Source organism: Pantoea sp. 18059, from assembly GCF_902706165.1.
In the GTDB taxonomy this organism is placed as follows: Bacteria; Pseudomonadota; Gammaproteobacteria; order Enterobacterales; family Enterobacteriaceae; genus Pantoea; species Pantoea agglomerans.
In genome coordinates this window covers 230,687-287,637 of record NZ_CACSJS010000005.1, presented here as the reverse complement: position 1 = coordinate 287,637, position 56,951 = coordinate 230,687, and the positions used below count along the sequence as shown (strand labels likewise).

Here is a 56,951-nt window from a genome sequence, read left to right as displayed (position 1 = left end):
TGGCCGTGATCAAAAACCTTAAATTCAACGGGTCGCTTAATGCCGATCACATTGCCATGCTGGCGCTTTACCACGATGCCAGTGAAGTGCTCACAGGCGATATACCGACTCCGGTAAAATATTACAACGCGCAGATCGCCCACGAATATAAGAAAATCGAGAAGATTGCTCAGCAGAAGCTGATTGAGATGCTGCCTGAAGAGTTTCAGGCGATCTATCGCCCGCTGATCGATGAGCATCTGCACAGCGAAGAGGAGCAGGCGGTTGTGAAACAGGCGGATGCGCTCTGTGCATATGTAAAATGTCTTGAGGAGTTGTCTGCCGGGAACAACGAATTTTTACTGGCCAAAGCGCGGCTGGAAAAGACCCTGGCACTTCGGCGTTCACCGGAGATGGATTACTTCGTTGAGGTGTTTATTCCGAGCTTCAGCCTGTCACTGGATGAAATCTCGCAGGATACGCCACTCTAAGCCCGGCGGTCTGGCCGCCGGGCCAGCCCTTAAGCCTGCTGACGGAAGGTAAAGCTGCCGTCAGACTCGCGGGTTATCACCAGTGACGCCAGTGAGTCGAGCTGAAGCGCTACCTCATCCAGCCGGGGTGTCTCCGCCGGCGCATTGATGGCAATCACCGCACAGCCAGCATTCAGGCCGGATAAGATTCCGGCAGGTGCATCTTCTGCAACCACGCACGATGTCGCCGCTAATCCCAGCTTCTCCGCGCCAAGCAGGTAGGGATCGGGCTCCGGTTTGCCCTTAGCCACCTGTTCAGCGGTAATAAACACGGCAGGCTTCGGTAAGCCTGCGGCTTTATGACGTGCATGTGCGACCGGCACTGAACCGGAAGTGACAATCGCCCAGGGAATCTGCAGTTCGTTCAGCCGGTTCAGCAACGCGTTGGCCCCTGGCAGCGCCTGCACACCGTCGGTGTCCGCCGCTTCAGCCTGCTCCAGCGCAACAAACTCCGCCTGAATAGCCTCTTCCGACTGGCCTGCCATGAAATGACGCAGAGAGGTGATCGCCTGTTTGCCATGAATGAAATCCAGAATCTCATCAGCCGCGATGCCATGACGGGCACCCCACTGGCTCCAGGCTCGTTCAACCGCTGGCAGTGAATCCACCAGCGTGCCGTCTAAATCAAATAGAAAACCTCTGTAGGTCACGCGCTACTCCTCATCAGGCATTGATCACTTGCGCAATTTCGTTTGCACTTAAATGGTACTGGCGCGGACAAGTCTGCCACAAAGCTAACATCCGTTGATACTTTTCCCACATCGGGGTCTGCGCATTAAAACCATGGGTGCCGGAATCGAAGTGGGTATAACGCCCTTCTGTATTGACCATAAAACGGACATAACCCAGCAGGCGCGCTTCCGTTGCCGCATCGAAGCCCAGAAAGGCCAGACGCCGCTCTTCAAGCTCACCTTTCTCTTTAAGGTTCGACCACGAGACGTGGAGAGCGTGATGCATTTCCATAATGTCGATTACCGTCCGGCAGATCGCTTCGCTGAGTTCGCCAAACTCTTTGTCCAGCTCCCGCATCTGCAGCGCATAACCGCGCTCGATGATGGTCTGGTAACGGCGAAAACGCTCCGCATTTTCCGGCTCAAGCATGGCCATCATTTTGTACTGATTAGTGAGAATCAAACGCTGCGCATGGGTCATTTCCATCATTTACTCCCGGTCAGAGACCGCTCAGTTAATCGACAATGGAGAAATCATTGCACAGCGTTAGCGACACGGAAATCGCCGTATCACCATTCTTTGATTTGGCCGCAGGTTAGCGGTAAATATTTTACCGCCAGCCCGGGATGGGTCAGAGATCGTCGAGGAAAGTGCGGTCGAGTTGTTTGAACGCCCGCTTTAGCAGATCGGCCAGCGCCTGATAGGTCGGCTTGCCTTCTACTGGCGCTGTCGCCTGCCCCGCTTCTTCCAGCCGGGCACGAACTTCATGAAACCAGTTAAGCAGCGTCGGCGGCAGCGGCGTCACAGAACGCTTTCCCAGCCACCATAATCCCTGCATCGGCAGGGTACAGGCAAACAGCGCGGTCGCCACGGCCGGGCCTAACTGACCGCCCATCGCGATCTGCCAGGTCAGCGTAAAAATCGCCAAAGGGGGCATAAAGCGAATAGCAAAACGCGTTGCCGATGAAACACGGTTTTCCGGGAACATAGGTGCCAGGCGCTTATCAGCCGGCCAGGTCTTCATATAGTGTTGGCCGCGCTGAAACATCCGAAACCAATTGGTACTGCCAGATTCATTCGCCATGGCTCACCTCAACTAATGCTGTAAAAATTAAAAAATAGTTATAACTACACAACTTTACGTGACATCCTTCAATTATTTTTGTCTTTAAAGGTGACTCCAGCTATTCTGACGCCGTTTTACCCCCTTTCCGGAAGCGGATTGCGCTTTTGGGAAGAGGCCTGAGCCAGGTTCAGACGAGGCAATCTTCAAATTTTCGCGTAAGATTGCCGAAATTTTTTGCGGAAATGCAGAATTCTGTCTACCGCATGATGTTTGTCATTAATCTACCAGCTTTCATGGGCTACGCTGTTAGTCTGATTGCGTTTTATTTAGCCACTCTCAAAAAATAGGTACTTCCATGTCGAGTAAGTTAGTTCTGGTTCTGAACTGTGGCAGCTCTTCCCTTAAGTTTGCCATCCTCAACCCTGCCAGCGGTGAAGAATTCCTGTCTGGCCTGGCGGAATGTTTCCACCTTCCTGAAGCCCGCATCAAATGGAAGCTGGAAGGCGAAAAACAGGAAGCGCCTCTGGGTGCTGGCGCAGCGCATAGTGAAGCGCTGAACTTTATCGTTAAAACCATTCTGGCACAAAAACCTGAGCTTTCGGCACAAATTGCTGCAATCGGCCATCGTATCGTTCATGGCGGCGAGAAGCTGACTCAGTCAGTCATCATCACTGAAGAAGTGGTACAGGGCATCAAAGACGCCTCTTCTTTTGCACCGCTGCACAATCCGGCTCATCTGATCGGTATTGATGAAGCGATGAAAAACTTCCCGCACCTGTCAGATAAGAATGTCGCGGTATTTGACACCGCTTTCCATCAGACAATGCCGGAAGAGTCTTATCTCTATGCGCTGCCGTACAAATTGTATAAAGAGCATGGCGTTCGTCGCTATGGCGCGCATGGTACCAGCCACTTCTATGTGACCCATGAAGCGGCCAAAATGCTCAACAAGCCGCTTGAGTCACTGAATATTATTACCTGCCACCTCGGTAACGGCGGTTCTGTCTCTGCCATTCGCAACGGCGAGTGTGTGGACACCTCAATGGGCCTGACCCCACTGGAAGGCCTGGTGATGGGTACCCGCAGTGGCGACATCGACCCGGCAATTATCTTCTTCCTGCACGATACGCTGGGTATGAGCGTCGATGCCATCAATAAACTGCTGACCAAAGAGTCTGGCCTGTTAGGTCTGACTGAAGTCACCAGCGACTGCCGCTACGTGGAAGATAACTACACCACCAAAGAAGATGCGAAGCGCGCAATGGATGTCTTCTGTCATCGCCTGGCGAAATATATCGGCAGCTACACTGCGCTGATGGATGGCCGCCTTGATGCCGTGGTATTTACTGGCGGCATCGGTGAAAACGCCGCGATGGTTCGTGAACTCTCACTGAAAAAACTGGCACTGCTGGGCTTTGACGTCGATCACGATCGCAACCTGGCGGCCCGTTTCGGCAAGTCTGGTTACATCAATAAAGAAGGCACCCGCCCGGCGCTGGTGATCCCGACCAACGAAGAGCTGGTCATCGCCCAGGACGCCGCGCGTCTGACTGCGTAAACACTTCTCTCCGTCAGCTCAGGCTGACGGAGTTGTTTTTGACACCCTGCCATTACTGAGAGGTTCAAACGTGTCACGTACAATTATGCTCATTCCGACCGGCACCAGCGTCGGCCTGACCAGCGTCAGCCTCGGCGTTATCCGCGCCATGGAGCGCAAAGGCGTTCGACTCAGCGTCTTTAAGCCGATTGCTCAGCCGCGTACCGGAGGCGATACGCCGGATCAAACCACCACTATTATCCGTAAGAACTCCTCGATTCCTGCCGCTGAACCGCTGCAGATGTCACGTGTTGAATCACTGCTGGGATCGAACCAGCAGGATGTGCTGATGGAAGAGATCATCTCCCGTTACCATGCCAACACGCAGAATGCGGAAGTGGTGCTGGTTGAAGGTCTGGTCCCTACCCGTAAGCATCAGTTCGCCAACGCGCTGAACTATGAAATCGCGAAAACTCTGAATGCGGAAATCGTCTTCGTGATGGCGCTGGGCAATGACTCTCCGGCACAGCTGAAAGAGCGCATTGAACTGACGCAGAGCAGCTTCGGCGGTCAGAAGAATAAAAATATCACTGGCGTGATCATCAATAAACTCAACGCGCCGGTCGATGATCAGGGGCGTACCCGCCCTGACCTGTCAGAAATTTTTGATGACTCGTCAAAAGCCAGCATCGCCAATATCGATCCTAAGCAGCTGTTCTCAGACAGCCCGCTGCCGGTGCTGGGCTGCGTGCCGTGGAGCTTTGATCTGATCGCCACCCGCGCAATCGATATGTGCCGCCACCTGGATGCGCGCATCATCAACGAAGGTGAGATTCAGACCCGCCGGGTTAAATCGGTCACCTTCTGCGCCCGTAGTATCCCGCACATGCTGGAGCATTTCCGTCCAGGCTCACTGCTGGTGACTTCCGCAGACCGCCCGGATGTACTGGTCGCCGCCTGTCTGGCCGCCATGAACGGCATTGAGATTGGCGCTATCCTGCTGACCGGTAACTACGAGATTGACGATCGCATCGCGCGCCTCTGTGACCGTGCCTTCCAGACCGGCCTGCCGGTGTTTATGGTGAAAACCAATACCTGGCAGACCTCTCTGAGCCTGCAGAGCTTTAATCTTGAAGTGCCCGCTGACGATACGCAGCGCATCGAGAAAGTGCAGGAATATGTTGCCAGCTACATTAATGCTGACTGGATTGAGTCACTGACCGCCACGTCAGAGCGCAGCCGTCGCCTGTCGCCACCGGCCTTCCGCTATCAGCTGACTGAGCTGGCGCGTAAAGCGGGCAAACGCGTCGTGCTGCCAGAGGGTGACGAGCCGCGTACGGTTAAAGCGGCTGCTATCTGTGCTGAACGCGGTATCGCCACCTGCGTACTGTTAGGCAACCCGGATGAGATTCAGCGTGTTGCTGCGGCTCAGGGTGTCGAACTGGGCAAAGGGGTTGAGATTGTTGATCCGGAACAGGTGCGTGAAAACTACGTGCCGCGTCTGGTTGAGCTGCGTAAGAGCAAAGGGATGACCGAAGTGGTCGCCCAGGAACAACTGGAAGATAACGTGGTGCTGGGCACCATGATGCTGGAAAGTGGCGAAGTGGATGGCCTGGTTTCAGGTGCGGTTCACACCACCGCCAACACCATTCGTCCGCCTCTGCAGCTGATCAAAACTGCGCCTAACAGCTCACTGGTTTCATCGGTGTTCTTTATGCTGCTGCCGGAGCAGGTGCTGGTTTACGGAGACTGCGCGATTAACCCGGATCCCACCGCTGAGCAGCTGGCTGAGATCGCAATTCAGTCAGCCGACTCTGCTAAAGCCTTTGGTATCGATCCACGTGTTGCGATGATCTCCTACTCTACCGGCACGTCAGGTGCAGGCAGCGACGTTGAAAAAGTGCGTGAAGCAACGCGTATCGCGCAGGAAAAACGTCCTGATCTGGTCATTGATGGTCCGCTGCAGTATGACGCCGCGATTATGGAAGATGTGGCGAAGTCGAAAGCGCCAGATTCACAGGTTGCCGGTCGCGCCACCGTCTTTATCTTCCCGGATCTGAACACCGGTAACACCACGTATAAAGCGGTACAGCGTTCAGCCGATCTGATCTCAATCGGGCCGATGCTGCAGGGTATGCGTAAGCCGGTTAACGACCTGTCGCGCGGTGCGCTGGTTGATGACATCGTCTATACCATCGCCTTAACCGCTATTCAGTCTCAGCAGGCTGAACAAGGCTAAGCGTCAGGTAAGAACGCAAAAGGCATGCCCCAGGGCATGCCTTTTTTTCGCCGGTAACAGAGCCGGAGGCTTTAATGCGGATCGCTGAGACGCGTTAAAGCGCCCGTTTTCAGGCCCGGTTATCGCCGTTGCGGCTCATCCACAGAGAGAGCGCTTTAAGCGAATCGTCAGTGAACTCATCACAACGTGCGGTGATCTCATCGGGCGTCATCCAGATAATCTCATCGACTTCCGATTCCTGCATGGCGAATGGCCCATGTGACACACAACTGAACAGTCCGCCCCAGACGCGACAGTGCTGATCTTCGAAGTAGAATTTGCCATGCTCAGCAAACGGCACCGCGGCAATCCCTAACTCCTCTTCCGCTTCACGTCGCGCAGACTCCAGCATATCTTCACCGCTCTGCACCACGCCGCCTGCGGTTGCGTCCAGTTTGCCCGGCATAAAATCTTTTATCTCAGTGCGACGCTGCACCAGAATCTTGCCCATACCGTCATGAACCACAATATAGGTAGCGCGGTGACGCAGGCACTCAGCGCGCATCTGCGCACGTGTTGCCTGAGCAACAACTTCATTCTCTTCGTTTACGATATCGACCCACTCGATGCCGTCACCCGCAGTTTGATCCACCATCCGTAACCCTTTCCTGTTTGGCGTACACTTGGGTACGCAGTTTGCCACGTCTTTATTTTTATGTGGCGTAAGGTAATCACTTCCGGCAGCCTGAGCAAGCCCTGGCTGTTACCGATTTTTACCACTTTCTGCTAACCACAGCTGTACTGAGGCTCGCTGCCACTGAAACTCAGCATAATCCCGCAGACGCGCGGGCAAAGGATCGCCATGCAATACCAGCCGGTTAAGCATCACCGCCAGATCGGTATCCGCAATTGACCACTCGCCAAACAGGTTCTGTTGCCCGTCCGGCAGCAGGCGATCGACGGCCATAACCAGTTTATCCACAGCCTGCTGCGCTGATGCGGTCAGCGGCGCAAAGCGCTCACCGGCAAACAGCACTTCTGTGGGACGCTCCTGACGTATCCACAGGAAGTCACTGCGCAGCCAGGCCTGGATCTCTCTGGCGCGGGCACGCTTCTCGCGGTCGCGGGGATAGAGGCGCTCAAACTCGGGCGCCGGAAAGCGCTCTTCAAGATATTCGGTAATCGCCGAGGATTCGCTTAACAGGAACGCATCAATCTGCAGGGTCGGGACCCGGCAGGTCAGCGACAGCTCGCGGTAAGCCGCGGCGTATTGCTGATTCTGCGACAAATCGACGCGCTTCAGCTGGAAAGGGATCCCTTTTTCGGTAAGAGCAACATAGGCCGACATGGCGTAAGGACTGAAAAATGATGAATCTGACCACAGGGTGATGGACGGATAATTCATCGGTTACCTCAATTGGCTGTCAGGGTTGCATCATGTTTACCGATTTTTATTTGGGAAGGCAACGCTGAGCTGATCCGATCTCTGCCTCCGGAATAAGAAAGCGCGACGCGACTCACGATAGAGTGGCTCGACTCTTCTATGCTGAAAGATGCAAATAACAAAAACATCAAGGGAGCCGCAACATGCACATTCTTATTACCGGTGGCACGGGACTGATTGGCCGTCACCTGATTCCGCGCCTGCAACAGCTGGGGCATCAGATTAGTGTGGTGACGCGGGACGTGGTCAGCGCGCGTGAAAAACTGGGCGAAGAGGTCGCGCTCTGGTCAGGGCTGGCGCAACAGTCGAACCTGGATACGATCGATGCGGTCATTAATCTGGCGGGAGAACCTATTGCCGACAAACGCTGGACGGAGCCGCATAAACAGCAGCTGTGTGAAAGCCGCTGGCAGATAACCGAGCAGATTGTCTCACTGATCAACGCCAGCGCCACGCCACCGTCCGTGTTGATCTCAGGTTCGGCAACCGGCTTTTATGGCAACACCGGCGATCTGGTGCTGACTGAAGAGGATCAGGGTCAGGATGAGTTTACTCATCAGCTCTGCGCCCGCTGGGAGCAACTGGCGCTCGCGGCTGAAAGCGAACGCACCCGCGTCTGCCTGCTGCGAACCGGCGTGGTGCTGGCGTCTGAGGGCGGCGCACTCAGCAAAATGAAGCTGCCCTTTAAACTCGGCATCGGCGGGCCGATTGGCAGTGGTAAACAGTACATGCCGTGGATTCACATTGATGACATGCTAAACGCCATTATCTGGCTGCTGGAGCATGACGATCTGCGGGGTCCGTTCAATATGGTCGCTCCCTACGCGGTGCGTAACGAGCAGTTTGCCGCCACCCTGGGCCGGGTTATGCATCGTCCGGCCTTTATGCGCACGCCTGCCAGCGCCATTAAACTGATGATGGGCGAATCGTCGGTGCTGGTGCTGGGAGGACAGCATGTGCTGCCAAAACGGCTGGAAGCCTCAGGCTTTGGCTTCCGCTGGTACGATTTGCAGGAAGCGTTGCAGGATGTCGCAGGATAAACATACGGCGGCCCTGGGCCGCCGTATGTTTCGTTAGTTACGCTGCTCTGCTACACGCGACTTCACTACCTTCTCTTCACGCGTATGCCCCGGTTGTGGCACACGAATAATAAAGGTCAGCACGCCAGCGAACACGTATAGCCCGGTATAGGCCCATACCACACCGACAATGTCGAAGAACGGCAGCATGACTGAGGCGATAGCCGGTGCCACAAAGTTACTGAGTCCTGCGGAGAGGTTGTAAATAGAGACCGCAGCGCCTTTGTGATGCGGTTCCAGCGTGGGAAATACAGCGGTCATCGGTACAAACGCGGCGACAAAAATGCCCAGCATTACCGCAGGGATTAATGCGACCCAGAAGTTATGACCCGCATACAGCGGCAGATAATAAAAGGTCAGGCTGGAGATGGCCATCCCCAGGCAACCAAACCAGCGCACCTGACGGATCCAGCCCAGCTTCTCTCCCGTGAGGCCCCAGAAGATATTCGTAAATATAGTGACAAAGAAGAACACCGCCCAGATTTGTAGCCATTCAGAGATGGTAAAGCCGAGACGATCGACAAACAGCAGTGGCATGATAATGGCGAAACCAAACAGCGACAGCGTGTTGATGATGCGAATCAGGCAGGCATAAAACACATTCTGATTGGTGAACAGGATGGTCACGGCACGCGCCATCTCTGTCATCTTGTCACGCATCGGCAAATTCACACGAGAGCGATCCACCGGTACCTTGCGCAGGCTGAAGTATGCGAGGATCCCACCACATGCCACCCAGATAATAGCCAGCCACAGCGTCCCCGTTTCCCCCAGCATCGGAATGGTGAGACTTGGCAGATAGCTGCCAATCACCCCGATGCCGACAGAATACATCGCCCAGAACCAGCCGGTCGCCGCCGCCAGTTTTTCGCGCGGTAAGACCTGCACCAGCATCATCATGAAAGAGTAGATAAACAGCGGATAAGCCAGCCCGCGAATGCCGTAGAACAGCACCATCAGCGGATAGTTGCGCAGGCCAAGCCCCAGCGACATAAACAGCGTATGCATCACGATCCATAACACAAAGCCAATCATCATCGCGCGCTGCGGTGTGATCAACTCGGCTACCACGCCAGATGCCCAGGCCGCCAGGGCTGCCGCTAAGCCATAGAAGGTGAATACGACTGCAGACTGCGCGGGCGTAAAGCCCATATCGGTGATATGGCGCGACAGAAACGCCATTTCAAAGCCATCACCCGCCATAAAGATTGCGATAGCGAGGAAACCCCAGAACATCTTTTTCGGTAAGCCAAACCAGTATTCGTTCGATTGCATCACAATTACCTTCTGTCTGGTTAGTCGTTATGCAGGCAGCAAACTGCGCACCTGTTGTTGCTGGACGTAGAGTTCCCGGAACAGACATAGCCGCTTTTGCAGCACGGCACCGCGCGTCTCGTCCGGTTGGTAGCACGCCTGCACAGCCGGCTTCAGACACACCTCATGCTCAAGGCCGCCATCAGCCAGCCACGCTAAACGTGCCGCACCCAGCGCGCCAGATGCGCTGGCGGGATGGGTAACAATGGGCAGTTGCAGCACATCGGCAATCAATTGAGCCCACAATGTGCTACGTGCGCCACCACCGGTCAGGCTGCACTGCTGAATGTGATGCCTGGCATCGCCGAGCACACTCAACCCATCAGCCAGCCCAAATGCCACGCCTTCAACCACCGCATAGCCCAGCAAGGCGCGCGGGGTTTCATGGCGCAGATTGAAGAAAGAACCGGATGCGTCAGGATCGTTATGTGGTGTGCGTTCACCAGACAGATAGGGCAGGAAAACCGGGGCGCTACGCACTTGCTCATCACTGAGCTGGACCATCTCCTCCATCAGCTGGCTTTCACTGACCGACAGCAGATTGCACAACCAGCGCAGACAACTGGCGGCGCTAAGCATCACACTCATCTGGTGCCAGCGGCCCGGTAACGCATGGCAAAAGGCGTGCACCCCGCATTGAGGGTCAGCCCGTAAGCGGTCGTTTACGACAAAAATCACACCGGAGGTACCCAATGAGATAAACGCATCACCGGGATTCACCGCCCCCACACCGACTGCCGATGCGGCATTGTCACCGCCGCCTCCCGCGACAGTAACCGCAGTAGATAAACCCCACTCGCTCGCCAGCGTCGGCTGCAGGCGTCCACTTATGGCACTGCCTTCTACCAGTTCAGGCATTTGGGCACGCTTCAGTCCGGTGATGGCCAGCAGTTCTTCCGACCAGTCACGCCGGGAGACATCGAGCCACAGCGTTCCGGCAGCATCCGAAGGCTCACTGACAAAGCGCCCGGTAAGACGCCAGCGCAGGTAATCTTTCGGCAGCAGGATCTTATCGATGCGGCTGAAAATTTCTGGCTCATTTTCCGCGACCCAGTGCAGTTTCGGCAAAGTGAAGCCGGGCATAATCATATTGCCGCTAATTTCCATTATCCGGGGATTGCTCTTCCGTAGCCTTTCACACTGCGGTGCACTGCGCGTGTCGTTCCAGAGGATACACGGACGCAGCACCTTCCCCCCGGCATCCAGCAACACGGCCCCGTGCATCTGTCCCGATAATCCAATAGCGCGAATCGCGGCCCATGCCAGAGGAAACTGATGACGTAATCCCGCCAGAACCTCGCTGCAGGCTTGCCACCAGCATTCAGGATCCTGTTCAGCCCAGTGGGGATGGGGACGCTGCACGCTCAGCGTGGCGTGCTGAGCCGCCACAATCTCACCGTGCGTATTAATGATCAGCGCTTTAAGCTCTGAGGTACCAATATCAATGCCGAGATACATAATTACACCGCCGCCAGTTCAGGCTGTTTCAGCCACTGCTGCAAACTCGCAACACGGCGGGTGACTAACTCATGAAACGCCTTATCAGATGCCAGTTCCGCAAACAGCGCGCTATCACTCAGGTATGCATGGAGCGGATCGGCGCTGGCGAACTGCTTACGTAGCGTATCGACCTGTAGCGCACCGTCCTGATAGCAATAGGGTAAATTGTCATCGGCCCATCGCTGCATAAACAGGAAGAACAGTGCCGGAATCACCGCCGTTGCGGTGGGCTGCGCACCGCGCTGGTAGCACTGTTGCAGGGTTGGCGTCACCATGCCGGGAATTTTGGATAAACCATCGGCACCGACGCGCTGATTGGTATCTTTAATGTAAGGATTACTGAAGCGGGCCAGCACCACGTCACGATAATCCGCTAAATCAAGCGGGCTGGGAGACAGAGAAGGAATGACATCCTGGGTCACATAGTCGTGAGCCAGTTGATAAATCGCCGGATGGCTGGTGCTCTCATCGATATAGTTCAGACCAATCAGTGTGCCCGCCCAGGCAATCGCAGCATGTGTCGCATTGAGGATGCGAATTTTCGCCTCTTCCCACGGCAGTACCGATTCCACTAGTTCAACACCGACCTTTTCCAGCGCCGGGCGCCCGGCAATAAAATCATCCTCAATGACCCACTGAATAAAAGATTCGGCCATTACTGCTGCGCCATCCTGTTTGCCGGTCGCCGCCTGCACGCGTTCTGCCACCTCCGGAGTAGGACGGGGTGTAATGCGATCAACCATGGTATTCGGTGAACGGGTTTGCGTGCGCACCCAGTCGGCCAGCGCGGTATCGCCTTTGGCCGTAAGAAACGCCAGGAAGGCGTCACGGAAACGCTCACCATTGTGCCGCAGATTGTCGCAGTTCAGCAGCGTAACAGGCGGACCGCCTTGCGCAACACGCTGTGTCAGAATATGGCTGAGTGCGCCGTAGAGGGTGCGGATATCTCCACCCAGATCGGCCTTCACATCTGCCTGATTGAGATCCAGGGTAAACGCGGGCGTCAGGTAGTAACCCGCTTCGGTCACGGTAAAGCTAATCACACGTGTTTCCGCGCTGGCCCCCTGCTCGATCAACGCACTGATATCACTGTCCCAGGGCAAAATTTTGCGCAGCGAAGTGATGGTTTCGTAGTCGCGCTTACCTTCAGGCGTCACGGTTTCCAGCACATATTCTCCCTGCTGCGCCGCGAGCTGATTGAGCAGCGGCACTGCGTCATTACGGATATTGCCGAGCGCGATGCTCCAGCTTTCATCACCCTGCTCACGCAGTTTATGCAGATACCACGCCTGATGTGCACGATGAAAAGATCCCGCGCCGATGTGCATCCACACTGATTGGTTGTTCATAATCGCCTCATTTAAACATTTGCCACACCTAAGGGCATTTGCCCGATGACCTGTAGCATAGTGCCCATTACGAAGATCCTTCTGCGAGCTGAGTCACAAATAATACTTTTGCTCCCATTCCGGGCTTTTGCTCAGTTAGTGCTTTTCGACCCGCACGGCGTTAAGATGTCCCCTCAAATTCGACGGAACATCGTGATGAGCAGAGAAGAAAAAAAGCAGGAGCTGGCCGCACGTGCCGCATGGATGTATTACGTCGCAGGCGTGACACAGCAGGAGATTGCGCAGGCATTGGGATTGTCACGACAGGTAGCGCAGCGCCTGGTATCCAGTGCACGTGAAATGGGCATGGTGAACGTAAAAATTGATCATCCCGTCACACACTGTCTGCAGCTGGCGCGTGAGGTACAGGCGAAGTTTGGTCTGGATTTGTGCCGCGTTGTGCCATCAGCCAGTCTGAATGATGAGGCTATTCAACAAATGCTGGCAGTAGAAGGCGCGGCGGTGATGACACAATTCATCAATGAGGAAACGCCTCAGGTGTTCGGTATTGGTTCCGGTAAAACCCTGCGCTCAATGATCGATGCGCTACCCTGGGTTGATCGCCCGCAGCATCATTGCGTTTCCATGATTGGTGCCATCGCGCGGGATGATTCCGGTACTCGCTATGACGTACCGTTGAAGATGGCCGAAAAGATGCAAGGTAAGTATTTCTTTATCCCAGCGCCCTTATACGCCGACACCCCAGAGGATAAAGCGATGTGGGTTCAGCATAAGGTTTACCAGCGCGTCATTGATCGCGCATTACAGGCGGACGTGGCTTTTGTGGGTATTGGCGAAGTGATGCCGGGCTGTCCTTTGAATGCCGAGGGATTCATCACAGATGCGCAGGTCGAGGCGCTAAATGGGCGCGGCGTGGTGGGCGAAATGCTCGGTCACTTTTTCAATCAGCAGGGTGAGCGGGTATGGGGCGAAACGGATGAGCTACTGACCAGCGTGCGACTGGAAAGCCGGACTCAGCGTAAAATTATTGGCTTTGCGGGTAGCGAGCGCAAGTATCCAGCAATCCGTGCCGCATTACAGGGCGGCTGGGTATCGGGACTGGTGACCGATGAGGATACGGCGCTGAAGCTACTGCAAAAGTGATATCTCAGCATGGATGCAGAGTGCGAGGGCAGAACGCAGAGATGACGCAAAATCTCAAACGCGGCTCGCACTTATTCTGCGCAGGGCACGTTACGCCGGTGCCCTGATTCCCTCACCTTAACTAACATCTAACCGTTACTTCAGCGATCCCTTGAGGAACTGCTGTAAACGTGGGCTTTTCGGGCTGCCGAACAGTTCCGCAGGCGGCCCCTGCTCTTCGATTTTACCCTGATGCAGGAAAATGACATGACTGGAGACGTGACGGGCAAACTCCATCTCGTGGGTCACGACCACCATGGTTTTGCCCTCCTCAGCCAGCTTCTGCATGATGCGCAGTACTTCCCCGACCAGCTCCGGATCAAGCGCCGAAGTGGGTTCGTCAAACAGCAACACCTCTGGCTCCATCGCCAGCGCGCGCGCAATCGACACACGCTGCTGCTGACCGCCGGAGAGGTGAACCGGATATTTTGCCTGTGCCCGCGCATCAATTCCGACTTTATCGAGGTATTTGATGGCACGCTCACGCGCCGCCGCTTTACTCAGCCCCAGCACCTGAATCGGCGCTTCCATCACGTTTTCCAGCACGGTCATGTGACTCCACAGATTAAAGTGCTGGAACACCATGGTCAGGCTGGTACGTAACGCGCGCAGCTGCTCTTTGTCAGCCACTTTGAGCTGACCATCTTTGTCACGGACTAAGGTGATTTGTTGGTTATTCACCATGATGCTGCCTTCACTCGGTTTTTCGAGGAAGTTGATGCAGCGTAAAAAGGTACTTTTCCCTGAGCCGGACGATCCAATGATACTGATCACATCGCCCGCTTTAGCAGTTAACGAGACCCCTTTCAGCACTTCATGTTCACCGTAACGCTTATGCAATTCGGTGACGCTTAATTTATTGTCAGCCATAGTTCTACTCAATGCGATGAAGAGGGTTTCACGTGGGCCAGCCAGCGACGTTCCGCCAGGCGGAACAGGCTGATCAACACGTAAGAGATAATCAGGTACAACACAGCCGCCAGACCAAAGGCGGTAAACGGCTGATAGGTTGCCGAGTTAATATCGCGCGCGATTTTCAGCAGATCCGGCACGGTGGCGGTGAAGGCCAGCGCCGTGGAGTGCAGCATCAGAATCACTTCGTTGCTGTAGGCCGGCAGTGCCGTACGCAGCGCCGATGGCAGGATAATGCAGCGATAAAGTTTAAAAGTAGAGAAGCCGTACGCCCGTGCCGCCTCAATTTCACCGTGTGGCACCGAGCGAATCGCACCGGCAAAAATTTCCGTGGTGTAGGCGCAGGTGTTGAGGGTGAAGGCGAGCAGCGTACAGTTCAGACCACTGCGGAAAAAGGCATTCAGCAGTTCAGTGCCTTTCACAATCTCCAGCGTGTACATGCCGGAGTAGAACACCAGCAGCTGCACATAGAGCGGCGTGCCGCGAAAGACGTAGGTGAAGAGCCAGACCGGAAAGCTGATAAACCGGTTAGGGGAAACCCGCGCTATCGCCAGCAGGATTGCCAGACATCCGCCAATGGTGACCGAGAGGATCAGCAGCCACAGGGTGATAGCTACACCGGTAAAACGATAACCGTCAGTCCAGAGCAGCGATTTCCAGTATTCCTGAATAATATCAATCATAACTCGCCCTCTTCACACCCACCGTATAGCGCCGGTTCAGCCACCACAGCACACCGTTTGACAGCGTGGTGAATACCAGATAAATCACACCGGCCACAATGGCGAAGTAGAACGGCTGCCAGGTACTTTTTCCTGCCAGCTGCGTCGCCTTCACCACATCTTCCAGCCCCAGCAGCGAGACCAGCGCGGTGGCTTTCAGAATCACCTGCCAGTTGTTGCCGATGCCTGGCAGCGCGTAGCGCATCATGGCCGGAAACAGAATGCGGCGGAACACCTGCGCGCCGGTAAAGCCAAACGCGGTTGCTGCTTCAATCTGCCCCTGAGGCACGGCCATAAAGGCGCCGCGGAACGTTTCGGTGAAGTAGGCTCCATAGATAAAGCCGAGCGTGATGATACCGGCGACCATCGGGTCGATATCAAACTGCGCCATACCCAGCGCATCGGTTATCTGGTTGAGGACAATCTGCAGACCGTAGAAGATCAGCAGCATCAGTACAAGGTCTGGCACGCCACGAATCAGCGTGGTGTAGCCTTCAAAAATCATCGCCAGTGGCCGGCTGCGCGACAGTTTCGCGCCTGCGCCAATCAGGCCCAGCAGCACTGCCAGCACGACGGAAGTGAGTGCCAGCTCCAGCGTCACCAGCGTGCCCCGAAGAATTACATCAGAATAGCCATACAGCATCGAGAGGGTCCTGTCGTGGGGTGAAAACGAAACGCTGCCCGCAAGCGAGACGGGCAGTTTAGCTTTACCTCTCTGTTGCAGATGCCATCCGCCATTAGCGGAAAAGAACCCGATTCTGCACCTGGCAGAACCGGCTCAGACCCGGCAAAACGGACACAGAGGGTAAAGCGACAGGATGGTTAGTCGCCGTACACGTTGAAATCGAAGTATTTCTTCGCAATCTTGTCGTAGGTGCCATCTTTACGCATGTCAGCAAAGGCTTTGTCGATGGCGGCTTTCAGTTCGCTGTCATCTTTACGCAGTCCCATGCCGGTACCGACGCCAAAAATCTTGTCATCTTTCACGGCCGGACCGGCGAAGGCGTAATTTTTACCGACCGGCTGCTTCAGGAACCCTTCGCTGGCCTGCACTTCATCCTGGAAGGCAGCATCAATACGACCGGCATTCAGATCCTGATAGACCAGATCCTGGTTTGCATAAGGTGTGACGTTCACCCCTTTTGGCCGCCAGTTCTGATTGGCGTAAGTTTCCTGGGTGGTGCCCTGCAGCAGACCGATGTTTTTGCCTTTCAGGGACTCAATGGTCGGCTCAATTTTCGATCCCTTCGGCGCGACTAAACGCGCGTTAGCGGCGTAGAGTTTTTCCGAGAAGGCGATCTCTTCCTGACGTTTCGCTGTGATGGAAAGTGAGGAGATGATGGCATCAATTTTCTTCGCTTTCAGCGAAGGGATCAGCGCATCAAAGTCGCTCTCAACATAGGTACATTGGGTATGAATACGTTTACAGATTTCGTTAGCGAGGTCGATATCGAAGCCCACTAACTTGCCTTGCGCGTTTTTCGACTCAAACGGTGGGTAAGTTGGATCTGTGCCGATACGGATTGAACCCGGAACCGCCGCGAAAACGCTGGCAGCACTGGATAAGCCCAGCATCAGGGAAAGAGCCAGAACACGCTTTTTCATAGATTACCCTCAAGTGAAGTGCTTTTTGTTATGTGGTTCGTGATGTGTTTGCGCAAAGTAATTTGCATGTTTCATGCCAGTTCTGCAAGTTAACCACGCTGTTAGCGTGATGTCAGACAGGCGAAAACGCTGTGTTTGTGAGGGGAATATAGCAGTGAAGTAAAAGAGAAAAAGCGACGTTGTTAACTTTTGGTGCGTCAAATGCACGAAGAGTGATCCGAGGCGCGCTTATGCACTAAATAAGTGCGCCAGCGGAACTTTATGCACCCTGCCAGCGCGTGAAGAGATCTTCCGATAATTCGATATCAAACTGGTCGATCACCCGGTTAACGGTCTGATCGATCAGCTGATCGATCGTTTCAGGCCGATGATAAAATGCCGGCACGGGTGGCATAATAATGGCACCCAGCTCTGCGGCAGTGGTCATCATTCGCAGATGGCCAACATGCAGCGGGGTTTCGCGCACGCACAGCACCAGCTTACGCTGCTCTTTTAACACCACGTCAGCCGCACGGGTCAGCAACGAGTCACTGTAACTGTGGACGATGCCAGAGAGCGTTTTCATTGAGCAGGGTAAAATCGCCATGCCCAGCGTTTTAAACGATCCAGATGAGATATTTGCTGCAATATCGCGCACGTCATGCACCACATCGGCTAGCGCCTGCACGTCACGCAGCGAATAATCGCTCTCCAGTCCCAGCGTCTGACGCGCCGCCTGACTCATAACCAGATGCGTTTCTACTTCTTCCACCTGCTGCAACACCTGCAGCATGCGCACGCCATAGATCACCCCGCTTGCGCCAGAGATGCCAATGATGAGTCGTTTCATATTCCAACCTTATTTCAGCCAATGGGCCATCATACGCGGCCTGCGGGTTTCTGAAAACAAACAGGGCGGGATTGCTCCCGCCCTGTTTTATGCTGCCCGCCTGCTGAAGGTATCAGCCTTCGTTGTGCAGCTCGAGGTTTTCGACTTCGTTCTGCCGCTGAAGCGCTTTGGCATCATCATTACGCAGCGACTCGAGATACTCCAGATATTGCTGATCGACATCTTTCGTCACGTAAATGCCGTTGAACACCGAGCACTCAAATTGTGCAATGTCCGGATTCTCTTCGCGAACCGCTTCGATCAGATCGTCCAGATCCTGGAAGATCAGCGCATCGGCTTTAATCAGCTGGCGAATCTCTTCCACTTCACGGCCATGCGCAATCAGTTCCGTGGCGCTGGGCATATCGATACCGTAGACGTTCGGGAAACGAATTTCCGGCGCCGCTGACGCCAGATAAACCCTTTTTGCGCCCGCTTCACGTGCCATCTCAATGATCTGCTCTGAGGTGGTACCGCGAACAATAGAGTCATCCACCAGCAGCACATTTTTATCACGGAATTCGGCGCGGTTAGCGTTGAGCTTGCGGCGCACCGCGCTGCGACGTAACTGCTGGCCCGGCATGATAAAAGTACGGCCTACGTACCGGTTCTTCACGAAGCCCTGACGATAGGGTTTGTCGAGAATACGTGCAATTTCCAGCGCGATATCGGTGGAGGTTTCAGGAATCGGAATCACGACGTCGATATCGAGATCTTCCCACTCGCGCGCAATTTTCTCACCCAGCTTGGTACCCATACGGACACGGGCGCTGTAGACCGAGATTTTGTCGAGGAAGGAGTCGGGACGCGCAAAATAGACATACTCGAACAGGCACGGATTGCTTTTCGGATTTTCAGCGCACTGGCGGGTAGACAGCTGGCCCGCTTCAGTCACATAGACCGCTTCACCCGGTGCAACGTCACGGATGAACTCAAAGCCCAGCGTATCCAGCGCCACGCTCTCGGAGGCGACCATATATTCGGTGCGGCCATCAGCGATAACGCGCTTGCCCAGCACCAGCGGACGGATACCGTTAGGATCACGGAAGGCGACCATGCCGTGGCCGATAATCATCGACACCACCGCATAGGCACCGCGCACCTGCTGATGCACGGCAGCAACCGCAGCAAAGATGTTGTCGGCTGTCAGCGGATCGTTTTGAAAACGATCTAACTCCTGCGCAAAGATGTTCAGCAGGATTTCAGAATCTGAGGTGGTATTAACGTGACGGCGGCCCTTTTCAAACAGGTGCTTACGCAGCACATGGGCGTTGGTCAGGTTACCGTTGTGCGCCAGGGTGATGCCATACGGGGAGTTTACATAGAATGGCTGCGCTTCAGAGGCACTGGAGCTTCCCGCGGTTGGATAACGCGCGTGACCGATCCCCATATTGCCCTGCAGACGCTGCATGTGGCGTGCTTCGAAAACGTCGCTGACCAGGCCGTTTGCCTTTCGCAGGCGAAAACATTTCAGCGCATCGATAGTACAAATGCCTGCGGCATCCTGCCCGCGGTGCTGGAGCACCGTTAACGCGTCATAGATCGACTGGTTGACCGGCATGAAACCGGTGATACCGACAATACCGCACATGTTGTCATTTCCTCATTAAGCCGCACTCCCGGTCACATCACCGGGGTAAAAAACTCGACGTGCTTTTCAGGTAATCAAAAAACCACCTGATTATATAACTGAACTCGGGAATGAGTTGAGACTGTTGCCAGTCCGGACTTTTGGAAAAGCCAGTGAATGTATCGAGGAAGAACAGCAAAGCGGCTACGATCAGCACACCACGCAATGCCCCGAAACAGACGCCCAACACCCGGTCGGTTCCCGACAGGCCGGTTTTTTCCACCAGCGTGCCGATAACGTAGTTCACAATGGCCCCCACAATCAGGGTCGCCACAAACAGCACACCGATGGCGATACCGTTACGAACCAGTTCGTCGTCAAAACCTGTAAACCAGACTGCAAGGTAGGCGTAGTAATGACTGGCGACAAAAAACGCGCATCCCCAGGTAACAAGAGATAAGGCTTCACGGACAAACCCACGGACCAGGCTGACCAGAGCCGAAAAACCAACTACCGCAATAATGACGTAATCAATCCAGATCATGAACTCTTCCAGCGCCAGTGCAATTGCACCCCTGCATCCAGTTCGGGGCGCATTCTAACAGAAAAAGAAAACGTTTGCGTAGCGGTTTTCTTTTTCTGCATCCATAAAAAAGGCGATGAAAAAAAACGCTATCGCCCGGGTGATTCTCAGCCGGACAGGCCGTTGAAAATCGTCAATTTTTTTCGCGGCAGCGCGCATTAAACGCGCTGCCTGAGGGGTAAAAGACGCTGCCTGTTACTGCTATCGGCAGCGCCAATCGCCCGTTTTAGCGGGCGCTGTAGGGTTTCACGACACCGCCCAGTCCTGAGATACTTTTCAGCTCGCCAACCGCACTCTGCATTTTGGCTTTCGACGCATCAGGCCCAACGTAAATGCGGGTGATCTGACCCTGTACCGGCGTTGAAGGCACGGTAAAGGCGCGATAGCCCGACAGCCGCAGCTGCGCGACAATCTCATTCACTTTGCTGGCGTTTTTCAGCGCACCTAACTGCACCACATAAGCCTGCCCTGCCGGCGCTGTCGTCTCTGCCGTTTTCGGCGGCTCTTCCTGCTTCGGCTGTTCGACCACTTTAGGCTGTTCAACCGGTTTAGGTTTAGGCTGCTCCACGACTTTTGGCTTCTGCTGTTCGACCGGCTTCTGCTTAGGCTGCTCTGTTACTTTCGGTTTCTGCTGCTCAACGACCTTCGGCTTCGTCACCGTCTGTGCGGGCACAGACTGATGAACCGGCGGCGGCGAGACCACTACCGGATCGCTCTCGTCTTCCGGTTGAGTCCGACCCTGCTCTGCCGTAGCGTTGGTTTTACCGTTGCCATTGCCATTGCTGCTGCTGACCGCATTGCCCGCGCCTTCCGGCGGCTGTGCCGGCAGCGACTGGGTTACCGGCGGCACCATTTCGCTGTCCTGCTGATCGTCAGGTTTCGGCACCAGCGGAATGGCGGCGAACTCCTCTTTGTAATGCTTTTTCTGACCATCCAGCAGCCCTGGCAGCACAATCACGCCAACGGCGACCAGAATAACGGTGCCGACTAAACGGTTCTGAAACTTACTTGCCACGTCCTTTCTCCGTTTCAATCGATTCCATGACCTGTGCAACGGTGTGGAATGAACCACAGACCAGCACAATGTCCTGCGGCGCTGCCCGCTGGCGTGCCTGCTGCCAGGCGAGCTCAACCGAACTAAAAGCCTCGCCCTGCGGCAGGTTGTTCAGCAGTTGCTCAGCACTGGCGCCGCGCGGACCCTCGAGGGGCGCGCAGTACCAGGCATCGACCACCGGTGCCAGCGCCGCCAGCGTTCCGGCGATATCTTTATCATGCAGCATGCCCACCACGGCATGCACTTTGCCGCGTTTCGGCAGTGCAGCCAGCCGCGACGCCAGATATGCTGCCGCATGCGGGTTATGGGCGACATCCAGAATAACGCGCGGTGATTCGCTGAGGGTCTGAAAACGGCCTGGCAGCATCGCCAGCGGCAGGCTGGCGCGAATCTGCGCCTCACTGACCTCAAGCCCGGAGACCCGCAGCGCCACCAGCGCGGTCGCCGCGTTAGGCAGCGGCACCTGTGGCAGCGGCAGATCGTTCAGCTCACCTGTCGCATCACGCAGTGACCAGCTTTCTGCCTGCGCATGCCACGACCAGTCACGGTTGCGCTGCAACAGCTGCGCACCTTTTTCCTGTGCGACCAGGGCAATACTCTGCGGCATATCCGGTTCACCCACTACCGCAGGTTTCCCCGCCCGGAACACACCGGCTTTTTCACGCCCGATGCTTTCGCGATCCGGGCCAAGCCAGTCGGTGTGATCGAGCGCAATGCTGGTGACCACCGCGACATCGGCATCCACGATGTTTGTCGCATCCAGCCGTCCGCCGAGGCCGACTTCGAGGATCACGACATCCAGCTGCGCCTGGCGGAACAGATTCAACGCGGAGAGCGTGCCAAATTCAAAATAGGTCAGCGAAATATCTGCTCGTCCGGCTTCAATCTCCGCAAAGCTGGCACAGTGCTGCGCTTCACTCAGCTCTTCTCCCTGAACCCGAACGCGCTCGGTATAGCGCACCAGATGCGGTGAGCTGTACACGCCCACGCGGTAGCCCGCGGCGATCAGCAGCGTTTCCAGGGTACGACAGGTGGTGCCTTTGCCATTGGTACCGGCCACGGTAAAGACAAAAGGAGCGGGTTTCAGCAGGTCGAGACGAAGCGCTACCTGACGAATACGGTCCAGACCCAGTTCAATGGCCTGAGTATGCAGGTGCTCAAGATAATAAAGCCACGTGGCCAAAGGCGACGTGGCTTGGGGAAGGTGAAGATTGTCCATATGTCCCGTTTTGCTTATTTATACCTGGCAGGCTGCTGCTGCGGTATACGGTGCATTGGTAAGAGGTGCTTTGGACGCACCTCTCTATCTCCTGTCAGGCCTCGTTGCTTTCCGATTCAGTCGTCGCCGGAGCGGACTGTTCACCATCATGCAGCGGTGCCGGCAGGTTCATCATTTTTGCCAGCAGGCTTGCCAGTTTGTAGCGCATTTCCGGACGGCGAATGATCATATCAATCGCGCCCTTTTCAATCAGGAACTCACTGCGCTGGAAGCCCGGCGGCAGTTTTTCACGCACGGTCTGCTCAATAACGCGTGGGCCGGCAAAGCCAATCAGTGCTTTAGGTTCCGCGATATTGAGGTCGCCCAGCATGGCAAAACTGGCCGAAACACCACCCATAGTCGGGTCAGTCAGCACGGAAATATAAGGCAGACCGCGCTCACGCATTTTTGCCAGTGCCGCACTGGTTTTCGCCATCTGCATCAGCGACTGCAGCGCTTCCTGCATACGCGCCCCGCCGCTGGCGGAGAAGCAGATCAGCGGGCAGTTATCTTCTAACGCCTGCTCAACCGCACGTACAAAACGCGCACCGACCACAGAGCCCATTGAACCGCCCATAAAGGCAAATTCAAAGGCTGCCGCAACAACCGGCATGCCGTGCAGCTGACCTTTCATGACCACCAGCGCATCTTTCTCACCGGTGTCTTTCTGGGCCGCGATCAGACGATCTTTGTACTTTTTGGAGTCACGGAACTTGAGCAGATCTTTAGGTTCAAGTTCACTACCCAGCTCAACCATCGTGCCCTGATCGAGGACACTGCCGAGGCGCTCACGGGCGTGCATCCGCATGTGATGGTCACACTTCGGGCAGACCTCAAGATTACGCTCCAGCTCGGCGCGGTAGAGCACCTGACCACAGCTGTCACACTTGGTCCAGACCCCTTCCGGGATACTGGCTTTGCGCACAGGCGTTCCGGTGCTTTTATTAAGAATGCGTTCAATCCAGCTCATTGATGACCTTTCTGTTTAAAACTGACCTGGTCCAGTCGTCTTGATACTGCTGAAAACCGCTTCAGCAGACGGTAAATGTCGCTCATTAAACCACAACCTGTTCAGACTGTGGATAAAAATCTGGTCTTACCCCTGAGCGCAGCCTTACGGCTGCTTCTGCTGCTTAGCCTGACGGCGATGACGCCAGACTTCAATCACACCTGGCAGAATCGAGACCAGGATAATGCCCACAATCAGCAGCTTCAGGTTTTCCTGCACCACCGGCAGATCGCCAAACAGGTAGCCGGCATAGGAGAACAGCAGCACCCAGAGCAGCGCACCCGTTACGTTGAACAGCGCGAAGTGGCGATAGGACATATGGCCCATACCGGCAACAAACGGCGCAAAGGTTCGCACGATCGGCACGAAGCGCGCCAGGATAATGGTTTTTCCGCCGTGACGGGCATAAAACGCATGGGTTTTATCCAGATGGCTGCGACGGAAAATCTTCGAGTTCGGGTTACTGAACAACCGTTCGCCAAACAGGCGGCCAATGGTGTAGTTCACCGCGTCGCCCAGAACCGCGGCCACCACTAATAATGCCACCATCACATGCACATTAAGATCGTTACCCGGCAACGCCGCCAGTGCGCCCGCCACAAACAGCAACGAGTCACCCGGCAGGAAGGGCGTCACCACCAGACCGGTTTCGCAGAACAAAATCAGGAACAAAATAGCGTAAATCCAGATACCGTACTGTGCAACAAGTTCGGCAAGATGCACATCAATGTGCAGAATAAAATCAACCAGAAAATGGAGAAACTCCATGGCGCGCCCTTTTAAGTCCTGAAAGTGAATTAATCCGCGAGGAACAACGGTCCCATCGACGGCTGTGGTAACGCAAAGTGGGATGGGTAATCCACCGCCACCAGATACAACCCCTCTGCCCGGGCTGTGGCTGCGGCTAATGTCCGATCCTTCGCCGCCAGCAGCGTTGCCATCCATGACTCCGGCTTATTGCCGCAGCCTATCTCCATCAGGCTGCCCACGATATTGCGCACCATGTGATGCACAAAGGCATTGGCTTTGATATCCACAATCACGTAGGGACCCTGACGCGTCACGTTGAGGTGAATCACGTTGCGCCACGGTGTACGCGACTGGCACTGCACGGCTCGGAATGAGGTGAAATCATTCTCGCCTAACAAACACTGCCCGGCGCGCTGCATCTTCTCTGCATCCAGAGGATGGTAAAAGTGCGTCACGCCCTGCGCCAGCACCGCCGGACGCAGACGCTGATTGTAGATCAGGTAGCGATAGCGTCGGGCCGTGGCGCTGAAGCGGGCATGAAATTCATCCGGCACCGCTTTCACCCAGCGCACCGCAATATCCGGCGGCAGATTAGCGTTGACGCCCAGCGTCCAGGCGCCATCAGGCCGCTGCGAGGTGGTCTCGAAATGGACCACCTGCCCCGTCCCGTGTACGCCTGCATCGGTGCGGCCAGCACAAAAAATGCTGACCGGATGATCGGCGACTTTCGACAGCGCGCGTTCTACCTTCTCCTGCACGCTGCGGACTTCATTCTGACGCTGCCAGCCGTAGTAACGGCTACCGTCATACTCGATGCCGAGCGCCAGTTTTTGCGTCTGACCATCGGACATGGTTACAGATACTCCTGAACCAGTTTCTCAGCGGTTTTCACCGCCATCAGCGCGCCGCCAAAACGAATGTTGTCCGCTACTGACCAGAACTGCAGCAGCTCCGGGATACCGTAGTCGTTGCGCACAGCGCCGATGCTCAGTTCGCCGTTGCCTGAGGCATCCGTGACCGGCGTCGGCACTTCATCCTCTTCGCTCAGACGAATATCTGACGCCAGCGCCAGTTCGGCACGCGCTTCTTCAGCAGAGAGCGGGCGCAGGTTTTCGATATGCACAATCTGCGCATTACCGTAGAACACCGGAGCCTGTACGCTGCTGACCGCAATCGGTAAGCCTTCGTCCTGCAATACCTTACGCACCTGATCAATCAGGCGACGCTCACTCTCCACGCTGCCTTCTGCGTCGGCCTGTTGTGGCATCAGGTTAAACGCCAGCTGACGACCAAAATGGTGTTCATCGGCCGGAAGACCGTTCAGCAGGCGGGCACTTTCCCCGGCCAGCGCATCGACAGCCACTTTGCCGTAGCTGGAGACTGAGATCAGGTTAGTCACCTGTAAACGACTCAATCCGGCCGCATCCACCAGCGGTTTAATTGCGGTCAGCAGCTGGCTTACCAGGTTATCCGCCACGCTGATGATGTTGCGATTGCGATAATCTGCCAGCACCTGCGGATTCACATCCGGCACCACCAGCGGCACATCGGGTTCCAGCGCAAACAGCTCGCTGCTGTCGATTACCAGACAACCGGCATTGGCCGCTTCCTCGGCAAAGCGCGCCGAGGCGTCACGTCCCGCCACGAAAAAGGCCAGCTGCGCCTGTGACCAGTCGAACGTCTCCGCATTTTCGACCCGCACCGAGCGGCCTTCGAAACGTTTGATTTCGCCCGCGCTGTTTTCGCTGGCCAGCAAATATAATTCACCAACCGGGAACTGGCGTTCCGCCAGCAGTTCCAGTACAGCGTTCCCTACTGCGCCTGTCGCGCCAAGTAGCGCAATATTCCAGCCGTCAGACATGTTGGTTTACTCCAGACAATGACATAAAAACAGAAGGCGGTGATATTCACCGCCCAGGGATTCAGATTTATCCCCGTCGTCTTTCACGTTGCATCTTTGTTGGCTGCGTTCACTCACCCGAATCACTTACCTGAGTAAGCGCATCGGGATTCGTTCTCTTGCCGCCTCAATGCAACCCGAAATCCATTGGGTATATCCCCCCAGAACCCGCCGTCATGCAGACATGCCAGCAGCGCGCGCCTTCCGTTCACTGATTAATTCAGTGCGGAAACCGCGCCAGTGCGCCTGACCTGCAGCGCCCGCTATTCCGGGGAGATGATTGCGTTAAAGCCCAGTTGGTTCAGCAGCTCAGCGGTTGTGGCGTCATCGCAGTTCACCTGCAGCGATGACCACTCGCGGCGCTCCTGATACTGCTTGCGCAGGCGATCAAACTCGCCGGGTTTCGCCGCCACTTTACGCAGGGGGGCATCATCGCGGCGCACATCATACACCAGATGCGCCAGGCGTTTCAGCGTTGGCTGATCCAGCGGGCCATTCAGGGTGATTTCACTGAATTCCGGCACCGGCAGTAAGGTACTGAGCGGCACCTGCTGCGGCTGACCAATAAAGTCGCACCAGGCTTCAAACACCTGGGTGGTGCCGCGCGCTTTGCCTTCCAGCGTGTAGCCCGCGATGTGCGGCGTGGCGATATCGACCTTATCCAGCAGCGCCAGCGACAGATCCGGCTCCGGCTCCCAGACATCCAGCACGACGCTAAGATCGTGCCGCATTTTCAGCACCTCCAGCAGCGCGCTGTTGTCCACCACCGGGCCGCGACAGGCGTTGATCAGAATAGTATTAGGCTTTAGCGCCATCAGCAGCGCCGCATCCGCCAGATGCCAGCTTTTATACGGGCCCTCTTTAAACAGCGGCGTATGGAACGTCAGAATATCAGCCTGCTCTGTCACAGCCTCCAGCGACAGGAAATCCCCCTCATCACCGCGATCGGCGCGCGGCGGATCGCACAGCAGGGTTTTGATGCCCCAGGTCTCAAGACGCTTTTGCAGTCGCCCACCGACGTTACCGACGCCAACGATGCCGACAGTGCGGTCACGCAGCTGGAAACCATCGCGTTCCGCCAGCAGCAGCAGCGCAGAAAAAACATATTCCACCACCGCAATGGCGTTACAGCCGGGTGCAGCAGAGAACGCAATGCCCGCCTGCTGCAGCCAGTTCTCGTCGATATGATCGGTGCCCGCCGTGGCGGTTCCGACAAATTTCACCGGCTTTCCTGCCAGCAGGGCCTCATTAACCTGGGTGACTGAGCGCACCATCAGGCCATCGGCATCGGCCAGTTCAGCCACCGGCAGCGGACGCCCCGGCACCGCGACCACGTCGCCGGTACGGCTGAATAGCTCACGGGCATAAGGCATATTTTCATCGACCAGAATTTTCACCACGGCTTTCCTGTCAGTTACATATCAGGCAATTATTCTGGCACAAAGCGACGCGTTAGCCTAACCGTGCACGGTAGCGTTCGGGCGTGGTTCCCGCCTGTTGCTGGAACATCACAATCAGTGCCGAAGCTGAACTGTATCCCAGCTCATGGGCGATGCTCTGCACGCTTTCCCCCTGCTCCAGCAGCACAATGGCGCGCAGAAACCGCAGCCGCTGCCGCCACTCGCCAAAGGTCATATGAAGCTGCTGCTGGCAGCGCCGCGCCAGCGTCCGTTCGGTGGTAAAGACCCGCGCCGCCCAGCCTGCCAGCGTGGTGTTATCGCCCGGATGCGCTTCCAGCGCATGTAACACCGGCGCCAGAAATTTATCGTCAGAGGTGGGCAGATAACTCTCCTGTACCTGCGCCAGCTGCAGGCGATCGCGCAGCACCTCGCACAGCCGCCACTGCGCATCCGTTTCGGGTTGCTCGATTTGCTGCTCAGCAAACTCATCCATAATGGCATGTGCAATGGGATCGACCAGCAGCAGGCAGGCGCGCCGGGGCAGATCGGCGCATAACGGAGCCGCCAGATTAAAAGTACGGAACTGTGCCTGACGATGGTTATAGCTACTGTGAAGCTGACCCGGTGGGATCCAGACCGGAATATCTGCCGGTGTCAGCAATCGCTCACCCTCGACCTGCATCTCCAGTACGTGGCTTTTCACCATAATGAGCTGACCCCAGGCATGCGCATGCGGCAGATATTCGGTGCGGGCATTGGCCTGTTCGTAACGCATAAAGTAGCGCAGCTGCGGCGCGTCAAGGGGCGGCTGGTAGATCACTTTCAGGGTCATTCTGTCCGCTCCACAACTAATTTTGTCCGATATTAACTATCTGAATAAATCCGGACAAGCGTACACTGCGCCTCATTATGGCGTGTGGAGAGTCAGCATGTTTTTCCTGTACCCGCTCTTTGCGGTAATAATCTGGTCGATCAACTCAATTGTCAGCAAACTCTCGGCGGATGCGATCGATCCGGCGGCGATCTCATTCTACCGCTGGTTACTGGCGCTGCTGGTGCTGACGCCCTTTGTGCTGCCCGGCGTGTGGCGCACGCGTCAGGTCATTAAACCGCACCTCTGGCGGCTGGCGATCCTTGGCCTGCTCGGCATGGTGCTCTATCAGAGTCTCGCCTACTACGCAGCACAAAGTGTCAGCGCACTCTTTATGGGCATTATCGGCGCCCTCATCCCCCTGCTCACCGTGCTGCTGAGCGTGGTGATCCTACGGATTGCGCCGACGCTGGGCATCCTGCTCGGCAGCATCATCTCCTTTACCGGTCTGGTGTGGCTGGTCAGTGAGGGCAACGTGATGCAGCTGCTGAATCACGGTCTGGGCAAAGGTGAACTGCTGATGCTGGCCGCCTCCGCCGCCTATGCGCTGTATGGCGTGCTGACACGACGCTGGGCACTGCCGCTGCCGATCTGGCAAAGCCTGTATGTGCAGATTTTATTTGGCGTCGTTCTGCTGCTGCCTGGTTTTCTGCTGGCCCCCGAGGTGGCGCTTAACCGGCACAACCTGCCGCTGGTGGCCTTTGCCGGTCTGTTTGCTTCGATCATCGCGCCGTTCCTGTGGATCCACGGTGTGCAGCGTCTGGGTGCCAGCACCACCAGTATCTTTATGAATCTGATCCCGGTATTTACCGCGGTGATCGCGGTGATTTTTCTGCATGAGCAACTACACAGTTACCACTGGATTGGCGGCGGTCTGACGCTTGGCGGTGTGATACTGGCGCAGCGGCTGCGTACCCCCTTATCCCGCCGTAAACCGGTGAGCCACCCACAGGCCTGAATAGCGCGGCTGTGGCGAGTGAGGGTGCTGTTGAGGATGGCAGTGAAGAAAGGCTACAGCTGAAGCGTAAATCTCGCGCCGAAACGCATGTCCCCCGTGGGATTTCCCGGGGGCTTTTGCTATCATGGCCTATTCATTTTCCGGCGCACCCCACGCTGTTCTGTTTTCCCAAGGAATCCGCCATGCAACCACTCAGCGGCCCCGGTGTGCCGGTCGGCGATCGTTCATCTGTCAATCCGCAAACTGGCGTTACGCGTCACGGTTCAGTGGCCGGTGAACAGCCCCTCTCCCCTGCGCAGCGCACGACGTTAGAACGGCTGATCGTGCGTATCTCATCGCTCAGTAATCTTAAAGCGCCTGAACTGTGGGCGGGCGTACGCCATGAAGTGGGCGTAAAGAGTGAAGCGGAGTTGCAGTCGCGTCATTTTCCGGCAGCGGAACAGTACCTTAATGGCCGCCTTACGCAGACGCAAAATGGGCATGCCACACGCCAGCTGATGACCCAGCTCACCGATCTGCTGCCGAAAGGGAATAACCGTCAGGCCGTCAGCGATTTTATCCGTCAGCAATTTGGTCAGACCGTACTGAGCGCGCTGAGCCAGGATCAGCTGCGCCAGGTGCTGACGATGCTGCAGAACGGGCAGATGACCATTCCTCAGCCGCAGCAGATCCGCGTCAGCGATCGCACGCTGCTGCCTGCCGAGCATCATACGCTGAATCAGCAGGTGGTACGCCTGGCCGCTGCCACTGGCGAATCCACCGGTAAGCTGTGGACGGCTGCGCTGAAACTGGTGAATCTGACCAGCGGTGATCCCATCCCTTCGCGCCACTTCCCGCTGCTGACCCAGTATCTGCAGGTGCGCCAGACGTTGAGTCAGCACAGCGCACCGACGCTGCAATTGCTGGAAGCGTCCCTGAAACAGCCGCTTGATCAGCAGGAGCGGCAGCAACTGGAGGATTACAGCCAGCAGCGTTTCCAGGCCACGCCGCAGACGGTGCTCACCGTAACGCAGACCCAGGATCTGCTGAACTTCCTGTTCAGCCGGCGCGCCGACCGGGCAGAAAAACTTCTCGAACAGCCGCTGGCTGCCAGCGAGATAAAACCCCAGCCGATCTGGTCACCCTTTGTTGCGTCGCTGCCGCCCGCGATTCAGCCTCTGGCAGAGCGCCCCCTGCTGGGCTTCTTTGTCGCACTGGTCGTCATCACCCTTTTACTCTGGGTGGTCCTCTGAGTTAACAGCCACAGAATGCTTTGGGCGCGGCGACTGGCCATTCGCCCGGTGCATCACCCCAGGTCAGCGGATGACCGTCACGTTTCCAGAAATCCAGCCCGCCAATCAACTCCTTCACCTGAAATCCCAGCGAGGCCAGTTTCCAGGCCGCTTTCGTCGAGCCGTTACAGCCAATGCCGTCACAATACGTGACATAAACTTTACTGCGATCAAGCCGGGCCGTCGTAGTGGCATCCATCTCGCGATGCGGAAAGTTGATCGCGCCGCAAATATGCCCGGCGCGATAAGCCTCCGGCGCACGAGCATCGATTACCACGATATCCGGGATTTGCCGTTCCAGATCTTCCGCCAGATCCCAGGCGTCGGTGTAAAAAGCGAGTTTTGCCTGCAGATAGTCGAGGCTTTGCTGCGGGGTGGCGGCCGGAATTCGTAAAACCGATGACATAGCGATTCTCCTGTTGTGGTGAGTCTGCAGTTTACGGCAAAGTGGACTGCTTACTGATACCCATTCCCCATCAGGTATAAGACCCATATGTCTTCACCGTTATTACAACTTTTTCAGCATCAGACCAGTGGCGGCGTGCGCGAGCGGCTCTGCTCTACCCTGCGACTGGCGATCAACCGGCACCATCTGCATGCTGGTCAGCAGTTGCCGTCCAGTCGTCAGCTGGCGCAGGATCTGCGTCTGTCACGTGTGACGGTGGAAGCGGCCTACGGACAGCTGGAAAGTGAAGGCTATCTGCGACGCGAGACCGGTCGCGGTACTTTTGTTGCCATCATCATCCCCACCCACTCATCATCATTTCCAGCCCGGCCTCAGCCCGTCCATTTCTCGGCGCGGGGCCAGCAGGTACTGGCAACCGGTGGCTGTCAGGATCCCCCTTTTCCCCATGCATTCGCCGCCGGTTCACCGGAGTTACGCGCTTTTCCCCATGACACGTGGCGACGCCTCGGCAGCAGCGTGCAGCGTTCACTGGGCAGCGCCGCAATGGGATATGGCGATCCCTGCGGCTACCTGCCGTTACGCAGCGCACTCGCGGATTATCTGGCGCTTTCCAGGGGCGTGGCATGCCAGCCGGAACAGGTGATCATTCTGACCAGTTCACAACAAGCACTACAGTTACTGGCTATGATGTTCGTCGATCCCGGTGATGAGGTATGGATGGAGGAGCCGGGCTATCCTGGTGCGCGTAACGCCTTTCTGGCTGCCGGCGCACAGGTGCGCGGGATTGAGGTCGATGCCGAAGGTGCCATCCCCGCCAGCGGCAGTGCAAAACTGATGTATCTGACGCCATCGCATCATTACCCTACCGGCGTGACGCTGAGCCTGACGCGACGCCTGGCGTGGCTGGACTGGGCGCAGCGCAACCGGTGCTGGCTGATCGAAGACGATTATGACAGCGAATTTCACTACGACGAACGTCCTATCCCTGCGCTACAGGGACTGGATCGCCATCAGCGGGTGATTACGCTGGGCACCTTCTCGAAGTCGCTGTTTCCCTCCCTGCGGCTGGCCTGGATGGTGGTCCCGCCCGCGCTGATTACCCCCATAGGCCAGGCACGCAGCGTGCTGGATGGACACAGCGCCCTGCTGCCGCAGGCTGTCACCGCCGCCTTTCTGCAACAGGGACATTTCGCCAGCCATCTGCGGCTGATGCGTCAGCTCTATCACAGCCGTCGCGATCTGCTGCTGACGCTAATCGCTCAGCAACTGTCGCCGTGGATCACGCCGATTGTCAGCAGCGGCGGATTACAGGTAACTGTCAGACTGCAACAGGATGAAGCGCGATTAAGCGCATTGGCGGCTCAACAGGGTTTGCTGCTGCCGCGTCTGAGTCCGCTCTATGCCGGGCCTTCGTCTCAGCAAGGCTGGATGCTGGGCTTTGCCGCACTGACGCCTGACGAGATTGTGGCGGGATGCGATACATTGCTGCGGCTGCTGCAGCGGGAGGGCTAAAACGGAGGGTTGAACGAGGTAAAGCGGATGGGCTGTAAAACAAAAAGGGCCGGCAAGCCGGCCCTTCAGAGTGCTGACGTAATAATTACGCCTGATATTTACGCATGGTCAATGTGGCGTTGGTACCGCCAAAACCAAAGCTGTTAGACATCACGGTAGTCAGCTCTTTTTCCATCGGCTCAGTGACGATGTTCATACCGGTTGCTGCCGCATCAAGCGAGGTGATGTTGATGCTTGGCGCGATAAAACCATGCTCCAGCATCAGCAGCGAGTAGATCGCTTCCTGCACGCCAGCCGCACCCAGAGAGTGGCCGGTCATCGCTTTCGTTGCTGAGATGTATGGCGTGTTATCGCCAAACACTTCACGAATCGCACCCAGCTCTTTCACATCACCCACCGGGGTAGAGGTTCCGTGACTGTTCAGATAGTCGATGGGTGTATCGACACCGTGCATCGCCATCTTCATGCAGCGCACTGCGCCTTCACCTGATGGAGCAACCATGTCTGCACCGTCTGAAGTGGCACCATAACCGACGATTTCGGCATAGATATGCGCACCACGTGCCAGCGCATGCTCCAGCTCTTCAACGACGACCATGCCACCGCCACCGGCGATAACAAAGCCGTCGCGCTCATTGTCATAAGTGCGTGACGCTTTTTCTGGCGTGTCGTTGTAACGGGTAGAGAGCGCGCCCATGGCGTCGAACTCACAGGCCATTTCCCAGCACAGCTCTTCGCCGCCGCCCGCAAAAACGATATCCTGTTTGCCAAGCTGGATCTGCTCAACGGCGTTACCGATACAGTGCGCAGAAGTGGCACAGGCGGAGCTAATCGAGTAATTTACGCCATGAATTTTGAATGGCGTTGCGAGGCAGGCAGAGACGCCAGAGGCCATCGCTTTGGTGACCACATAAGGGCCAACCGCTTTCAGGCCGCGTGGGCTGCGCATTGCGTCAGCACCAAATACCTGGAAACGTGGGGAGCCGCCGCCTGAACCCGCAATCAGACCCACTCGTGGGTTGCTCTGATACGCTTCAGCGCTGAGGCCAGAATCTTTAATCGCTTCTTCCATGGAAAGATAAGCATAGATGGACGCATCACTCATAAAGCGCACAACTTTGCGATCGATGAGGCCGGTGGTATCTAATTTAACGTTACCCCAGACGTGACTACGCATGCCGGAATCTTTCATCTCTTCAGAAAAGGTGATGCCAGAGCGTCCTTCACGCAGAGATGACAGCACCTCCTGCTGGTTATTACCAATACTGGAAACGATCCCTAAGCCAGTAATCACAGCACGTTTCATTCAATCTTCCTCATCCACTTCTTCTTAATTGGCATGCACTCTAGCGTACACTTGTACGCCGAACAAGTCCGATCAGCTATTTCCTTTTGTAAATTTGCGTCATGTCACGCAGGTCGCTAGAATCGCGCCACTGCCTGAAAAACGAGCCTTTACCGTGAAATTGACCCCGGTTGAACATGCAAAGCTAAACTGGAATGAACAGGGTACACCTGTTTCCCGAGCGTTTGGCGATGTCTATTTCTCTAATGACAACGGTCTGGAAGAGACACGCTATGTCTTCCTTGGCGGCAACGGTTTTCCCCAGCGTTTTGCTGAGCATCCGCGCGATCTGCTGATCGTGGCGGAGAGCGGTTTTGGCACCGGTCTTAATTTCCTGACGCTGTGGCAGGCGTTCGATGCGTTTCAGCGCGAACAGCCCGACGCCACTTTAAAACGTCTGCATTTCATCAGCTTTGAGAAATTTCCGTTAACCCGTGAAGATTTAACCGCAGCGCAGCAGCACTGGCCCGAACTGGCCCCCTGGGCGGAGGCGCTGCAGGCGCAGTGGCCCGCTGCCCTGCCCGGCTGTCAGCGTCTGCTGTTTGATGGCGGCCGCATCACGCTCGACCTGTGGCTGGGCGATATTAACCTGCTGATGGGCCAGCTGGATGAGAGCCTGAATCGTCAGGTAGATGCCTGGTTCCTGGATGGGTTCGCGCCCTCAAAGAACCCGGATATGTGGACGCCGGAGCTGTTCGGCATGATGGCAAAACTGGCGCGGCCGCAGGGGACCTTCGCGACCTTTACCGCCGCAGGTATTGTCCGGCGCGGTCTGCAGCAGGCGGGCTTTGCGGTCATCCGCCGCAAAGGATTTGGTCCGAAGCGCGAAATGCTATGCGGGCCGTTGCAGGATGCGCCTCCGCTGCCCGCCGCGCAGCCCTGGTATCATCGTCAGGCTGCGGAGCAGCGTGATGTGGCACTGATTGGCGGCGGCGTCGCCAGTGCCACCCTGGCGCTGGCGCTGCTGCGTCGCGGCTGGCGGGTAACGCTTTATTGCGCCGATGAGGCGCCCGCGCTGGGCGCATCCGGCAACCGTCAGGGAGCGCTCTATCCGCTGCTCAATCAGCACGACCCGGCACTTGCCACTTTTTTCCCCTCAGCCTTCAGCTTTGCGCGGCGGCTGTATGATCAATTAACCGTCACCTATGAGCATCACTGGAGCGGTGTGCTGCAGCTGGGCTGGGATGAGAAAAGCCGTAAGAAGATCGATCAGATGCTGGCGATGGACCTGCCTGAAATCATCGCCTGTGGCGTCGATGTGGCAGAAGCTGAAAAACGGGCAAATGTTGAACATGGCTGTGGCGGCATTTTCTATCCGCAAGGCGGCTGGCTCTCACCGGCAGAGCTGACCACCGCGATGCTGGCGCATGGCGAAACCCAGGGATTGCGCATTCACTGGCTGCACCGGGTGAGCGCGCTTTCCCGTGAGGATGATCACTGGATGCTGACGTTCAGCGATCGTCCGGCGGTACGTCATCCGACCGTGGTACTGGCAAACGGTCATGCGATTGCTGACTTTGCGCAAAGCGCCCCGCTGCCGACCTATCCGGTGGCCGGTCAGGTAAGCCATGTTCCCTCTACGCCCGGCCTCAACGCGCTGCAAACGGTGCTCTGTTACGACGGCTATCTGACGCCTGTCAGCCCGCAGTTTGGTACGCACTGTATCGGGGCCAGCTATCACCGTGGCGATACCGCAACCGCGTATCGGGAGGAGGATCAGCAGGAGAACCGCAGCCGCCTGCTGCATTGCCTGCCTGACAGCAGCTGGGCCGAAACGGTGGATGTCAGTGACGGAGAGGCAAGAATGGGGGTGCGCTGCGCCACCCGGGATCACCTGCCGATGGTGGGCGGCGTGCCGGATTATGCTGCTACGCTGGCGCAGTATGCTGATTTACCGGCACAGCAGGCGGCAGGCAGCGATATCGCTGACGCACCCGATCTTGCGGGCTTGTATCTGTTTGGGGCGCTGGGATCGCGCGGCCTGTGCAGTGCGCCGCTGGCGGCCGAAGTGCTGGCAGCTCAGCTGGCGGGCGAGCCGCAGCCTCTGGATGCCAGTACCCTGGCAGCACTCAATCCGAATCGTTACTGGGTGAGGAAATTACTAAAGGGAAAAGCCGTTTAGCGGACGCTAAGGGCGGTACGCCGCCCTGCACCATTACGCGGAGAGCTGGCGTGCCTGAACAAACAGGTTATCCCACATCCCGACCACTAATGCCTGATCGCGCGGCGAGAGTTCTCCGGCAGCAATGGCATTTTGCAGACTGCGGGTTACCTGAATCTGCAGCGCTTCTGGCGTATGTTCGCCCAGTTGCTCCACTTCAGCGACCGCCAGTGTCAGATGCCCGCGCAGATAACCGCTGGCGAACAGCTCATCGTCACTGGCATGCTCGACCATGTCGTCAATCAGGGCCAGAATACGCGCTTCAAATTCTGCGATCATCTCAATTCCTCTTTTAATAATGCCTTTCTGCATCACAGATCGTCCGGCCAGGGAAACTGCGATGCTGTTAATGAAGGCCTGCCATAAAATTCCGCCAGGGCGGTAATAAAACGCGCGGGACGGTCGGGAATGCCCGACGTCAGATAGCTCATGACCTGAGCATGCACTTTACGCTGGAACGCAATGCGATCCGGTTCACAATCCCCGTCGAGATTGTCACAACTCACGTTGAAGGGAAAGCCTGCCGCCGTACAAAACATCCACTCCAGCGCCTGTGGCTTCACTTCCACCGCTTCAAACTGACTCTGGGTCAGCGCATCACGGCCATCCGGACAGTACCAGTAGCCAAAATCGACCAGTTTGCGGCGCGCTTCACCGGCGATGCACCAGTGAGAGATCTCATGCAGGGCGCTGGCGTAGAAGCCGTGAGCAAAGACCACACGATTCCACGGCGATTCAGCATCAGCAGGAAGATAGATCGGTTCATCATCGCCTTTAATTAGATGGGTCTGAAATTCATCGCTGAAACAGCGATCAAACAGCGTGATCAGCTGTTCATAATGATGAGTCGGGTTCATGACGGTATCAGGTTTTAGGTTACGATTGCAGCGTGGCAAGCCAGGCCATAACGGCGCTGCCATGGCTGTCCCACAGTAATTTAATGCTCATGACGGCAGACACAATCACCACCATCGGGCGGATCAGCTTCTGTCCGCGGCTCAGCACCAGTCTTGCGCCCAGACGCGCGCCGCAGAAAGCGCCGAGCATCATGATCAGGCCGGTTCCCCACACTACTTTGCCGCCGAACATAAAGAACAGCAGGCTGCCGAGGTTCGAGGTGAAGTTGAGGACCTTGGCATGGGCGGTCGCTTTGGCAAGGTTGTAGCCGCAGAGCGTGACGAAAGCCAGCGCATAAAAAGATCCTGCGCCCGGTCCGAAAAATCCGTCATAGAATCCCACAGCCCCGCCGCCGACCAGGGCAAAGGCCAGACCATGCAGACGGCGCGCGCGATCCACTTCGCCGAGGCGCGGCATCAGCAGGAACCACAGACCGATAGCGATTAAAAACAGCGGCAGCATCTGGCGCAGGAAATCCGCCTGCAGGCGCTGAATCAGTATCGCGCCCAGCACGGAACCCAGCAGCGTCATGGCAATGTTCAGCCACTGTTCATTCAGATTGACCGCACCACGCCGGATAAAGTAGAGACTGGCGGAAAACGATCCACCGACCGATTGCAGTTTATTGGTCGCCAGCGCCTGGGCCGGAGAAAGGCCCGCCGCCAGCAACGAAGGTACCGTAAGTAATCCCCCGCCACCCGCGATTGAATCAATAAAACCGGCGAGCATGGCGATTAAAAACAGCAGCCCGACGAGCAGCGGGCTGACCACAAACCAATCCATGGAATCCCTTACAGTAGATGTTTATCCAGCAGGGCCTGACAGGCAGGCGGTAATGGCGGCGGCTCACGTTTCACCGGCGCGCCCGAGCCAGGCTGTTTCGGCAGGAACCAGCTCTGCAGCTCTGCGCCACAGCCATCACCAGCAGGCGGTGCAGGCTGATCTTCACAGCCGATACTGCCCGCCGGGCAGCGCAGGCGCACATGCATATGGGCACGGTGAGCAAACCACGGGCGCACTTTACGCAGCCAGTCACGATCGTTACCTGCATCGGCACAAAGCTGCTTTTTAATCGCCGGATTGACGAAGATCCGTGTCACATCATCATCTTTGGCGGCCAGTTTAATCAGGCTATCAATTTCTGGCTGCCAGTGACGCGCAATCACATTTTTGTCACCCGGCCCGACCAGATCGAGCGGCTGCGGCTTCAGCAGTTGCTGGGCGCTCCAGCGGGTTTTCGGCAGTTGCAGCCAGATATCGACATCCAGCCCGGTCTGATGGCTGGCGTGACCGCTGCTGAAACGTCCGCCTGCTGCCATGCCCATGTCACCAATCAGCACGTTGCCCAGTTGCAGGTTATGCACCTGCGTACTGAGCCGCTGAATAAACTGAATCAGATCGGGATGACCAAAGTAGCGCCGCTGATCCTGACGCATTACCTGATAGTGCGGTGAATTCAGCGGCAGCGCCTCGGCGCCAACAATACAGCCGTTGGCAAAGCCGCCGATTGACTGCGGTGCGCCGGTGATCGGCTGCTGGATGCGTTGCCACGGCGTCGCCGCCAGGCTGGAGGCGCTGATCAACAGCGCACTCAGGGTAAGCAGAAGAGCCTTCATGGCATCACCAGCGCGGTACGGAGCTGTTAACGTCACCGTTCTGCGCCCGCTGGCGCAGCAGATGATCCATCAGGACGATCGCCATCATCGCCTCGGCGATCGGCACTGCGCGGATCCCGACGCAGGGATCGTGGCGGCCTTTGGTGATCATCTCCACTTCTTCGCCGTCGCGGGTAATAGTTTTACCCGGCACGGTGATGCTGGAGGTTGGTTTCATCGCCAGATTGGCGCTGATGGTCTGGCCGCTGCTGATGCCGCCCAGAATGCCCCCGGCGTGGTTGCTCTGGAAACCATCGTGGCGGATCTCGTCGCGATGCTGACTGCCGCGCTGGTTAACCACCGCAAAGCCGTCGCCGATTTCAACGCCTTTAACGGCATTAATACTCATCAGCGCATGCGCCAGATCGGCATCCAGTCGGTCAAATACCGGCTCGCCCAGGCCTGGCGGCACGTGATCTGCCATGACCGTGACTTTAGCGCCAATGGAGTCGCCCTCTTTTTTCAGGCCGCGCATCAGTTCATCCAGCGCCTCCAGCTTGTCCGCATCCGGGCAGAAGAACGGATTCTCTTCCACGATGCTCCAGTCTTTCAGCTCACAGGCGATGTCACCAATCTGTGACAGATAGCCGCGCACCACGACACCGTGTTTCATCTGCAGGTATTTCTTGGCAATCGCACCGGCCGCCACGCGCATCGCGGTTTCGCGCGCCGACGAGCGTCCACCGCCACGGTAGTCGCGCTGACCATATTTCTGCTCGTAGGTGTAATCAGCATGGCCCGGACGGAAGAGATCTTTGATAGCGCCGTAATCCTGCGAACGCTGATCGGTATTTTCAATCAGCAGGCCAATCGAAGTACCGGTAGTCACACCCTCAAAGACACCGGACAAAATTTTCACCTGATCCGGCTCGCGGCGCTGCGTGGTATAGCGCGATGTGCCAGGACGGCGGCGATCAAGATCATGCTGAATATCCGCTTCGGTCAGCGGAATACCTGGCGGCACACCATCAACGATACAGCCCAGCGCAAGCCCATGGGACTCGCCAAAGGTCGTTACTCGAAAAAATTGCCCGATGCTGTTTCCGGCCATGCTGTTTCCTTCTCAGGGTTCGGCGGGCGATGCTTCGCCCCACTTTTAGTCTTTGTAAAAAGAGAAATGGTGTTTTGCGTCGACAATCTGCTGGCGCGTCAGCGTAAAGACGCCATCGCCGCCGTTGTCGAATTCCAGCCAGGTAAAGGGCACGTCGGGATACTGTTCGATCATGTGCACCATGCTGTTGCCCACTTCGCAGACCAGGACGCCCTGCTCGCTGAGATAATCTGGTGCACAGGCCAGAATGCGGCGTACCAGCTTCAGGCCGTCGCTGCCTGCCGCCAGCCCCAGCTCCGGTTCGTGGCGATATTCGTTCGGCAGATCATCCATATCTTCCGCATCAACATACGGCGGATTGGTGACGATCAGATCATATTTCAGCGGTGGCAATTCGCGGAACAGGTCAGCGCGAATCGGCGTAACCTGATGAATCAGGCCATGTTCTTCAATGTTCTGCTCGGCAACCGCCAGCGCACCGGTGGAGATATCCACCGCGTCCACTTCCGCTTCCGGGAAGGCATAGGCGCAGGCAATCGCGATGCAGCCGCTGCCGGTACACATATCCAGTATATGATGGGGTGGCGAGCTGACCAGACCGGCAAAGCGGTTCTCAATCAGTTCGCCAATCGGTGAACGCGGCACCAGCACGCGCTCATCAACAAAGAACTCGTGGCCGCAGAACCAGGCTTTATTGGTCAGATAGGCGACCGGAATGCGCTCGTTAACGCGACGAATGACGCGCTCGACGATCAGAAGACGTTCGCTGGCGGTCAGACGCGCATTGCGCATATCTTCAGGAATATCCAGCGGCAGCCAGAGTGACGGCAGGACCAGTTGAACGGCTTCGTCCCAGGGATTGTCTGTGCCATGTCCGTACCAGATTCCGGCAGCGGAAAAGCGGCTGACCGCCCAGCGCAGCATGTCCTGAATGGTGTGCAGTTCGTTCACTGCCTCATCGACGAAAATTTTGTCCACGTAGCCCTCCGCAGGCCTTTTGCTAAATCGGCCAGTAGTGTGCCATGAAGCCGGGGAGAATTCAGCGCAGCGAGGTGAAAAAGCTGACATTTAATGACGCTTAACGGTAAGGTATCGGCTCTGCTGTGTGACAGCCTTTTCTGATATGACTGACCTGCCATGAGTAAAAAAACACCACTAAGCCCGGATGACCAGGCGCTGTTTCGCCAGTTGATGACGGGTACACGCCAGTTAAAACAGGACACGTTTGTCCACAAAGCGCCGGTTAAAACCCGCCACATCCCGGTAAAACGTCTGCTTTCAGAGCAGGCGGACAACAGTCATTACTTTTCGGATGAGTTTCAGCCACTGCTCTCAACGGAAGGTGCCACCCGTTACGTGCGCGCCGATGTCAGCCATTTTGAGCTGAAAAAATTACGTCGTGGCGACTATACGCCAGAGATTTTCCTCGATCTGCACGGCTTAACGCAGCAGCAGGCCAAGCAGGAACTGGGGGCACTGATCGCCGCCTGCCGCCGTGAACATCTGTTCTGCGCCAGCGTCATGACCGGTCATGGAAAGCATATTCTGAAGCAGCAGACGCCGCTGTGGCTGGCCCAGCATCCGTGGGTGATGGCTTTTCATCAGGCACCCAAAATGTTCGGCGGTGACGCCGCATTGCTGGTTTTGATTGAGATTGAGGAGTGGCAACCGCCTGAATTGCCCTGAGAGGGGCCGGAATGATCGGCCCACAGACGTCAGATTGCTTTAGCCAGCTTTTTGGGACTGACCTGCCACAGCAGTTTACCGGCACTCGCTGCGGGATCAAATTCCACGCAGGCAATAGCGGAAGTGGCGAACATTGGCGGTGCTTCCTGCGGGCACAGTTCAGAGACTAAATACCCCACCAACGGTAAATGTGAAATCACCAGAGCCGATTTCACGCCTTCATTCGCCAGGGCCTGCAGATAGCACCCGACCATCTCCGGATCGCCGCCCGGCGTTAATTCCGGCAGAACGTCCTGGCTTTCCGGCAGGGGAAAGGCTTCACGCACGGTCGCGAGCGTTTGCTGCGCGCGTAAATAGGGACTCACCAGGACACGCTCAATGTCCGGCGTCTGGCTGTTAAGCCAGTTGGCCATCTGACGTGATTCATTGCAGCCACATAAGGTTAAAGGCCTGACTGAATCACTGGCTGCTTCCAGAGCCGCATCGCCGTGACGCATGATAAAAACTTGCATAAAGCACCGCTGTTGTTTGTCGACATCGCCCGACGCGTAGCGCCTGACTCTTCACTCTGCGAATGAACGCTGTGTTTTACCCTAATGGCTTTAGTATAGTCAACCGGTTGTTTATTAAATAAGCACTTCTCAGAATCATGCTGCGCCGCACACTCTGGCGGCGCTTTTCTAAGCCGCTGAATCGGATTGGTTATTCCATTTTCAGCAGAAATGTAAAATTTCGTCTATTTTGCAGCCGCCTGAATCAGCGCCTCACAGGGTGTGAATCGTTCGCCATGCTGCTGCGCAAGCCGGGTTAATCTGTTGACCACTTCCGCCGCGCCCAGTTTGTCCATGTAGTGGAACGGGCCGCCTAAGAAAGGCGGAAAGCCGATGCCAAACACCGCACCGATATCCCCATCGCGGGCGCAGCGAACCACCTGCTCATCAAGACAGCGAGCTGCTTCGTTCAGCATCATCATCACGCAGCGTTCAGCAATCTGCGCTTCACTCTGCCTGGCCTGCGGCGAGACTTTCAGCAACGTATACAGCGAAGCGTCCGGTTTTTTACGCTGCCAGCGCGGCTGGTCATAGCGATAAAAGCCTTTGCTGTTTTTACGTCCCTTGCGGCCATCTTTCAGCACCGCATCAAAAGCGGCTGGCGCGGCAAAGCGTTCACCATAAGCCTGATACAGGATGGGGCTGATTTTGCTGCCAACGTCGATACCGACCTCATCCAGCAGCTGAATCGGGCCGACCGGGAAACCAAACTTCACCAGCGCCCGATCAATATGGTCAATCGGCTCGCCCTCCAGCAGGCAGCGCATTGCTTCATTTATATAGGGCGTCAGGATGCGGTTAACATAGAAGCCAGGCTTGTCCGCCACCACAATCGGGGTTTTACCCTGGTTGCGCGCCAGCGCCACAATCGTCACCAGCGTCGCGGTAGAGGTATTGAGATGAGGAATCACCTCCACCAGCGGCATTTTCTCTACCGGACTGAAATAGTGCAGCCCGATGACGTTCTCAGGACGCTGGGCGCCGGCGGCGATCGCCTCAATCGGCAGCGAAGAGGTATTTGAGGCAAACAGCGTATGCGGCTGACAGTGTGCCTCCACTTCGCTGACCATCTGCTGCTTCAGGGCTAAATCTTCGAATACGGCTTCAATTATCACGTCGCGCTGTGAGAAGCCCTGATAATCGATGCCGCCCGTGATACGTGCCATCTGCTGCTGATGCTGTGCCGGAGTGAGCTGGCGCCGTTTAACCTTTTTGCTCAGCAGTTCCCAGCTGGTTTTCAGCGCATGGTTCACCCCTTCCAGGCTGATATCTTTAATGCGTACCGGCAACCCGGCGTTGATTGCAGTGACGCTGGCGATGCCGCCGCCCATCAGGCCGCCGCCGAGGATACCAACACGCTTAACGGTGCCGGGTTCCGCTTCACCGCCCCGCTCCTTTTTCATAGCCGTAGTCGCGAAAAAGATCCCGCGCAGCGCAACAGATTCTGGCGTCATCGCCAGCTCACCAAAAGCGCGTGCTTCAGCCTCATGTCCGGCCCGACTTCCCTGCTCCAGCCCGATGCGCACCACCTCAATAATCCGTTTTGCTGCCGGATAGTTACCCTGCGTTTTGGCTGCGGTCTGTCGGGTCGCCAGCGCAAACAGCGCCTGACGGCCAACCGGACCATGCAGCAGACGATCGCGCAGCGGCAGCGTTCGTCCACTAACCTTGCCCTTTTTCACCCGGGCAATGGCGGTCTCCAGCAGAATCGCCTGCGGCACCGCGTCATCGACCACGCCCAGCTTACGGGCCTGTTTCGCCCGCAGGGCTTTGCCAGTCAGAATCAGTGGCAGCGCCTGCTGCACGCCAATTAAGCGTGGCAGCCGCTGAGTGCCGCCAGAGCCTGGCAGTAAGCCGAGTTGCACTTCCGGCAAACCGAGGCGGGTTTTATCATCCAGCGAGCAGATACGGGCATCACAGGCCAGCGCCAGTTCCAGCCCGCCGCCGAGGCAGGCGCCGTGGATCGCCGCGACCACCGGGAACGGCAGCGCGTCGAGCGCAGCCATTACTTCCTGGCCCTGTTTTGCCAGCGCTTCGGCTTCCTGCGCGCTCTTACAGCGGTCAATCATGCTGATGTCTGCGCCCGCGATGAAGTTGTCCGCTTTGCCGGAAATCAGCACCAGGCCAGCCAGTTGCGGATCGCGTCGCGCTTCCGCAATGATGGCGGTGATCTGCCCGGCAAATTCCGCTTTCAGGGTGTTCATCTTCTCACCAGGGACATCGATCGTAATGATGCCGACGTGATCCAGTCGCATCTTCAGATGAAACGCATTCTGCTCCATTATTCGGCCTCCAGAATCATTGCCGCACCCAGGCCGCCTGCCGCGCAGGCCGTGACCAGTCCTAACCCGCCACCGCGACGGCGTAATTCATTCAGCGTCTGGGTGATCATGCGCGCACCCGTGGCGGCAAAAGGATGACCATAGGCGATCGATCCGCCCAGCACGTTAAAGCGCTCTTCATTCACTTCGCCTAGCGCATGTGGCCGATTCAGCACCTCACGGGCAAAGCGCTCGTCGCGAAACATGTGCAGGTTGCTCAGCGTCTGGGCAGCAAAAGCTTCATGCATATCGATCAGCGTCAGATCGGCCAGGGTTATGCCGGCGCGATCCAGTGCCAGTGGTGAAGCGTATGCCGGGCCCAGCAGCATATCCTGCTGCACACCAATGGCGGTAAAGGCGTAGCTGCGCAGATAGCCCAGCGGCCTGATGCCCAGTTCACGGGCGCGGCCCTCGCGCATCAGAATCACTGCCGCCGCGCCGTCGGTGAGAGGCGTGCTGTTGGCCGCGGTGACGCTGCCGTGCTGGCGATCAAATGCCGGACGCAGTCGGGCGTAATCCTCCGCTTTGGCGTTCATCCGCACGTTATTGTCCTGATCGATGGCGCTTTTCCACGGTGGCACAAAGGCTGCCATGACTTCCTGATTCAGTACCCCGGATTGCCAGGCCCTTGCGGCATGCTGATGGGATCGCAGCGCCAGCGCATCCTGTGCTTCGCGCGTGATGCCGTGACTCTTAGCCATCTGCTCCGCAGTGTCGCCCATGCGCAGGCCGGTCGAATACTCCGCCACTGCGGGCGGGACCGGCAGCAGATCACGCGGACGCAGACGCCGCAGGATGTGCAGTTTTTGACCGAAGCTGCGGGCTTTATTGAGATCCACCAGCGCGCGGGCCAGCGTTTTGCTGACCCCAATCGGCAACACCGACGAAGAGTCTGCGCCACCGGCGATACCGGCAGAGATGGTGCCCGCCAGCAGACTTTCTGCCACATTCGCTACCGCCTGAAAGCTGGTGGCGCAGGCACGGCTGACGCTGTAGGCATCGGTATGCACACTCAACCCGCTGCTTAATACAATTTCACGCGCAATGTTCGGCGCTTCCGGCATCTGCACCACCTGCCCAAAGACCAGTTGCTCGATCACCTCAGCCGGCAGTTCACTGCGCGCCATTAATTCGCTGACCACCATGCGTCCCAGCTCAATGGCGGGAATGCCATGGAAGCCGGTCGCCTGGCGTAAGAAAGGGGTGCGTAATCCGTGGGTTATTGCGATGCGTTCACCATCACGCGTCAGCAGCGGCTGCGCTTTGCTCATTGTTCTCACCTGTGGCTGGGACTGTGGCATCATTGCCTGAAGAGGTCTGACCTGATCAGTGTTAACCACAAGCGGGTGAGCCGCCAATATCGGAAGGGAAAAAGTGCGAAGGGAAACACGAAAATGAAAAACGCCGCAGTGACGCGGCGTAATGGGACTTAACGCAAACCGAGCTGAAAAATCATGGTTTCAGCCTGGCAGCTGAAGGTGAAATCGATATCCAGCTGCACTCCCTGATCCACTTCGCTGAAGCGCGATTCAATCAGACAGGGTTCTGATTCAACCTCGCGGGCACGTTCGGTCAGTTGCGCTAATTTCGCTTCCGCATCGGCACGCTGAGCAAACCATTCTGACCAGCTGGCGGTGCAATCGGTGTTATCCATTACCGTGCCGACATCAACACAACAACAGGCTGCGGTTTCGGTCGCACTGCATTTTTTAATGGCATCAGTCATTTCATTCTCCAGACCAGCAATTGCATAGGTTGAGCGATTTTATGGACGAAATCTTACCTGCTCGCTGAAAGATGCGCCACGCACCTGTTGCTAAGTGACGAATATCACAATAAAAATTGATCCAGAACAAACTGGAATGGTTATGCTGTCCAGAATCAGGGGCTTTTTGTTATGCAGATCGAATTTTAAGCGATCAAACCTGAAGTATTTTAAAAACAATATTGCAACATGCACACAGGTCGGACCTATACTCTCCGCACTGGTCTGATATGTGCGCTTTACATCAGTCCCTACAATCCGCCGTCCTTTGTTACGCGACGTTATAGCGTTAAATAATAATTCACATGAGGTTGTGGTCATGAACCATAAAAACCTGTTTGCAAAGTCAGCCGTGGCGGCTGCAGTGGCGCTTGTCTCTTCCCACGTTTACGCTGCTGGGTTTCAGTTAAATGAATTCTCTTCGATTGGTTTAGGTCGCGCATATTCAGGCGAAGGGGCAATGGGTGATACCGCGGCGTCTGCCAGCCGTAACCCGGCGACAATGGCGTTAATGGATCGCCCGGAATTTTCTATCGGGGCTGTCTATATTGCGCCGGATGTAAATATCAGTGGTCGCAGTCCCAGTGGCCGCAGCCTGGATGCGAATAATATTGCCCCTAATCAGTGGGTACCCAATATTCATTACGTCCAGCCCATCAACGATCAGTGGTGGATTGGCGCATCTGCAACCTCAAACTACGGCTTAGCAACAGAGTTTAATAATGGCTACACCGCTGGCGGTTACGGCGGTAAAACTGACCTGATGACCGGCAATTTAAATCTCAGCACCGCTTATCGGTTTAATGAACATTTTAGTGCAGGCATCGGTTTTGATGCGGTTTACGCTAAAGCCAAAATTGAGCGTTATGCCGGTGAGTCAGGCGCGCGTCTGGGGGTTCCGGCTGATACGCAGGTTGCCCATCTGAAAGGCGATGAGTGGGGCTACGGCTGGAATGCTGGCATCCTGTATGAAGTGGATGAAAATAACCGCTTCGGCTTTACCTATCGTTCAGAAGTGAAAGTTGATTTTGATGGCGATTACAAAAGTAATCTCTCATCCCGGCTGAATGCGGTGAATAATCCGGAAGTGTCAGGCGTACCTTTTGGCACCAACGGCACCACCGTTCCAGGCGCGTTAACGCTGAATCTGCCAGAGATGTGGGAAGTGTCGGGCTGGCATAAAGTGGCACCGCAGTGGGCGGTTCACTACAGCATGGCTTACACCAGCTGGAGCCAGTTCCAGGAGCTGAAAGCCACTGGCTCTAACGGCCAGACGCTGTTCTATAAAGATGAAAGCTTCCACGATGCCTACCGCATTGCACTGGGTACGACCTATTCCTACGACAAGAACTGGACGTTCCGTACCGGTATTGCGTTTGATGACAGCCCGGTTCCGGCCGATAAGCGCTCTATCTCCATCCCTGACCAGGATCGTTTATGGCTGAGTGCCGGTACATCCTATGCCTTTAACGATGATGCCTCGGTGGATTTAGGCATCTCTTATATGCACGGACAGAAAGTGACGGTGAAAGAAGGTCCTTATACCTTTACCTCTGAAGGTAAGGCCTGGCTCTACGGCGCGAACTTTAACTATAAGTTCTGACCGGATGTTACGATCAAAAAGGGCGACTCTGGTGAGTCGCCCTTTTTTGTGGCCGTGTATCGCTTAATGGCTCAGGGAGCATACGCCCTGCGCAAAGACGCAAAACCGCCATTCCTGGCGGCTCCGCACGGGCGATTACTCGGCGTCAATATCCTTCAGGTCATCCTGAATCGCAGCCGCGTTAGGATTATCTTCCGGCTTGAGCTTGCCGCCACGTGCCAGGAAGTCGTGACGCTGGAAGTAAGCGTTACGGATAAAGGCGTACGGATCGCTCTGCTGTTTCAGGATTGCATCAGAGTCCAGTAACTGCGCGCGGGTCTCAATCCCTTCAAGCGTCCATTTACCAATCGACATTGGCCAGGTCAGCCAGCCAAGTATCGGATAAAGCGTATCAACGTAGTCGCCGCCATCCTGACGCACCGTGAAGCTGCCGTAAGCAGGCAACTCAACGTAAGGCCCGTAGCCGACACCATAGTGACCGAGCGTGGTACCGAATCGGTGCGGCTCTTCACGCGCCAGTTCCGGATTCGCCTTACCGGCAACGTCAATGAAACCGCCCAGTCCCAGCACGCTGTTCAGGAAGAAACGGGTAAAGTGCACACCCGCATCACGCCCGTTACCGACCAGGATGGCGTTAACCATGCTGGCAGGTTCTTCCAGGTTGCCGAGGAAGTTGCTCAGGCCGGTACGTGCCGGCACCGGCACATAATCACGCCAGGCCACAGCGACCGGACGCAATACATACGGATCCAGCACGTTGTAGTTAAAGTTAAACATCGTGCGGTTAAAGCCTTCGAACGGATCGCTGCGCTGAGCAGGATCGCTATTCGCCGGCTTTGAACTGGCACAACCTACCAGAAGGACGCTGGCGACAGCCAGGCTGGTCAGGCGATAATTCATTCCAATCTCCCTGTGCGGATGAAAAAGGTCTACCCATCGTTCAGGTCACAGCCCGGTATCGTATCGACTTACCCGATGAGCATAGCTGACTTTGTGCCAGAGGCAGCAGGCAATGGCACGCATCATCCTGAACGCGGTCAGTTGATGCGTTCAGGGAAGCTGCTGATTAATCTCTACCGCGATCGGCTGATGCCCATCCCAGGGCGTCACTGCGCTCAGGCCCAGCCAGTCACCCGGCCGGGGATTGGCGCTGCCGTCGCGGGAGATACGCACCCGGACCTCGACCTGATGCTGCGCCGAAAGCAGGCGATCCGGCATCATGGCGTTGCTGTCATCCAGCGTCAGCGACAGCGGGAAGTGACTGAGCGGCATCCGCTTAACAGCCACCGGCACCGGTGAAGCACCGTCAGAAACCGAAATATACAACACTCCGTCCTGCGGTAACATTTTTTCTGCCTTAGGTGTCAGCGTCACGGTCAGTGCCAGTTGACGACTCTGTTGCCCGGCGGCACTTCTGGCCTTTTCGATGCTGCGGGCGATCATCGCGTGTCGCGAATCACCGGCCGGCAACAGACCCAGCAGGGTCTGCCATGCGTCGATAGCCTGATCATATTGCTGCTGTCCGTAAGCATTAAATGCCAGCAGGCTCAGCGTACGCAGGTTTTGCGGATCCGCTTTTAGCAATGCCTGCAGCAGCAGTGACGCCTGACGGTTATCCTGCGGGTCGGGGGATCGCGTCAGGACTTCGGCATAATCCTGTTTTAGCGCCAGATCGTTGGGAGCAAGCTGTAGCGCATGCTCAAATGCCTGGCTGGCCGTATCGGCATTATTCAGCACCATGCCGAGCCGTCCCAGCATCGTCCAGTCAGCCAGATTATCCGGTTCCGTTTGCAACGCGGTACGCAATCCGAGCTGTAAACGCGCCAGCTCCTCCATGCTCAGCGGTTTAGCGCCAGGGTCCATCAGTCGGGCACGCAGCTCAGGATACGCCTGCTGCACCTGCTTCCAGCCCGTGAGCTGTGCCAGGCCACCGGTTTTCAGGTAAGTCCCCAGCGATACCCCAATCAGCACGATCAGGCCCGGCAGCAAAATCCAGCGACCGCTGCTGTGTGATTTCATCGTCTGTGCCGGTGGAATATCCGCCAGCAGTGTCTGCTGTAACTCCCGCTCCATCAGTGGACGCTCAGCGACGACGCCCTGATCTTCATCCTGTGCCAGCTCATCTATCCGCTGATGGTAGAAGCGCTGATTAAGGCGATCGCGATCGCCTGTGCTGGCCTGTCGTTGCCGCCAGCCCGCCGCCAGAAACAGCGTACAGGCCACCAGCAGTAACAGAAAAAGGGTAATCCAAAATGCACTCATTACGGCTTCCTGTCTGACTTCAGTAGCGCATTAAGACGCTGTTGCTCATCTTCATCCAGCTCGCTGCGGGTTTTGCGCTGACGGCTGCGCAGGATAATCACCGCACCGCCCAGCAGCGCAAACAGCGCCGGACCAGCCCACAAAACCAGGGTTGAGGGCGTGACCGGTGGCGAATAGCTGACGAAATTGCCATAACGCGCCACCATATAGTCGATGATCTGCTGGCGACTCTGGCCCTGCTTCATCAGCTGATAGACTTTCAGCCGCATATCGGCGGCAATCATGGCGTTTGAGTCGGCGATGCTGTTGTTCTGACATTTCGGACAGCGCAGTGAAGCGGTCAGGTCGCGGTATTGTTCTTCCTGGGCCACCGAGTCAAATTGCAGCGTGTCGATGCCTGCCCACAGGTTGATGCTGAACAGCAGGCCGCAGAGCAGTAACAGCGTTCTCATGATCCCGCCTCCGCACTGTATTTCACCCACAAGGGTTTCACTTCCTGATCCCAGACGCGCGCATTGAGATCGCCCGCGTGGCGATAACGGATGATCCCCTTACCGTCGATCAGAAAGGTTTCCGGCGCGCCATAGACGCCGAGATCCAGTCCCAGCATGCCGTTGCCATCATAGAGGCTTAGTGCGTAGGGGTTGCCCAGCGTATTCAGCCAGTTAACCGCCTTGTGACGATCGTCTTTGTAGTTCAGCCCGACGACGCGAATGCCCTGCTCCGCCAGCGTATTCAGATACTGATGCTCGGCGCGACAGGTCGGACACCAGGTCGCCCAGACGTTCAGCAGTATCGGTTTGCCATCCGTCAGCACGCGCTGGTCGTAGGTTTTGCCTGGCTGATCGAGTGCTTCCAGCCGGAACAGCGGCACCGGCTTGCCGATCAGAGCGGATTCGAGACGGGTCGGATCGTCGCCATCGGCATTACGTGTCAGCTGCCACAGCAGCGCCGCCGCCAGCAACAGAAACAGCATCAGGGGAATAAACAGGATTTTCTTGTTCATGTCCGCTCCTCAATTCCCGCTTTTTTGCGCGAACGATAACGGGGATCAAACAGGCAGAACAGCCCACCCAGCGCCATCAGCGCGCCACCGAACCAGATCCAGCGGACAAAGGGTTTGTAGTAAATGCGCACGGCCCAGCCGCCATCCTCCAGCTCTTCACCCAGCGCCGCATAGAGATCGCGGCTGAAACCCCCATCAATCGCCGCTTCGGTCATCATGGTGCGGGCGGCCGTATAAAAGCGTTTCTCTGCCTGCAGCGTCGCTTCATGTTTGCCGTTGCGCGTGACATTGATGATGCCCATGCCGCCGCTGTAGTTAGGCCCCTGCAGATTCTGCACGCCGCGGAAGACAAAGTGATAGTGATGAATATCGATGCTATCACCCGCCTTCATCCGCACATCGCGTTCCACGCTGTACTGGGTGCTGAATGCAATACCGATCACCGTCACCCCTACCCCAAGATGGCCCAGTACCATGCCCCAGTGACTGCGCGACAGGTGACGTAAACCGGCAAAGAACGGATGACGGTGAGTGGCGCGCTCATGAAGTTCCAGCAGCGTCAGCACGATAATCCAGAGTGACATCAGCAGGCCAACCACGGTCATCGCCTCAATGCGATCCTGCAGCCACCAGGGAATGATGACGGAACAGGCCAGGGTCACGATAAGCGCCAGCGCCAGCCGCTTTGCCAGCTTCTGCGGCTCATCGCGACGCCAGCGCACCAGCGGTCCGATCCCCATCAGCAAAGCAAACGGCGCCATCAGCCAGCTGAACATAGTGTTGAAGAACGGCTCACCGACCGAAATGCTGCCCAGGCCCAGTTGCTTGTGCACCAGCGGCAACAATGTGCCGAGCAGAACCACCAGCATCGCGGCAATCAGCAGCACGTTATTACCCAGCAAAAACGATTCGCGCGACCAGGTTTCATTCTGCACCCGGCCACGTACCTGCCCGCCTTTAATCGCGTAGAGCAGGAGCGAACTGCCGATAACAATCACCAGAAACGCGAGGATAAACATCCCGCGTGCCGGATCCGAGGCGAAGGAATGCACCGACACCAGTACCCCGGATCGCACCAGGAACGTCCCCAGCAGGCTCAGCGAAAACGCGGTAATCGCCAGCAGCACGGTCCAGGCCTTAAAGGTGCCTCGCTTTTCCGTGACCGCCAGCGAGTGCATCAGGGCGGTGCCTGCCAGCCAAGGCATAAACGACGCATTTTCAACCGGGTCCCAGAACCACCAGCCGCCCCAGCCCAGCTCGTAATAGGCCCAGGCCGAGCCAAGGACAATACCAATCGTCAGAAAGACCCAGGCCGCCGTGGTCCAGGGACGCGACCAGCGCGCCCAGGCCGTATCCAGCCGTCCGGCCATCAGCGAGGCGATAGCAAAAGCAAACGCCACCGAAAAGCCGACATAACCCATATAGAGCAGCGGCGGATGGAAGATCAGGCCGATATCCTGCAGCATCGGATTCAGGTCGTGCCCGTCTATCGGAAAGTCCGGCAGCGTGCGGCCAAATGGATTCGAGGTCAGCAGGATAAACAGCAGGAAGCCGAGATTGATCATGCCCATGACCGCCAGCACGCGTGCCAGCGCATCCTGCGGCATACCGCGACTGAATATCGCCACCGCTAATGTCCAGGTGCTGAGCAGCAATACCCACAGCAGCAGCGATCCTTCATGCGCGCCCCAGGTGGCGGCGATGCGATAATAAACCGGCAGCAGGCTGTTAGAGTTTGTGACGACGTAGGCAACGGTAAAATCGTTGCTGATAAAGGCCCAGACCAGCAGCGCGAAAGCCGCCGCGATGCAGATAAACAGACCGCAGGCCAGCGGACGCGCCATCGCCATCAGGCGGGCATCCTGGCGCACTGCGCCCCACAGCGGATAGCTGCTCAGCAGCAGGGAGAGTCCCAGTGCCAGGCAGAGCAGAAAAGTACCAATCTCGGGCATCATGATGATTTATTTCCCGCCTGATACAGCGACTGCGGGCCGGTGTGATTACTCTTCATCGCGTCTTCAATCTCCGGCGGCGTATATTTCTCATCATGTTTCGCCAGGACTTCTTTGGCGATCACCTGGTTGCCCGCCGCCAGCACGCCCTGCGCGACGACGCCCTGCCCTTCACGGAACAGATCCGGCAGGATGCCTTCAAAACTGACGCTAACCACGCCGCGGGCATCATAAAGTTTGAACGACACGGCAAGCGTATTCGGATCGCGCCGGACACTGCCGGGCATCACCATGCCGCCGACGCGCAGCCGCTGACCCGCTTCGGGCTTCTCGTGCGCTTCGCCTTTGCCGTAGAGGATTTCACCTGGGGTATAGAACAGATCGATGTTTGAGCGCAGCGCATACATCACCAGCGCGGTGGCCAGGCCGAGGCCGAGCAGAATCGCCACTGCCGCATAGAGGCGGTTGCGTCGACGGGTATTCACAATGTCTCTCCTGCCGCTTCAGCCGCGGCTTTTTTAGATTTCGCTGCCCGGATGCGGCGTTCCCGCGCGTCGCGCTGGCGGATCTCAGCCAGCAGGCGGCGGCGCAGCAACAGGGTATGCAGCGTCAGCCCGACAAGCGGAATCAGCGTGCAGGCAACCGCCAGCCAGACATAGAAGGCGTAGCCCCCCATCTCAAAGAAGGCGTGCCAGGAGGAAAAGGCGGGTGTCATGCCTGCTCTCCTCGCTTCGCCACATCAATCGCCCAGGGACGATGACGTTCGGTTAACAGAATCAGGTTGCGCAGCCGCATCAGGGTCAGCGTGATAAATACCAGCAGATAACCGATGATTGCCCAGCGCAGCGGTGTTCGCATCACTGGCGCAATCGCCTGCTGGAGAATGCCCGACGAGCCCTGATGCAGGGTATTCCACCACTGCACTGAGAAGTGAATGATCGGCAGATTAACTACGCCGACCAGGATGAGAACACCCGCGGCCCGGCCTGCGGTGCGGCGGTCATCAAAAGCGTGCCAGAGCGCAATCACGCCCATATAGAGGAACAGCAGCACCAGCTCCGAAGTGAGGCGCGCATCCCAGATCCACCAGGTCCCCCACATCGGCTTACCCCATGCGGATCCGGTGACCAGCGCAATAAAGGTAAAGACCGCGCCCACCGGTGCCATGGCGGCGGAAACCAGATCGGCCATTTTCATCTGCCACACCAGACCGATAAAGGCGGCGATGGCCATCGAGGCATAAATGCCCATCGACCACATCGCGGCGGGCACATGAATGTACATGATGCGGAAACTGTCGCCCTGCTGATAGTCAGCGGGAGCAAATCCAAAGCCCCAGGCCCAGCCCAGCAGCAACGCCGCCAGTCCTGAGATGGCGAACCACGGCACCAGTCGCCCCGAAAACTGATAGAGCCGTTCGGGCCTGGCCAGCTGATGTAACGCTTTCCACATATCAAATGCTCACATTAACGATAAAAGAGTGTTGCCGCGTCTTTTACGCGCGGTTATTTCAACGGCTGTTATTGCAAAGTAATTCTTAGCGCTGCCGCCGTGGCAAACGGGGAGAGCGTGGCGCTGCCCAGCAGCATCGCGCCGAGAATCGCCAGATAGCCATTAATCGGCAACCCCTGACTGGCCGCCTCCATCGCCGCACTGGCGAAGATCAAGACCGGAATAGCCAGCGGCAGCACCAGCAGGCTAAGCAGTACGCCACCGCGCCGTAAACCCACCGTGAGACCTACACCAATCGCGCCGAGAAAACTCAGGGTTGGCGTGCCGAGCAGCAGCGTCAGGGCCATCGCCCGCCAGCCATTAAAATCCAGCGACAGCAGCAGCGCGGCCAGCGGCGACAGGATAATCAGCGGCACGCCTGTGACCAGCCAGTGCGCCACTACTTTGCCGATAACCGTTACCGGCAGCGGCGTCGGCAGCAGTACCAGTTGCTCCAGCGAACCATCGCTGAAGTCATCGCGAAACAGCCGCTCCAGCGCCAGCAGCGACGCCAGCAGCGCGGCAACCCAGGCTACGCCCGGTGCAATGCGCGCCAGCTGTTGCGGGTCAGGTCCGATGCCCAGCGGAAACAGGGTAATAACAATCAGGAAAAACCAGAGCGGATTGATCACATCAGCCCCGCTGCGAAAGGCGATGCGTAATTCACGCTGGATGAGGCGAAACAGCATCAGCCTTCCTCCCCGTCGCCGAGGCGAATTTTACGCACCCGCGCAGCATCCGCGGGCAAATCCTGATGGGTTGTCAGGATCACTGCGCCACCGTTATCGGCATGCCGGGCGAATTTCGCCATTAATTTTTTAACACCCGCTTTGTCGATGGCGGTCAGCGGCTCGTCGAGAATCCATATGCGGGCCTGGCTGAGCCATAGCCGCGCCAGCGCTACCCGACGCTGCTGACCCGCCGATAACCGGCTAACCGGCACCTCTTCGTCGCCCGTGAGATCGACGCTTTCCAGCGCAGCAAAGATCTGCGCATCACTGCAATCAGGATGGTAGAAACGCAGGTTTTCCAGCGGCGTAAGCACGCCTTTAACACCGGGATGATGGCCCAGATAGAGCATCGCCTGATGCCAGGCTTCGCGCTGCCGCAGGATTGGCCGCTGCTGCCAGCGTATTTCACCCTGTTCAGGACGGCTCAGGCCAGCCAGCAGCCGCAGGAGTGAGGTCTTACCGGCACCATTTGGGCCTTCAATCTGCACAATGTCGCCTGCAGAGACGCGAAATGAGAGCTGCCGGAACAGCGCACGTTCGTCGTATGCACAAGTGAGCGTAATGATTTCCAACATCGAGGGGGGAATCGCACCAGCCAAAAGTGGCCGGGATATTACCACAATGTTGCTGTGGGCCGAAGCGTGAGCCACCGCTCAGTTTCGATGCCATGGGTTTATTCGTGCGGTATCACCCGCAGTCTGAATAAAAATGCAGTTCCGAAAAACGTTGTTACGCTTATTCGCATCGATCGTTACATTATCGGCAAATAAAAAACGGCTACGCTTATTACGCGACAGCACTATCACCAGGAGAAAATATGAAGCCTTCATCAGGTAATGAACAGGGTCCTAACGACGTCGAGAGTGAAGAGAAGGATAAGGGCACTGACATCGAAGTCGATGAGGAGGCTTTACCCTCCCGCGCCGCCGCCATCCATGAAGAGATCCGCCAGGATGGGGAGAAGGAGCTGGAGCGCGATGGTATGGCGCTGCTCTGGTCAGCCATTGCGGCGGGCTTATCCATGGGCGCCTCGCTGATGGCGAAGGGGATATTTCAGGTGCATCTGGATGGCGTACCAGGGGCGTTTCTGCTTGAAAACCTGGGTTATACCTTTGGTTTTGTTATCGTCATCATGGCGCGTCAGCAGCTGTTTACCGAAAATACCGTCACGGCAGTCCTGCCGGTGATGCACAAACCGACCTGGAGTAATGGCGCCCTGCTATTACGTTTATGGGGCATCGTCTTGCTGGGTAACCTGATCGGGACGGCACTGGGTGCGCTGGCGTTTAATGAGATGCCGATATTTGACGAAGCTACCCGTCAGGCGTTTACCAACATCAGTATGAAGGTGATGGAAAATACGCCCGGCGAGATGTTTGCCAATGCAGTGATCTCCGGCTGGATTATCGCCACCATGGTCTGGATGTTCCCCTCGGCGGGGGGTGCCAAACTGCTGGTGATTGTGATGATGACCTGGCTGGTTGCGCTGGGTGATCTGGCGCATATCGTGGTGGGATCGGTGGAAGTGCTCTATCTGGTCTTTAATGGCAGCATCAGCTGGTATGAATTCTTCTGGCCGTTTGCCCTGCCGACGCTGCTCGGCAACATTACCGGCGGCACGCTGATTTTTGCCCTGATCAGCCACGCGCAGATCCGCAACGACATGAGCGAAGCGGCCGTGGCTAAAGCCAAGGCTGAGAAGAAGAAGCAGGAGAAACGTCGCCAGCGCGAAGAGCAGGAAAAGGCTGAGTAAATCCAGGGCAGGCAGAGCAGATTGAACCGCTCTGTCTGCCTTTCTGGTCTGTTTGCTGAAGGCGATTTGCCAGGCGGGCGTCTGAAAAACGTTTACTGGAAGTGGCTGCTGTAAAGAGGGAGTGAAGATTTAAGAGTCGGGGTGCCGCTTCAGTCTGGATGACATCCCGGACTTCAGTACAGCTGTATCCGCTTTCTGCACG

Annotated in this window: 57 protein-coding genes (1 of these 57 cut by a window edge); 12 read left to right on the top strand and 45 right to left on the bottom strand. The window is 56.8% G+C overall.

What is annotated here, in order from left to right:
• A protein-coding gene (yfbR, locus tag GVJ63_RS15480; RefSeq protein ID WP_159227098.1) for a 5'-deoxynucleotidase crosses the window boundary here: on the top strand, positions 1–470 show its 3' portion. Its footprint begins 130 nt before the window's first position; 470 of the gene's 600 nt are visible here — the last part of the coding sequence; its start codon lies off the left edge, out of view; the stop codon is at positions 468–470.
• A 29-nt stretch (positions 471–499) separates the two neighbouring features.
• On the opposite strand, the gene GVJ63_RS15475 is transcribed toward yfbR, so the two are convergent.
• The 3 genes from GVJ63_RS15475 to yfbV all read right to left on the bottom strand — a co-directional run bounded on the left by GVJ63_RS15475 (position 500) and on the right by yfbV (position 2,265).
• Entirely contained in the window at positions 500–1,159 is a 660-nt protein-coding gene (locus GVJ63_RS15475; RefSeq protein ID WP_010258046.1) for a sugar phosphatase, read from the bottom strand.
• 13 nt (positions 1,160–1,172) lie between these two features.
• Positions 1,173–1,667, bottom strand: coding sequence for a YfbU family protein (locus GVJ63_RS15470; protein WP_010671451.1), 495 nt, complete (start codon positions 1,665–1,667; stop codon positions 1,173–1,175).
• A 145-nt stretch (positions 1,668–1,812) separates the two neighbouring features.
• Positions 1,813–2,265 (bottom strand): terminus macrodomain insulation protein YfbV, encoded by a 453-nt coding sequence (yfbV, locus tag GVJ63_RS15465; protein WP_010258042.1) that lies wholly within the window; start codon positions 2,263–2,265, stop codon positions 1,813–1,815.
• A gap of 337 nt (positions 2,266–2,602) precedes the next feature.
• Between yfbV and ackA the strand changes: the two genes are divergently transcribed.
• Positions 2,603–3,805: an acetate kinase gene (gene ackA / locus GVJ63_RS15460; protein WP_010258040.1), complete on the top strand. Its 1,203-nt coding sequence runs from the start codon at positions 2,603–2,605 to the stop codon at positions 3,803–3,805.
• Positions 3,806–3,890: 85 nt separating this feature from the next.
• A complete protein-coding gene (gene pta, locus GVJ63_RS15455) occupies positions 3,891–6,023 on the top strand; it encodes a phosphate acetyltransferase (protein ID WP_031292718.1) in 2,133 nt (710 codons plus the stop codon).
• Between the two features lie 109 nt (positions 6,024–6,132).
• On the opposite strand, the gene yfcD is transcribed toward pta, so the two are convergent.
• Together yfcD and yfcF are read right to left on the bottom strand one after the other, a co-directional pair.
• Positions 6,133–6,657 carry an NUDIX hydrolase YfcD gene (gene yfcD, locus GVJ63_RS15450; protein WP_010258035.1) on the bottom strand — a complete coding sequence of 175 codons (525 nt, stop codon included), beginning with the start codon at positions 6,655–6,657 and terminating at the stop codon, positions 6,133–6,135.
• 108 nt (positions 6,658–6,765) lie between these two features.
• A complete protein-coding gene (gene yfcF, locus GVJ63_RS15445; protein ID WP_010258032.1) occupies positions 6,766–7,407 on the bottom strand; it encodes a glutathione transferase in 642 nt (213 codons plus the stop codon).
• Positions 7,408–7,589: 182 nt separating this feature from the next.
• Here yfcF and GVJ63_RS15440 point away from each other — a divergent pair, with 182 nt between their 5' ends.
• Positions 7,590–8,486: a TIGR01777 family oxidoreductase gene (locus GVJ63_RS15440; RefSeq protein ID WP_010258028.1), complete on the top strand. Its 897-nt coding sequence runs from the start codon at positions 7,590–7,592 to the stop codon at positions 8,484–8,486.
• A 33-nt stretch (positions 8,487–8,519) separates the two neighbouring features.
• Here the strand turns inward: GVJ63_RS15440 and GVJ63_RS15435 are convergent, their stop codons facing one another.
• Genes GVJ63_RS15435 through dalD form a run of 3 tightly spaced genes read right to left on the bottom strand, consistent with a single transcriptional unit; the run spans position 8,520 to position 12,688 of the window.
• A complete protein-coding gene (locus tag GVJ63_RS15435; protein ID WP_010258025.1) occupies positions 8,520–9,800 on the bottom strand; it encodes an MFS transporter in 1,281 nt (426 codons plus the stop codon).
• 27 nt (positions 9,801–9,827) lie between these two features.
• Positions 9,828–11,297, bottom strand: coding sequence for a xylulokinase (gene xylB / locus GVJ63_RS15430; RefSeq protein WP_159227097.1), 1,470 nt, complete (start codon positions 11,295–11,297; stop codon positions 9,828–9,830).
• 2 nt (positions 11,298–11,299) lie between these two features.
• Entirely contained in the window at positions 11,300–12,688 is a 1,389-nt protein-coding gene (gene dalD, locus GVJ63_RS15425; protein WP_010671449.1) for a D-arabinitol 4-dehydrogenase, read from the bottom strand.
• Between the two features lie 195 nt (positions 12,689–12,883).
• On the opposite strand from dalD, the gene GVJ63_RS15420 reads away from it, so the two are divergent.
• Positions 12,884–13,831 carry a sugar-binding transcriptional regulator gene (locus GVJ63_RS15420; protein WP_010258017.1) on the top strand — a complete coding sequence of 316 codons (948 nt, stop codon included), beginning with the start codon at positions 12,884–12,886 and terminating at the stop codon, positions 13,829–13,831.
• Between the two features lie 135 nt (positions 13,832–13,966).
• Here GVJ63_RS15420 and hisP read toward each other — a convergent pair whose 3' ends face one another.
• From hisP to GVJ63_RS15345, 15 genes are all read right to left on the bottom strand, one after another.
• Complete coding sequence (gene hisP, locus GVJ63_RS15415) at positions 13,967–14,740, bottom strand: histidine ABC transporter ATP-binding protein HisP (RefSeq protein ID WP_010258014.1); 774 nt, start codon at positions 14,738–14,740, stop codon at positions 13,967–13,969.
• Positions 14,741–14,748: 8 nt separating this feature from the next.
• Complete coding sequence (locus GVJ63_RS15410) at positions 14,749–15,465, bottom strand: ABC transporter permease (protein WP_010258010.1); 717 nt, start codon at positions 15,463–15,465, stop codon at positions 14,749–14,751.
• The gene (locus tag GVJ63_RS15405; RefSeq protein ID WP_010258006.1) at positions 15,458–16,147 is read right to left on the bottom strand and encodes a histidine ABC transporter permease HisQ; all 690 of its coding nucleotides are present in this window, start codon (positions 16,145–16,147) and stop codon (positions 15,458–15,460) included. Before GVJ63_RS15405 ends, GVJ63_RS15410 begins: the two co-directional genes overlap by 8 nt.
• 179 nt (positions 16,148–16,326) lie before the next feature.
• Complete coding sequence (argT, locus tag GVJ63_RS15400; RefSeq protein ID WP_010258004.1) at positions 16,327–17,109, bottom strand: lysine/arginine/ornithine ABC transporter substrate-binding protein ArgT; 783 nt, start codon at positions 17,107–17,109, stop codon at positions 16,327–16,329.
• Positions 17,110–17,368: 259 nt separating this feature from the next.
• On the bottom strand, positions 17,369–17,938 hold the full coding sequence (locus GVJ63_RS15395; RefSeq protein ID WP_010258003.1) for a UbiX family flavin prenyltransferase: 570 nt from the start codon (positions 17,936–17,938) through the stop codon (positions 17,369–17,371).
• A gap of 112 nt (positions 17,939–18,050) precedes the next feature.
• Positions 18,051–19,568, bottom strand: coding sequence for an amidophosphoribosyltransferase (purF, locus tag GVJ63_RS15390; protein WP_010258001.1), 1,518 nt, complete (start codon positions 19,566–19,568; stop codon positions 18,051–18,053).
• 37 nt (positions 19,569–19,605) lie between these two features.
• A complete protein-coding gene (cvpA, locus tag GVJ63_RS15385) occupies positions 19,606–20,091 on the bottom strand; it encodes a colicin V production protein (protein ID WP_003854265.1) in 486 nt (161 codons plus the stop codon).
• Between the two features lie 265 nt (positions 20,092–20,356).
• Complete coding sequence (gene dedD / locus GVJ63_RS15380; RefSeq protein WP_010671447.1) at positions 20,357–21,145, bottom strand: cell division protein DedD; 789 nt, start codon at positions 21,143–21,145, stop codon at positions 20,357–20,359.
• Positions 21,135–22,403: a bifunctional tetrahydrofolate synthase/dihydrofolate synthase gene (gene folC, locus GVJ63_RS15375; RefSeq protein ID WP_159227096.1), complete on the bottom strand. Its 1,269-nt coding sequence runs from the start codon at positions 22,401–22,403 to the stop codon at positions 21,135–21,137. Before folC ends, dedD begins: the two co-directional genes overlap by 11 nt.
• Before the next feature lie 94 nt (positions 22,404–22,497).
• Entirely contained in the window at positions 22,498–23,412 is a 915-nt protein-coding gene (gene accD, locus GVJ63_RS15370; protein WP_010257992.1) for an acetyl-CoA carboxylase, carboxyltransferase subunit beta, read from the bottom strand.
• Between the two features lie 144 nt (positions 23,413–23,556).
• Positions 23,557–24,219, bottom strand: coding sequence for a DedA family protein (locus GVJ63_RS15365; RefSeq protein WP_010257990.1), 663 nt, complete (start codon positions 24,217–24,219; stop codon positions 23,557–23,559).
• A 29-nt stretch (positions 24,220–24,248) separates the two neighbouring features.
• On the bottom strand, positions 24,249–25,052 hold the full coding sequence (gene truA / locus GVJ63_RS15360) for a tRNA pseudouridine(38-40) synthase TruA (protein ID WP_008926481.1): 804 nt from the start codon (positions 25,050–25,052) through the stop codon (positions 24,249–24,251).
• Between the two features lie 2 nt (positions 25,053–25,054).
• Positions 25,055–26,062 (bottom strand): aspartate-semialdehyde dehydrogenase, encoded by a 1,008-nt coding sequence (locus GVJ63_RS15355; protein ID WP_010257986.1) that lies wholly within the window; start codon positions 26,060–26,062, stop codon positions 25,055–25,057.
• 302 nt (positions 26,063–26,364) lie between these two features.
• Positions 26,365–27,498 (bottom strand): 4-phosphoerythronate dehydrogenase PdxB, encoded by a 1,134-nt coding sequence (gene pdxB, locus GVJ63_RS15350; protein ID WP_159227095.1) that lies wholly within the window; start codon positions 27,496–27,498, stop codon positions 26,365–26,367.
• A 55-nt stretch (positions 27,499–27,553) separates the two neighbouring features.
• Positions 27,554–28,333, bottom strand: coding sequence for a helix-turn-helix domain-containing protein (locus tag GVJ63_RS15345; protein ID WP_010257982.1), 780 nt, complete (start codon positions 28,331–28,333; stop codon positions 27,554–27,556).
• Positions 28,334–28,430: 97 nt separating this feature from the next.
• Here GVJ63_RS15345 and GVJ63_RS15340 point away from each other — a divergent pair, with 97 nt between their 5' ends.
• Both GVJ63_RS15340 and flk read left to right on the top strand, forming a co-directional pair.
• On the top strand, positions 28,431–29,330 hold the full coding sequence (locus GVJ63_RS15340; RefSeq protein ID WP_010257979.1) for a DMT family transporter: 900 nt from the start codon (positions 28,431–28,433) through the stop codon (positions 29,328–29,330).
• 182 nt (positions 29,331–29,512) lie between these two features.
• The gene (gene flk / locus GVJ63_RS15335; protein WP_010257977.1) at positions 29,513–30,562 is read left to right on the top strand and encodes a flagella biosynthesis regulator Flk; all 1,050 of its coding nucleotides are present in this window, start codon (positions 29,513–29,515) and stop codon (positions 30,560–30,562) included.
• Between the two features lies 1 nt (position 30,563).
• Here flk and GVJ63_RS15330 read toward each other — a convergent pair whose 3' ends face one another.
• Entirely contained in the window at positions 30,564–31,007 is a 444-nt protein-coding gene (locus GVJ63_RS15330) for a rhodanese-like domain-containing protein (protein ID WP_010257974.1), read from the bottom strand.
• Between the two features lie 87 nt (positions 31,008–31,094).
• Between GVJ63_RS15330 and GVJ63_RS15325 the strand changes: the two genes are divergently transcribed.
• Complete coding sequence (locus GVJ63_RS15325) at positions 31,095–32,519, top strand: PLP-dependent aminotransferase family protein (RefSeq protein WP_159227094.1); 1,425 nt, start codon at positions 31,095–31,097, stop codon at positions 32,517–32,519.
• An 85-nt stretch (positions 32,520–32,604) separates the two neighbouring features.
• Here GVJ63_RS15325 and fabB read toward each other — a convergent pair whose 3' ends face one another.
• A complete protein-coding gene (gene fabB / locus GVJ63_RS15320; RefSeq protein WP_010257968.1) occupies positions 32,605–33,825 on the bottom strand; it encodes a beta-ketoacyl-ACP synthase I in 1,221 nt (406 codons plus the stop codon).
• A gap of 154 nt (positions 33,826–33,979) precedes the next feature.
• Between fabB and mnmC the strand changes: the two genes are divergently transcribed.
• Complete coding sequence (gene mnmC / locus GVJ63_RS15315) at positions 33,980–35,986, top strand: bifunctional tRNA (5-methylaminomethyl-2-thiouridine)(34)-methyltransferase MnmD/FAD-dependent 5-carboxymethylaminomethyl-2-thiouridine(34) oxidoreductase MnmC (protein ID WP_060680648.1); 2,007 nt, start codon at positions 33,980–33,982, stop codon at positions 35,984–35,986.
• Positions 35,987–36,019: 33 nt separating this feature from the next.
• Here the strand turns inward: mnmC and GVJ63_RS15310 are convergent, their stop codons facing one another.
• The 6 genes from GVJ63_RS15310 to prmB are packed head-to-tail and all read right to left on the bottom strand — an operon-like array spanning position 36,020 to position 40,606.
• Entirely contained in the window at positions 36,020–36,304 is a 285-nt protein-coding gene (locus tag GVJ63_RS15310) for a YfcL family protein (RefSeq protein ID WP_010257960.1), read from the bottom strand.
• A 32-nt stretch (positions 36,305–36,336) separates the two neighbouring features.
• Entirely contained in the window at positions 36,337–36,882 is a 546-nt protein-coding gene (locus GVJ63_RS15305) for an elongation factor P hydroxylase (protein WP_159227093.1), read from the bottom strand.
• A 19-nt stretch (positions 36,883–36,901) separates the two neighbouring features.
• Positions 36,902–37,705, bottom strand: a complete 804-nt coding sequence (locus GVJ63_RS15300; RefSeq protein WP_010257955.1) for a sulfite exporter TauE/SafE family protein — start codon at positions 37,703–37,705, stop codon at positions 36,902–36,904.
• Positions 37,706–37,713: 8 nt separating this feature from the next.
• Complete coding sequence (mepA, locus tag GVJ63_RS15295; protein WP_010257953.1) at positions 37,714–38,538, bottom strand: penicillin-insensitive murein endopeptidase; 825 nt, start codon at positions 38,536–38,538, stop codon at positions 37,714–37,716.
• 4 nt (positions 38,539–38,542) lie between these two features.
• On the bottom strand, positions 38,543–39,628 hold the full coding sequence (gene aroC, locus GVJ63_RS15290) for a chorismate synthase (protein ID WP_010257950.1): 1,086 nt from the start codon (positions 39,626–39,628) through the stop codon (positions 38,543–38,545).
• A 45-nt stretch (positions 39,629–39,673) separates the two neighbouring features.
• Positions 39,674–40,606 (bottom strand): 50S ribosomal protein L3 N(5)-glutamine methyltransferase, encoded by a 933-nt coding sequence (gene prmB, locus GVJ63_RS15285; protein WP_010671438.1) that lies wholly within the window; start codon positions 40,604–40,606, stop codon positions 39,674–39,676.
• Positions 40,607–40,765: 159 nt separating this feature from the next.
• Here prmB and smrB point away from each other — a divergent pair, with 159 nt between their 5' ends.
• Positions 40,766–41,314 carry an endonuclease SmrB gene (gene smrB / locus GVJ63_RS15280; RefSeq protein WP_010257944.1) on the top strand — a complete coding sequence of 183 codons (549 nt, stop codon included), beginning with the start codon at positions 40,766–40,768 and terminating at the stop codon, positions 41,312–41,314.
• Between the two features lie 29 nt (positions 41,315–41,343).
• Here the strand turns inward: smrB and sixA are convergent, their stop codons facing one another.
• From sixA to GVJ63_RS15260, 4 genes are all read right to left on the bottom strand, one after another.
• Positions 41,344–41,826, bottom strand: coding sequence for a phosphohistidine phosphatase SixA (gene sixA, locus GVJ63_RS15275; protein WP_010257941.1), 483 nt, complete (start codon positions 41,824–41,826; stop codon positions 41,344–41,346).
• A 224-nt stretch (positions 41,827–42,050) separates the two neighbouring features.
• The gene (gene fadJ / locus GVJ63_RS15270; protein ID WP_159227092.1) at positions 42,051–44,147 is read right to left on the bottom strand and encodes a fatty acid oxidation complex subunit alpha FadJ; all 2,097 of its coding nucleotides are present in this window, start codon (positions 44,145–44,147) and stop codon (positions 42,051–42,053) included.
• Positions 44,147–45,457, bottom strand: a complete 1,311-nt coding sequence (fadI, locus tag GVJ63_RS15265; protein ID WP_033767497.1) for an acetyl-CoA C-acyltransferase FadI — start codon at positions 45,455–45,457, stop codon at positions 44,147–44,149. Before fadI ends, fadJ begins: the two co-directional genes overlap by 1 nt.
• Positions 45,458–45,615: 158 nt before the next feature.
• Positions 45,616–45,912, bottom strand: coding sequence for a YfcZ/YiiS family protein (locus tag GVJ63_RS15260; protein WP_010671435.1), 297 nt, complete (start codon positions 45,910–45,912; stop codon positions 45,616–45,618).
• 358 nt (positions 45,913–46,270) lie between these two features.
• Here GVJ63_RS15260 and fadL point away from each other — a divergent pair, with 358 nt between their 5' ends.
• Complete coding sequence (gene fadL / locus GVJ63_RS15255) at positions 46,271–47,554, top strand: long-chain fatty acid transporter FadL (RefSeq protein WP_010671434.1); 1,284 nt, start codon at positions 46,271–46,273, stop codon at positions 47,552–47,554.
• Positions 47,555–47,689: 135 nt separating this feature from the next.
• On the opposite strand, the gene mlaA is transcribed toward fadL, so the two are convergent.
• The 10 genes from mlaA to ccmA form a co-directional block, all read right to left on the bottom strand.
• Positions 47,690–48,454, bottom strand: coding sequence for a phospholipid-binding lipoprotein MlaA (gene mlaA / locus GVJ63_RS15250; RefSeq protein ID WP_022625091.1), 765 nt, complete (start codon positions 48,452–48,454; stop codon positions 47,690–47,692).
• A 150-nt stretch (positions 48,455–48,604) separates the two neighbouring features.
• Positions 48,605–49,816, bottom strand: a complete 1,212-nt coding sequence (ccmI, locus tag GVJ63_RS15245; RefSeq protein ID WP_159227091.1) for a c-type cytochrome biogenesis protein CcmI — start codon at positions 49,814–49,816, stop codon at positions 48,605–48,607.
• The gene (locus GVJ63_RS15240; protein ID WP_031590568.1) at positions 49,816–50,268 is read right to left on the bottom strand and encodes a cytochrome c-type biogenesis protein; all 453 of its coding nucleotides are present in this window, start codon (positions 50,266–50,268) and stop codon (positions 49,816–49,818) included. Before GVJ63_RS15240 ends, ccmI begins: the two co-directional genes overlap by 1 nt.
• Entirely contained in the window at positions 50,265–50,822 is a 558-nt protein-coding gene (locus GVJ63_RS15235; RefSeq protein WP_010257920.1) for a DsbE family thiol:disulfide interchange protein, read from the bottom strand. Before GVJ63_RS15235 ends, GVJ63_RS15240 begins: the two co-directional genes overlap by 4 nt.
• On the bottom strand, positions 50,819–52,777 hold the full coding sequence (locus tag GVJ63_RS15230; protein WP_159227090.1) for a heme lyase CcmF/NrfE family subunit: 1,959 nt from the start codon (positions 52,775–52,777) through the stop codon (positions 50,819–50,821). The genes GVJ63_RS15235 and GVJ63_RS15230 overlap by 4 nt, the downstream gene beginning before the upstream one ends.
• On the bottom strand, positions 52,774–53,259 hold the full coding sequence (ccmE, locus tag GVJ63_RS15225) for a cytochrome c maturation protein CcmE (RefSeq protein WP_010671430.1): 486 nt from the start codon (positions 53,257–53,259) through the stop codon (positions 52,774–52,776). The genes GVJ63_RS15230 and ccmE overlap by 4 nt, the downstream gene beginning before the upstream one ends.
• Complete coding sequence (ccmD, locus tag GVJ63_RS15220; protein ID WP_010257916.1) at positions 53,256–53,489, bottom strand: heme exporter protein CcmD; 234 nt, start codon at positions 53,487–53,489, stop codon at positions 53,256–53,258. The genes ccmE and ccmD overlap by 4 nt, the downstream gene beginning before the upstream one ends.
• A complete protein-coding gene (locus tag GVJ63_RS15215) occupies positions 53,486–54,226 on the bottom strand; it encodes a heme ABC transporter permease (protein WP_010257913.1) in 741 nt (246 codons plus the stop codon). Before GVJ63_RS15215 ends, ccmD begins: the two co-directional genes overlap by 4 nt.
• A 68-nt stretch (positions 54,227–54,294) precedes the next feature.
• Entirely contained in the window at positions 54,295–54,954 is a 660-nt protein-coding gene (ccmB, locus tag GVJ63_RS15210; protein WP_010257910.1) for a heme exporter protein CcmB, read from the bottom strand.
• A complete protein-coding gene (gene ccmA, locus GVJ63_RS15205; RefSeq protein ID WP_033767505.1) occupies positions 54,954–55,571 on the bottom strand; it encodes a cytochrome c biogenesis heme-transporting ATPase CcmA in 618 nt (205 codons plus the stop codon). Before ccmA ends, ccmB begins: the two co-directional genes overlap by 1 nt.
• Positions 55,572–55,813: 242 nt before the next feature.
• Between ccmA and GVJ63_RS15200 the strand changes: the two genes are divergently transcribed.
• The gene (locus GVJ63_RS15200; RefSeq protein WP_010671426.1) at positions 55,814–56,749 is read left to right on the top strand and encodes a formate/nitrite transporter family protein; all 936 of its coding nucleotides are present in this window, start codon (positions 55,814–55,816) and stop codon (positions 56,747–56,749) included.
• Positions 56,750–56,951 lie beyond the last annotated feature (202 nt).

Coding starts and splice junctions, on each gene's coding strand:
- ccmA (WP_033767505.1), bottom strand. CDS start 55,571: ATGTTGGAAATCATTACGCTCACTTGTGCATACGACGAACGTGCGCTG.
- GVJ63_RS15345 (WP_010257982.1), bottom strand. CDS start 28,333: ATGACCCTGAAAGTGATCTACCAGCCGCCCCTTGACGCGCCGCAGCTG.
- GVJ63_RS15470 (WP_010671451.1), bottom strand. CDS start 1,667: ATGGAAATGACCCATGCGCAGCGTTTGATTCTCACTAATCAGTACAAA.
- GVJ63_RS15240 (WP_031590568.1), bottom strand. CDS start 50,268: ATGAGAACGCTGTTACTGCTCTGCGGCCTGCTGTTCAGCATCAACCTG.
- GVJ63_RS15325 (WP_159227094.1), top strand. CDS start 31,095: ATGTCTTCACCGTTATTACAACTTTTTCAGCATCAGACCAGTGGCGGC.
- GVJ63_RS15310 (WP_010257960.1), bottom strand. CDS start 36,304: ATGATCGCAGAATTTGAAGCGCGTATTCTGGCCCTGATTGACGACATG.
- fadL (WP_010671434.1), top strand. CDS start 46,271: ATGAACCATAAAAACCTGTTTGCAAAGTCAGCCGTGGCGGCTGCAGTG.
- folC (WP_159227096.1), bottom strand. CDS start 22,403: ATGGACAATCTTCACCTTCCCCAAGCCACGTCGCCTTTGGCCACGTGG.
- flk (WP_010257977.1), top strand. CDS start 29,513: ATGCAACCACTCAGCGGCCCCGGTGTGCCGGTCGGCGATCGTTCATCT.
- ccmI (WP_159227091.1), bottom strand. CDS start 49,816: ATGAGTGCATTTTGGATTACCCTTTTTCTGTTACTGCTGGTGGCCTGT.
- hisP (WP_010258014.1), bottom strand. CDS start 14,740: ATGGCTGACAATAAATTAAGCGTCACCGAATTGCATAAGCGTTACGGT.
- GVJ63_RS15300 (WP_010257955.1), bottom strand. CDS start 37,705: ATGGATTGGTTTGTGGTCAGCCCGCTGCTCGTCGGGCTGCTGTTTTTA.
- pta (WP_031292718.1), top strand. CDS start 3,891: ATGCTCATTCCGACCGGCACCAGCGTCGGCCTGACCAGCGTCAGCCTC.
- argT (WP_010258004.1), bottom strand. CDS start 17,109: ATGAAAAAGCGTGTTCTGGCTCTTTCCCTGATGCTGGGCTTATCCAGT.
- GVJ63_RS15355 (WP_010257986.1), bottom strand. CDS start 26,062: ATGTCTGACGGCTGGAATATTGCGCTACTTGGCGCGACAGGCGCAGTA.
- GVJ63_RS15340 (WP_010257979.1), top strand. CDS start 28,431: ATGTTTTTCCTGTACCCGCTCTTTGCGGTAATAATCTGGTCGATCAAC.
- ccmD (WP_010257916.1), bottom strand. CDS start 53,489: ATGACACCCGCCTTTTCCTCCTGGCACGCCTTCTTTGAGATGGGGGGC.
- accD (WP_010257992.1), bottom strand. CDS start 23,412: ATGAGCTGGATTGAACGCATTCTTAATAAAAGCACCGGAACGCCTGTG.
- GVJ63_RS15435 (WP_010258025.1), bottom strand. CDS start 9,800: ATGCAATCGAACGAATACTGGTTTGGCTTACCGAAAAAGATGTTCTGG.
- ccmB (WP_010257910.1), bottom strand. CDS start 54,954: ATGCTGTTTCGCCTCATCCAGCGTGAATTACGCATCGCCTTTCGCAGC.
- xylB (WP_159227097.1), bottom strand. CDS start 11,297: ATGTATCTCGGCATTGATATTGGTACCTCAGAGCTTAAAGCGCTGATC.
- fadI (WP_033767497.1), bottom strand. CDS start 45,457: ATGAGCAAAGCGCAGCCGCTGCTGACGCGTGATGGTGAACGCATCGCA.
- GVJ63_RS15305 (WP_159227093.1), bottom strand. CDS start 36,882: ATGAACCCGACTCATCATTATGAACAGCTGATCACGCTGTTTGATCGC.
- GVJ63_RS15420 (WP_010258017.1), top strand. CDS start 12,884: ATGAGCAGAGAAGAAAAAAAGCAGGAGCTGGCCGCACGTGCCGCATGG.
- smrB (WP_010257944.1), top strand. CDS start 40,766: ATGAGTAAAAAAACACCACTAAGCCCGGATGACCAGGCGCTGTTTCGC.
- truA (WP_008926481.1), bottom strand. CDS start 25,052: ATGTCCGATGGTCAGACGCAAAAACTGGCGCTCGGCATCGAGTATGAC.
- sixA (WP_010257941.1), bottom strand. CDS start 41,826: ATGCAAGTTTTTATCATGCGTCACGGCGATGCGGCTCTGGAAGCAGCC.
- GVJ63_RS15405 (WP_010258006.1), bottom strand. CDS start 16,147: ATGCTGTATGGCTATTCTGATGTAATTCTTCGGGGCACGCTGGTGACG.
- mepA (WP_010257953.1), bottom strand. CDS start 38,538: ATGAAGGCTCTTCTGCTTACCCTGAGTGCGCTGTTGATCAGCGCCTCC.
- aroC (WP_010257950.1), bottom strand. CDS start 39,628: ATGGCCGGAAACAGCATCGGGCAATTTTTTCGAGTAACGACCTTTGGC.
- GVJ63_RS15260 (WP_010671435.1), bottom strand. CDS start 45,912: ATGACTGATGCCATTAAAAAATGCAGTGCGACCGAAACCGCAGCCTGT.
- GVJ63_RS15230 (WP_159227090.1), bottom strand. CDS start 52,777: ATGATGCCCGAGATTGGTACTTTTCTGCTCTGCCTGGCACTGGGACTC.
- GVJ63_RS15365 (WP_010257990.1), bottom strand. CDS start 24,219: ATGGAGTTTCTCCATTTTCTGGTTGATTTTATTCTGCACATTGATGTG.
- yfcD (WP_010258035.1), bottom strand. CDS start 6,657: ATGGTGGATCAAACTGCGGGTGACGGCATCGAGTGGGTCGATATCGTA.
- fabB (WP_010257968.1), bottom strand. CDS start 33,825: ATGAAACGTGCTGTGATTACTGGCTTAGGGATCGTTTCCAGTATTGGT.
- yfcF (WP_010258032.1), bottom strand. CDS start 7,407: ATGAATTATCCGTCCATCACCCTGTGGTCAGATTCATCATTTTTCAGT.
- GVJ63_RS15410 (WP_010258010.1), bottom strand. CDS start 15,465: ATGATTGATATTATTCAGGAATACTGGAAATCGCTGCTCTGGACTGAC.
- GVJ63_RS15215 (WP_010257913.1), bottom strand. CDS start 54,226: ATGTGGAAAGCGTTACATCAGCTGGCCAGGCCCGAACGGCTCTATCAG.
- fadJ (WP_159227092.1), bottom strand. CDS start 44,147: ATGGAGCAGAATGCGTTTCATCTGAAGATGCGACTGGATCACGTCGGC.
- cvpA (WP_003854265.1), bottom strand. CDS start 20,091: ATGATCTGGATTGATTACGTCATTATTGCGGTAGTTGGTTTTTCGGCT.
- yfbV (WP_010258042.1), bottom strand. CDS start 2,265: ATGGCGAATGAATCTGGCAGTACCAATTGGTTTCGGATGTTTCAGCGC.
- GVJ63_RS15330 (WP_010257974.1), bottom strand. CDS start 31,007: ATGTCATCGGTTTTACGAATTCCGGCCGCCACCCCGCAGCAAAGCCTC.
- ackA (WP_010258040.1), top strand. CDS start 2,603: ATGTCGAGTAAGTTAGTTCTGGTTCTGAACTGTGGCAGCTCTTCCCTT.
- GVJ63_RS15440 (WP_010258028.1), top strand. CDS start 7,590: ATGCACATTCTTATTACCGGTGGCACGGGACTGATTGGCCGTCACCTG.
- purF (WP_010258001.1), bottom strand. CDS start 19,568: ATGTGCGGTATTGTCGGTATCACCGGTTTCATGCCGGTCAACCAGTCG.
- GVJ63_RS15235 (WP_010257920.1), bottom strand. CDS start 50,822: ATGAACAAGAAAATCCTGTTTATTCCCCTGATGCTGTTTCTGTTGCTG.
- mlaA (WP_022625091.1), bottom strand. CDS start 48,454: ATGAATTATCGCCTGACCAGCCTGGCTGTCGCCAGCGTCCTTCTGGTA.
- dalD (WP_010671449.1), bottom strand. CDS start 12,688: ATGAACAACCAATCAGTGTGGATGCACATCGGCGCGGGATCTTTTCAT.
- GVJ63_RS15200 (WP_010671426.1), top strand. CDS start 55,814: ATGAAGCCTTCATCAGGTAATGAACAGGGTCCTAACGACGTCGAGAGT.
- GVJ63_RS15395 (WP_010258003.1), bottom strand. CDS start 17,938: ATGAAACGACTCATCATTGGCATCTCTGGCGCAAGCGGGGTGATCTAT.